This is a genomic window from Microbacterium sp. OR16, assembly GCF_047306725.1.
Classification (GTDB): Bacteria; Actinomycetota; Actinomycetes; order Actinomycetales; family Microbacteriaceae; genus Microbacterium.
The window spans coordinates 561,209-617,782 of record NZ_JAZEXK010000001.1 but is presented as its reverse complement, the minus strand read 5'-3'; the positions used below and the strand labels follow the sequence as shown (position 1 = coordinate 617,782).

At 66.2% G+C, this 56,574-nt stretch carries 55 protein-coding genes (2 of these 55 only partly in view); 19 read left to right on the top strand and 36 right to left on the bottom strand.

From position 1 onward, the window contains the following. Nucleotides 1-923: the 5' portion of a cysteine desulfurase family protein gene (locus V2S05_RS03000; protein WP_413633812.1), read on the bottom strand. 232 nt of this gene lie to the left of the window's left edge; the window shows 923 of its 1,155 coding nt (coding positions 1-923); the start codon lies at nucleotides 921-923; its stop codon lies off the left edge, out of view. A gap of 99 nt (nucleotides 924-1,022) precedes the next feature. Between V2S05_RS03000 and glgX the strand changes: the two genes are divergently transcribed. Genes glgX through glgB form a run of 3 tightly spaced genes read left to right on the top strand, consistent with a single transcriptional unit; the run spans nucleotide 1,023 to nucleotide 7,412 of the window. Beyond that, the gene (gene glgX, locus V2S05_RS02995; RefSeq protein ID WP_413633811.1) at nucleotides 1,023-3,092 is read left to right on the top strand and encodes a glycogen debranching protein GlgX; all 2,070 of its coding nucleotides are present in this window, start codon (nucleotides 1,023-1,025) and stop codon (nucleotides 3,090-3,092) included. Nucleotides 3,093-3,123: 31 nt separating this feature from the next. Further along, nucleotides 3,124-5,208 carry a maltotransferase domain-containing protein gene (locus V2S05_RS02990; RefSeq protein ID WP_413633810.1) on the top strand — a complete coding sequence of 695 codons (2,085 nt, stop codon included), beginning with the start codon at nucleotides 3,124-3,126 and terminating at the stop codon, nucleotides 5,206-5,208. Further along, a complete protein-coding gene (glgB, locus tag V2S05_RS02985) occupies nucleotides 5,205-7,412 on the top strand; it encodes a 1,4-alpha-glucan branching protein GlgB (protein WP_413633808.1) in 2,208 nt (735 codons plus the stop codon). The genes V2S05_RS02990 and glgB overlap by 4 nt, the downstream gene beginning before the upstream one ends. A gap of 57 nt (nucleotides 7,413-7,469) precedes the next feature. Here the strand turns inward: glgB and V2S05_RS02980 are convergent, their stop codons facing one another. After that, nucleotides 7,470-8,417: a tetratricopeptide repeat protein gene (locus V2S05_RS02980; protein ID WP_413633807.1), complete on the bottom strand. Its 948-nt coding sequence runs from the start codon at nucleotides 8,415-8,417 to the stop codon at nucleotides 7,470-7,472. After that, nucleotides 8,414-10,297 carry a glycosyl transferase gene (locus V2S05_RS02975; RefSeq protein ID WP_413633805.1) on the bottom strand — a complete coding sequence of 628 codons (1,884 nt, stop codon included), beginning with the start codon at nucleotides 10,295-10,297 and terminating at the stop codon, nucleotides 8,414-8,416. Before V2S05_RS02975 ends, V2S05_RS02980 begins: the two co-directional genes overlap by 4 nt. 181 nt (nucleotides 10,298-10,478) lie before the next feature. Between V2S05_RS02975 and V2S05_RS02970 the strand changes: the two genes are divergently transcribed. Continuing rightward, nucleotides 10,479-11,558, top strand: a complete 1,080-nt coding sequence (locus V2S05_RS02970) for an AI-2E family transporter (RefSeq protein WP_413633803.1) — start codon at nucleotides 10,479-10,481, stop codon at nucleotides 11,556-11,558. Between the two features lie 15 nt (nucleotides 11,559-11,573). On the opposite strand, the gene V2S05_RS02965 is transcribed toward V2S05_RS02970, so the two are convergent. From V2S05_RS02965 to rpsB, 8 genes are all read right to left on the bottom strand, one after another. Then, nucleotides 11,574-11,861: a hypothetical protein gene (locus V2S05_RS02965; RefSeq protein WP_271637712.1), complete on the bottom strand. Its 288-nt coding sequence runs from the start codon at nucleotides 11,859-11,861 to the stop codon at nucleotides 11,574-11,576. Between the two features lie 9 nt (nucleotides 11,862-11,870). Continuing rightward, nucleotides 11,871-12,539 (bottom strand): transglycosylase SLT domain-containing protein, encoded by a 669-nt coding sequence (locus V2S05_RS02960; RefSeq protein ID WP_413633801.1) that lies wholly within the window; start codon nucleotides 12,537-12,539, stop codon nucleotides 11,871-11,873. A 60-nt stretch (nucleotides 12,540-12,599) separates the two neighbouring features. Beyond that, nucleotides 12,600-13,187 (bottom strand): DivIVA domain-containing protein, encoded by a 588-nt coding sequence (locus tag V2S05_RS02955; RefSeq protein WP_413633799.1) that lies wholly within the window; start codon nucleotides 13,185-13,187, stop codon nucleotides 12,600-12,602. Next, nucleotides 13,187-14,152, bottom strand: coding sequence for a phosphatidate cytidylyltransferase (locus V2S05_RS02950; protein WP_413633798.1), 966 nt, complete (start codon nucleotides 14,150-14,152; stop codon nucleotides 13,187-13,189). Before V2S05_RS02950 ends, V2S05_RS02955 begins: the two co-directional genes overlap by 1 nt. Nucleotides 14,153-14,347: 195 nt before the next feature. After that, nucleotides 14,348-14,902 (bottom strand): ribosome recycling factor, encoded by a 555-nt coding sequence (frr, locus tag V2S05_RS02945; protein ID WP_271637717.1) that lies wholly within the window; start codon nucleotides 14,900-14,902, stop codon nucleotides 14,348-14,350. 74 nt (nucleotides 14,903-14,976) lie between these two features. Further along, complete coding sequence (pyrH, locus tag V2S05_RS02940; protein WP_271637718.1) at nucleotides 14,977-15,693, bottom strand: UMP kinase; 717 nt, start codon at nucleotides 15,691-15,693, stop codon at nucleotides 14,977-14,979. A gap of 90 nt (nucleotides 15,694-15,783) precedes the next feature. Continuing rightward, the gene (tsf, locus tag V2S05_RS02935; RefSeq protein ID WP_271637719.1) at nucleotides 15,784-16,611 is read right to left on the bottom strand and encodes a translation elongation factor Ts; all 828 of its coding nucleotides are present in this window, start codon (nucleotides 16,609-16,611) and stop codon (nucleotides 15,784-15,786) included. 43 nt (nucleotides 16,612-16,654) lie between these two features. After that, a complete protein-coding gene (gene rpsB, locus V2S05_RS02930; RefSeq protein WP_413633797.1) occupies nucleotides 16,655-17,506 on the bottom strand; it encodes a 30S ribosomal protein S2 in 852 nt (283 codons plus the stop codon). Between the two features lie 297 nt (nucleotides 17,507-17,803). Between rpsB and V2S05_RS02925 the strand changes: the two genes are divergently transcribed. Next, nucleotides 17,804-18,295: a murein hydrolase activator EnvC family protein gene (locus V2S05_RS02925; RefSeq protein WP_271637721.1), complete on the top strand. Its 492-nt coding sequence runs from the start codon at nucleotides 17,804-17,806 to the stop codon at nucleotides 18,293-18,295. 23 nt (nucleotides 18,296-18,318) lie between these two features. Here V2S05_RS02925 and V2S05_RS02920 read toward each other — a convergent pair whose 3' ends face one another. The 3 genes from V2S05_RS02920 to V2S05_RS02910 form a co-directional block, all read right to left on the bottom strand. Continuing rightward, nucleotides 18,319-19,221 carry a tyrosine recombinase XerC gene (locus V2S05_RS02920; protein WP_271637722.1) on the bottom strand — a complete coding sequence of 301 codons (903 nt, stop codon included), beginning with the start codon at nucleotides 19,219-19,221 and terminating at the stop codon, nucleotides 18,319-18,321. 189 nt (nucleotides 19,222-19,410) lie between these two features. Next, nucleotides 19,411-20,586, bottom strand: coding sequence for a DNA-processing protein DprA (locus V2S05_RS02915; RefSeq protein WP_413633796.1), 1,176 nt, complete (start codon nucleotides 20,584-20,586; stop codon nucleotides 19,411-19,413). Further along, on the bottom strand, nucleotides 20,583-21,068 hold the full coding sequence (locus V2S05_RS02910; protein WP_413633794.1) for an ATP-binding protein: 486 nt from the start codon (nucleotides 21,066-21,068) through the stop codon (nucleotides 20,583-20,585). Before V2S05_RS02910 ends, V2S05_RS02915 begins: the two co-directional genes overlap by 4 nt. 72 nt (nucleotides 21,069-21,140) lie before the next feature. On the opposite strand from V2S05_RS02910, the gene V2S05_RS02905 reads away from it, so the two are divergent. From V2S05_RS02905 to V2S05_RS02880, 6 genes are all read left to right on the top strand, one after another. Next, complete coding sequence (locus tag V2S05_RS02905; protein ID WP_413633793.1) at nucleotides 21,141-22,571, top strand: tyrosine-type recombinase/integrase; 1,431 nt, start codon at nucleotides 21,141-21,143, stop codon at nucleotides 22,569-22,571. A gap of 713 nt (nucleotides 22,572-23,284) precedes the next feature. Then, complete coding sequence (locus V2S05_RS02900; RefSeq protein WP_413633792.1) at nucleotides 23,285-24,379, top strand: hypothetical protein; 1,095 nt, start codon at nucleotides 23,285-23,287, stop codon at nucleotides 24,377-24,379. Continuing rightward, entirely contained in the window at nucleotides 24,376-26,472 is a 2,097-nt protein-coding gene (locus V2S05_RS02895) for a hypothetical protein (protein ID WP_413633791.1), read from the top strand. The genes V2S05_RS02900 and V2S05_RS02895 overlap by 4 nt, the downstream gene beginning before the upstream one ends. After that, nucleotides 26,469-26,864, top strand: a complete 396-nt coding sequence (locus V2S05_RS02890) for a hypothetical protein (RefSeq protein ID WP_413633789.1) — start codon at nucleotides 26,469-26,471, stop codon at nucleotides 26,862-26,864. Before V2S05_RS02895 ends, V2S05_RS02890 begins: the two co-directional genes overlap by 4 nt. A 408-nt stretch (nucleotides 26,865-27,272) precedes the next feature. Continuing rightward, nucleotides 27,273-28,454, top strand: coding sequence for a Cmx/CmrA family chloramphenicol efflux MFS transporter (locus V2S05_RS02885; protein ID WP_217316632.1), 1,182 nt, complete (start codon nucleotides 27,273-27,275; stop codon nucleotides 28,452-28,454). Continuing rightward, entirely contained in the window at nucleotides 28,451-29,452 is a 1,002-nt protein-coding gene (locus tag V2S05_RS02880; RefSeq protein ID WP_413633788.1) for an IS481 family transposase, read from the top strand. Before V2S05_RS02885 ends, V2S05_RS02880 begins: the two co-directional genes overlap by 4 nt. A gap of 228 nt (nucleotides 29,453-29,680) precedes the next feature. Here V2S05_RS02880 and V2S05_RS02875 read toward each other — a convergent pair whose 3' ends face one another. Next, nucleotides 29,681-30,061, bottom strand: a complete 381-nt coding sequence (locus V2S05_RS02875) for a hypothetical protein (protein WP_413633786.1) — start codon at nucleotides 30,059-30,061, stop codon at nucleotides 29,681-29,683. Between the two features lie 79 nt (nucleotides 30,062-30,140). After that, nucleotides 30,141-30,602: a hypothetical protein gene (locus tag V2S05_RS02870; protein ID WP_413633784.1), complete on the bottom strand. Its 462-nt coding sequence runs from the start codon at nucleotides 30,600-30,602 to the stop codon at nucleotides 30,141-30,143. Nucleotides 30,603-30,793: 191 nt separating this feature from the next. Between V2S05_RS02870 and V2S05_RS02865 the strand changes: the two genes are divergently transcribed. Beyond that, nucleotides 30,794-31,051 carry a helix-turn-helix transcriptional regulator gene (locus tag V2S05_RS02865; protein WP_413635211.1) on the top strand — a complete coding sequence of 86 codons (258 nt, stop codon included), beginning with the start codon at nucleotides 30,794-30,796 and terminating at the stop codon, nucleotides 31,049-31,051. A gap of 401 nt (nucleotides 31,052-31,452) precedes the next feature. Here the strand turns inward: V2S05_RS02865 and V2S05_RS02860 are convergent, their stop codons facing one another. The 5 genes from V2S05_RS02860 to V2S05_RS02840 form a co-directional block, all read right to left on the bottom strand. Beyond that, nucleotides 31,453-31,962 (bottom strand): hypothetical protein, encoded by a 510-nt coding sequence (locus V2S05_RS02860; RefSeq protein ID WP_413633782.1) that lies wholly within the window; start codon nucleotides 31,960-31,962, stop codon nucleotides 31,453-31,455. 11 nt (nucleotides 31,963-31,973) lie between these two features. After that, nucleotides 31,974-32,348: a hypothetical protein gene (locus tag V2S05_RS02855; protein ID WP_413633780.1), complete on the bottom strand. Its 375-nt coding sequence runs from the start codon at nucleotides 32,346-32,348 to the stop codon at nucleotides 31,974-31,976. Between the two features lie 125 nt (nucleotides 32,349-32,473). Continuing rightward, the gene (locus tag V2S05_RS02850) at nucleotides 32,474-33,544 is read right to left on the bottom strand and encodes a nucleotidyltransferase (protein WP_413633778.1); all 1,071 of its coding nucleotides are present in this window, start codon (nucleotides 33,542-33,544) and stop codon (nucleotides 32,474-32,476) included. 476 nt (nucleotides 33,545-34,020) lie between these two features. After that, nucleotides 34,021-36,618, bottom strand: coding sequence for a DEAD/DEAH box helicase (locus tag V2S05_RS02845; RefSeq protein WP_413633776.1), 2,598 nt, complete (start codon nucleotides 36,616-36,618; stop codon nucleotides 34,021-34,023). A gap of 2 nt (nucleotides 36,619-36,620) precedes the next feature. Further along, nucleotides 36,621-38,687 carry a site-specific DNA-methyltransferase gene (locus V2S05_RS02840; protein WP_413633774.1) on the bottom strand — a complete coding sequence of 689 codons (2,067 nt, stop codon included), beginning with the start codon at nucleotides 38,685-38,687 and terminating at the stop codon, nucleotides 36,621-36,623. 247 nt (nucleotides 38,688-38,934) lie between these two features. Between V2S05_RS02840 and V2S05_RS02835 the strand changes: the two genes are divergently transcribed. Beyond that, nucleotides 38,935-39,510, top strand: a complete 576-nt coding sequence (locus V2S05_RS02835; RefSeq protein ID WP_413633772.1) for a GNAT family N-acetyltransferase — start codon at nucleotides 38,935-38,937, stop codon at nucleotides 39,508-39,510. Nucleotides 39,511-39,572: 62 nt separating this feature from the next. Here V2S05_RS02835 and V2S05_RS02830 read toward each other — a convergent pair whose 3' ends face one another. The 9 genes from V2S05_RS02830 to V2S05_RS02790 form a co-directional block, all read right to left on the bottom strand. Beyond that, a complete protein-coding gene (locus V2S05_RS02830) occupies nucleotides 39,573-40,703 on the bottom strand; it encodes a hypothetical protein (protein WP_413633771.1) in 1,131 nt (376 codons plus the stop codon). Next, a complete protein-coding gene (locus tag V2S05_RS02825; protein ID WP_413633770.1) occupies nucleotides 40,703-41,986 on the bottom strand; it encodes a hypothetical protein in 1,284 nt (427 codons plus the stop codon). Before V2S05_RS02825 ends, V2S05_RS02830 begins: the two co-directional genes overlap by 1 nt. Before the next feature lie 166 nt (nucleotides 41,987-42,152). Next, complete coding sequence (locus V2S05_RS02820; RefSeq protein ID WP_413633768.1) at nucleotides 42,153-43,298, bottom strand: YifB family Mg chelatase-like AAA ATPase; 1,146 nt, start codon at nucleotides 43,296-43,298, stop codon at nucleotides 42,153-42,155. Beyond that, nucleotides 43,295-43,657 carry a YraN family protein gene (locus tag V2S05_RS02815; protein WP_413633767.1) on the bottom strand — a complete coding sequence of 121 codons (363 nt, stop codon included), beginning with the start codon at nucleotides 43,655-43,657 and terminating at the stop codon, nucleotides 43,295-43,297. Before V2S05_RS02815 ends, V2S05_RS02820 begins: the two co-directional genes overlap by 4 nt. A gap of 119 nt (nucleotides 43,658-43,776) precedes the next feature. Continuing rightward, the gene (locus tag V2S05_RS02810; protein ID WP_101186491.1) at nucleotides 43,777-44,103 is read right to left on the bottom strand and encodes a DUF2469 family protein; all 327 of its coding nucleotides are present in this window, start codon (nucleotides 44,101-44,103) and stop codon (nucleotides 43,777-43,779) included. Nucleotides 44,104-44,146: 43 nt separating this feature from the next. Next, nucleotides 44,147-44,806, bottom strand: a complete 660-nt coding sequence (locus tag V2S05_RS02805; RefSeq protein WP_413633765.1) for a ribonuclease HII — start codon at nucleotides 44,804-44,806, stop codon at nucleotides 44,147-44,149. Then, entirely contained in the window at nucleotides 44,803-45,534 is a 732-nt protein-coding gene (lepB, locus tag V2S05_RS02800; protein ID WP_413633764.1) for a signal peptidase I, read from the bottom strand. Before lepB ends, V2S05_RS02805 begins: the two co-directional genes overlap by 4 nt. A 117-nt stretch (nucleotides 45,535-45,651) precedes the next feature. Next, complete coding sequence (gene rplS, locus V2S05_RS02795; RefSeq protein ID WP_182253088.1) at nucleotides 45,652-45,999, bottom strand: 50S ribosomal protein L19; 348 nt, start codon at nucleotides 45,997-45,999, stop codon at nucleotides 45,652-45,654. 174 nt (nucleotides 46,000-46,173) lie between these two features. Continuing rightward, nucleotides 46,174-46,668, bottom strand: coding sequence for an MFS transporter permease (locus V2S05_RS02790; protein ID WP_413633762.1), 495 nt, complete (start codon nucleotides 46,666-46,668; stop codon nucleotides 46,174-46,176). A 102-nt stretch (nucleotides 46,669-46,770) separates the two neighbouring features. On the opposite strand from V2S05_RS02790, the gene map reads away from it, so the two are divergent. Next, nucleotides 46,771-47,553, top strand: coding sequence for a type I methionyl aminopeptidase (gene map / locus V2S05_RS02785; protein ID WP_413633761.1), 783 nt, complete (start codon nucleotides 46,771-46,773; stop codon nucleotides 47,551-47,553). A gap of 21 nt (nucleotides 47,554-47,574) precedes the next feature. Here the strand turns inward: map and V2S05_RS02780 are convergent, their stop codons facing one another. Then, a complete protein-coding gene (locus V2S05_RS02780) occupies nucleotides 47,575-47,970 on the bottom strand; it encodes a hypothetical protein (RefSeq protein WP_413633760.1) in 396 nt (131 codons plus the stop codon). 100 nt (nucleotides 47,971-48,070) lie between these two features. On the opposite strand from V2S05_RS02780, the gene V2S05_RS02775 reads away from it, so the two are divergent. Next, on the top strand, nucleotides 48,071-48,778 hold the full coding sequence (locus tag V2S05_RS02775; protein WP_413633759.1) for a DedA family protein: 708 nt from the start codon (nucleotides 48,071-48,073) through the stop codon (nucleotides 48,776-48,778). A 10-nt stretch (nucleotides 48,779-48,788) separates the two neighbouring features. Here V2S05_RS02775 and trmD read toward each other — a convergent pair whose 3' ends face one another. From trmD to rpsP, 4 genes are read right to left on the bottom strand one after another with little or no spacing between them, the layout of a single operon-like run. Continuing rightward, nucleotides 48,789-49,499, bottom strand: coding sequence for a tRNA (guanosine(37)-N1)-methyltransferase TrmD (gene trmD / locus V2S05_RS02770; protein ID WP_413633758.1), 711 nt, complete (start codon nucleotides 49,497-49,499; stop codon nucleotides 48,789-48,791). A 16-nt stretch (nucleotides 49,500-49,515) separates the two neighbouring features. Next, nucleotides 49,516-50,079, bottom strand: coding sequence for a ribosome maturation factor RimM (gene rimM / locus V2S05_RS02765; RefSeq protein WP_271637737.1), 564 nt, complete (start codon nucleotides 50,077-50,079; stop codon nucleotides 49,516-49,518). Between the two features lies 1 nt (nucleotide 50,080). Continuing rightward, the gene (locus tag V2S05_RS02760) at nucleotides 50,081-50,311 is read right to left on the bottom strand and encodes an RNA-binding protein (protein ID WP_071644715.1); all 231 of its coding nucleotides are present in this window, start codon (nucleotides 50,309-50,311) and stop codon (nucleotides 50,081-50,083) included. A 6-nt stretch (nucleotides 50,312-50,317) separates the two neighbouring features. After that, entirely contained in the window at nucleotides 50,318-50,746 is a 429-nt protein-coding gene (rpsP, locus tag V2S05_RS02755) for a 30S ribosomal protein S16 (RefSeq protein WP_413633756.1), read from the bottom strand. A 209-nt stretch (nucleotides 50,747-50,955) separates the two neighbouring features. Between rpsP and V2S05_RS02750 the strand changes: the two genes are divergently transcribed. Further along, on the top strand, nucleotides 50,956-52,104 hold the full coding sequence (locus tag V2S05_RS02750) for a glutamate--cysteine ligase (RefSeq protein WP_413633755.1): 1,149 nt from the start codon (nucleotides 50,956-50,958) through the stop codon (nucleotides 52,102-52,104). A 52-nt stretch (nucleotides 52,105-52,156) separates the two neighbouring features. Here V2S05_RS02750 and V2S05_RS02745 read toward each other — a convergent pair whose 3' ends face one another. Continuing rightward, the gene (locus tag V2S05_RS02745) at nucleotides 52,157-53,125 is read right to left on the bottom strand and encodes a sugar-binding transcriptional regulator (protein WP_271637741.1); all 969 of its coding nucleotides are present in this window, start codon (nucleotides 53,123-53,125) and stop codon (nucleotides 52,157-52,159) included. A gap of 100 nt (nucleotides 53,126-53,225) precedes the next feature. Between V2S05_RS02745 and V2S05_RS02740 the strand changes: the two genes are divergently transcribed. The 3 genes from V2S05_RS02740 to glpK form a co-directional block, all read left to right on the top strand. Next, nucleotides 53,226-54,944 carry an FAD-dependent oxidoreductase gene (locus tag V2S05_RS02740; protein ID WP_413633753.1) on the top strand — a complete coding sequence of 573 codons (1,719 nt, stop codon included), beginning with the start codon at nucleotides 53,226-53,228 and terminating at the stop codon, nucleotides 54,942-54,944. A gap of 87 nt (nucleotides 54,945-55,031) precedes the next feature. Further along, nucleotides 55,032-55,784, top strand: a complete 753-nt coding sequence (locus V2S05_RS02735; protein WP_413633752.1) for an MIP/aquaporin family protein — start codon at nucleotides 55,032-55,034, stop codon at nucleotides 55,782-55,784. Between the two features lie 29 nt (nucleotides 55,785-55,813). Beyond that, nucleotides 55,814-56,574: the 5' portion of a glycerol kinase GlpK gene (glpK, locus tag V2S05_RS02730; RefSeq protein WP_413633751.1), read on the top strand. The gene runs 754 nt beyond the window's last position; 761 of the gene's 1,515 nt are visible here — the first part of the coding sequence; the start codon lies at nucleotides 55,814-55,816; the stop codon falls past the right edge of the window.

Here is a 56,574-nt window from a genome sequence, read left to right as displayed (position 1 = left end):
GTCCCCGGGAACAGCAGATGCGCGTTGCCCGGCAGCCGATTCGCCGGATCGCCCAGCAGCGCCGCCGATGGCACCGCGGCCAGGACGCCCGCGACGAGACGGTCGCGCATAGCCGCGAGCCGGGCGCTCTCGCGCGTCCGCTCGGCTTCGGCCTCCTCCAGCGCGGCGGCGAGGGCTGTCGCCCCCGGGACGTCCTGCGTGCCGGCACGCAGACCGCGCTGCTGCGATCCGCCGTGCAGCAGCGGAGCGATCCGCGCGCCGCGCGAGACGACCAGCAGGCCGGTTCCGACGGGCGCGCCGATCTTGTGCCCGGCGATGCTCATCGCCACCAGACCGGCATCGACCGGGGCGTCGCCCCTCAACCCGCGGAACACGACCGGCAGGTGACCGAAGGCGGAGACGGCATCGAGGTGCAGCGGAACGCCCGCCGTCGCCGCCGACCGGCTCAGTGCGGCCGCGTCGTTGACGGTGCCGACCTCGTTGTTCGCGATGAGAGCGGTTGCAAGGGTCGCGCCGGCCAGGGCAGCGGTGAACGCCGACACGTCGATCCGGCCGAGCGCGTCCACGCGCACCGGGCGGACGTCGGCTCCCTGGCGCTGGAGAGCCGAGACAGTGTCGATGGTGGCGTGGTGCTCTGCGTCGGGCAGCACGATCGCCCCGGCGACCGTGGATCGGGAGACCCACATGCCGTGCACGGCCGTGTTGATCGACTCGGTGCCGCCCGAGGTGAACACGACCTCTATCGGGTCGCAGCCGACGACGGCGGCGGCGCGCTCGCGCGAGTCCTCGAGCAGACGGCGGGCGGCCTGACCCGCGCCGTGCGTAGACGACGCGTTGCCGACGATCTCGGACGCGGCGATCCACGCGTCGCGCGCTGCGGCGCGCAGCGGCGTCGTCGCCGCGTGATCGAGATAGTGCCGCATCCTGCCATTCTCCCACCGCCGCCCTCTGCGGGACTGAGAGTCACTGCGCACGGGACGCAGATTCACCGTCGACGGACCGCCCCGTTTAGGCTGTTGCCCATGCCCGCTCTGCCCGCACTGCCGCTCGGCGGCGACGCTCTCGACCACCTCGGTGTGCGCCTGCACGACGGTGGCGGAACGCTGCGCGTCTGGTCCCGCAACGCGTCGTCCGTCGAGCTCGTCCTCTTCGACGAGCACGACCTCGACTGGGAGACCGCAACTCTGCCACTCGAGCGGCAGACAGCGGGCGTCTGGCAGGTGAGCACCGAGCTGCTGCGACCGGGCGCACGCTACGCCCTGCGCGTGGACGGGCCACTCGGTCCGGGCAACGTCTTCAACTCCGAGACTCTGCTGCTCGACCCGTACGCGCGCGGGCTCGCTCAGGGCGGCGGATACCAGGAGTGGCGATCCGTCGTCATCGCGGACGGCTTCGACTGGGGCGATGTGCGAAAGCCCGCCGTGCCGATGGACGAGACCGTCATCTACGAGGGCCACATCAAGGGCCTCACGAAACGTCACCCCGGCGTGCCCGCAGCGCTGCACGGCACGTACGCCGGTCTCGCGCACCCGGCGATGACGGAGTATCTGACGGGGCTGGGCGTGACGAGCGTGGAGCTGCTGCCGGTGCAGGCGTTCGTACCGGAGCCCCGGCTGCTCGAGCGGGGCCTCACCAACTACTGGGGCTACAACACACTGAACTTCTTCACCCCGCACACCGCGTACGCCACCGAAGCCGCGCGCCGCGCCGGTCCCGAGGCCGTGCTCGACGAGTTCAAGGGCATGGTCAAGCTGCTGCATCAGGCGGGCCTCGAGGTCATCCTCGACGTCGTCTACAACCACACCAGCGAAGAGGGCCTCGGCGGCCCGCGATCCAGCTTCCGCGGCATCGACAACGCGCTCTATTACCGCCAGCTCGAAGACGGCGCCTATGTCGACACCACCGGCTGCGGCAACACGCTCAACACGTCTGCCGACGCGCCCGCGCGTCTCGTGCTCGATTCGCTGCGCTACTGGGCGACCGAGATGCAGATCGACGGATTCCGTTTCGACCTCGCGACCTCGCTGGCCCGTGACAGCGGCCACGAGTACGACCCCGAACACCCGCTGCTGCGTGCCATCGGCGAGGATCCGGCGCTGCAGGATGTGAAGATCATCGCCGAACCATGGGACGTCGGACTCGGCGGCTGGCAGACGGGCAACTTCCCCGCGGGATGGAGCGAATGGAACGACCGTTTCCGCGACCGTGCCCGCAACTTCTGGCTCAGCGACATCGACTATGCCCGACGGGCTTCGGCGCCGGTCGGCGTCGGCGGCTTCGCCAACCGTCTCGCCGGCTCGGCCAACACGTACTCACCCGAGCGTGGCCCGCTGGCGAGCATCAACTTCATCACCGCGCACGACGGCTTCACTCTGCACGACCTGGTCAGCTACGACGTCAAGCACAACGAGGCCAACGGCGAGCAGAATCGCGACGGGGCCGACGTGAACCGGTCGTTCAACCACGGTGTCGAGGGTGAGACCGACAACCCTGCGATCCTGGCGGCGCGTCGAAGGGCCATGCGCAACCTGATGGGAACCCTGCTGCTCTCAGCCGGCATTCCGATGATCACCGCGGGCGATGAGTTCGGACGCACGCAGAAGGGCAACAACAACGCGTACTGCCACGACTCCCCGCTCACGTGGCTGAACTGGAGTCACGAGCCGTGGCAGCAGGATCTGCTGGCGCACATCACGCGGCTCACGCGGCTGCGCGCCGAGAACCGCGCCCTGCGGCCGGCACGCTACGCCGTGCTCGGCGAGCACGTGCCCGAGGCATCGGAGATGGAATGGTTCGACCAGAACGGCGAGACGATGTCGGCCGAGCAGTGGAACGATCCTCGCCATCGCACCCTGCAGTACGTCGCCACGAGCGATCCACGCGACGGTGAGAGCAACCGCATCCTGCTGATCGTGCACGGCACCGAGGCGCCGATCGACGTCCGCCTGCCTGACGGGCTCGAAGACGCAGCCGGCTTCACCGCACTCTGGTCCAGCGCAGACGAGACGCCGCGCAGCGAGCAGCGCCGATACGCGCCTGGTGATGTGCTGCCGATACCCGGCACCTCGATGCTGCTCTTCCGCGTCGAGTGACGCCCACCATCAGGCACGGTACATTCGAGGTGTGGCAGCACCGACAGCACGTGACTCTGCGGGTCTGAGAAGCCCCGCCCAGATCCCTCTGCGCCCTGCCGCTGAGACGACGCATGCCCCCGGCCTCAGGGCCGGGCGGATCCCGCTCTTCTCGCCGACACCGCATGTGCCCCAGGGGTACCCGGCGAAGGCCTTCGTCGGCGAAGCCGTGCCGTTCGGTGTCGTGGCCTTCCGCGAAGGGCACGATCTCATCGGCGTGCATCTGCGCCTCTCCGCTCCGGACGGGCGTGAGACGCTGCACCGCCTCGACGCGCTCGACGACGGCACCGACCGCTGGCGCACGACCGCCGCGCTCGACCTCGCAGGCGACTGGCGCTACCGGTTCGAGGCGTTCTCAGATGACTTCGGCACCTGGGCGCACGCCGCCGACGTCAAGGCGCTCGCCGGCGTCGACGTGCCCGTGATGTGCGCGCTGGGCGTGCAGCTGCTCGCAGCTGCCGCCGCCGAAGGAGACCGGCCCTCCACCGAGGCGCGCATCCTGAAGGCCGCGGCGACGACGCTGCGCAGGGCGCAGAAGACAGCGGATGCCGAGGCGCTGCGCACCGTCGCCGTCGCCGTCACCCTGCACGACGCCTTCGCCGCTCGCCCGCTCGCCTCGCTCGGATCGGTCACCGACTGGCTGCCCCTGCGCGTGGAGCGTCGACGGGCGGGCGTCGGCGCCTGGTACGAGTTCTTCCCCCGCTCGGAGGGTGCTGTGCGCCGCAAGGACGGCACCGTGAAGAGCGGCACCTTCCGTACCGCGGCGCGGCGGCTGCCGGGCGTGGCCGGGATGGGCTTCGACGTGGTGTACCTCGTGCCGATCCACCCGATCGGGGCGACCAACCGCAAGGGTCGCAACAACACGCTCACCACCGAGCCGGGCGATCCGGGATCGCCGTACGCGATCGGCTCCGCGGACGGCGGTCATGACGCCATCCACCCCGAACTCGGCACCGAGAAGGACCTGCGCTCCTTCATCCGCGCCGCGGCGAAGGAGGGCCTCGAGGTCGCCCTCGATCTCGCGCTGCAGGCGTCTCCCGATCACCCCTGGGTGGACGAGCATCCGGAGTGGTTCACGACCCTCCCCGACGGCACGATCGCCTACGCCGAGAACCCGCCGAAGAAGTATCAGGACATCTATCCGATCAACTTCGACAACGATCCGGCCGGCAGCTACGCCGAGATGCTGCGTGTCGTCATGCACTGGGTGTCGCTCGGGGTGAAGATCTTCCGCGTCGACAACCCGCACACCAAGCCGCTGCAGTTCTGGGAGTGGCTGATCGCCGAGGTCAACGCCGCAGACCCCGATGTGATCTTCCTCGCCGAGGCGTTCACCCGTCCCGCCGTGATGCGCGCGCTGGCCGCCGTCGGCTTCCAGCAGAGCTACTCGTACTTCACATGGCGCAACACCAAGGCGGAGCTCGAGGAGTTCCTCACCTCGGTGTCGCAGGAGACGAGCGACTACATGCGCCCGAACCTCTTCGTGAACACGCACGACATCCTCACCGAGTACCTGCAGTACGGCGGACAGGCGGCCTACCGCATCCGGGCGTGCATCGCGGCGACCGCGGCTCCGATCTGGGGCGTGTACGCGGGGTACGAGCTGATCGAGAACGTGGCCAGGCCCGGGTCGGAAGAGAACATCGACAACGAGAAGTACGAGTACAAGTTCCGCGACTGGGAAGGTGCTGAGCAGCGTGGTGAGTCACTCGCGCCGCTGCTGCGGCGTCTGAACGAGATCCGTCGCGAGCATCCGGCTCTGGGGCAGCTGCGCAACTTCTCTGCGCACTGGAGCGACGACGACGCCGTGCTCGTCTACTCCAAGCACCTGGATGCCGCCTTCACCGGCACCGGGCACGCCGACACCATCATCGTCGTGGCGAACGTCGACCCGCACTCCGTGCGCGAGACGACCGTGCACCTCGACACCACGGTCTGGGGCATCGAACCCGGCGACGCGTTCGAGGTCGAGGATCTGCTCACCGGGGCAGTCTGGACCTGGACAGACCACAACTATGTGCGACTCGACGCCTTCGCCGAGCCCGTGCACATCCTGAAGGTGAAGGAGCGATCATGAGCTATCTCGAAGACGTCTCTGCGTCGGCGGAGTGGATCGCGGTGTCGCAATCCACCCATCACGATCCCCACGCCGTGCTCGGAGCGCATCCGCGCACCGATTCCGTGGGACGCACCACCACCGCGATCCGCGCACGCCGGCCGTTCGCCCGCGCTGTGCAGGCGGTCTTCGACGACGGGTCGCGACTCGACCTCGCACACGTCGCCCACGGGATCTGGGAGGGCACCCACAGCGGGCCTCCTGTGGCGTACCGCCTTGCGACGACCTACGAGGACGGCGAGGAGACGATCGCCGGCGACCCCTATCGTCACCTCAGCGCGGTCGGAGAACTCGACATCCACCTCATCGCCGAGGGGCGCCACGAGCGGCTGTGGGAGGTCCTGGGGTCGCACCCGCGGGCCCTGGACCGCGAGCAGGGCGTCGACTTCGCCGTGTGGGCTCCGAACGCCGGGGCGGTGCGTGTGGTGGGCGACTTCAACGGCTGGAACGGCGAAGGTCACGTGATGCGCTCGATGGGCGGCAGCGGCGTCTGGGAGCTCTTCATCCCCGATGTTCCCGTCGGCGCACGCTACAAGTACGAGATCCTCGGTGCCGACGGGCACTGGCGACTCAAGGCCGACCCGATGGCCCAGCAGGCGGAGCTGCCGCCCGCGACCGCGTCCGTCGTCACGTTGAGCGCCTACCGCTGGAACGACGAGTCGTGGCTGCGCCGCCGAGCCTCGGCGCATGCGGTCGCGCAGCCGATGTCGGTGTACGAGGTGCACCTCGGATCCTGGCGCGGCGGCCTCACCTATCGCGATGCGGCGGATCCGCTGATCGAGCACGTCCTCGCGACGGGTTTCACGCACGTGGAGTTCATGCCCCTCGCCGAGCATCCGTTCGGCGGGTCGTGGGGCTATCAGGTGAGCGGCTACTACGCGGCGACGAGCCGGTTCGGCACCCCCGACGATCTGCGGTATCTGATCGACCGCCTGCATCAGGCGGGCATCGGCGTGATCATGGACTGGGTGCCTGGCCACTTCCCCAAGGACGAGTTCGCTCTGGCGCGCTTCGACGGCACCGCGCTGTACGAGCACGCGGACCCGCGGCGCGGCGAGCATCAGGACTGGGGCACCCTGGTCTTCGACTACGGCCGCAGCGAGGTGCGCAACTTCCTCGTGGCCAACGCCCTGTTCTGGCTCAGCGAGTTCCACATCGACGGGCTGCGCGTCGACGCCGTCGCATCGATGCTCTATCTCGATTACTCGCGCAAGGCGGGCGAATGGGAGCCGAACATCCACGGCGGCCGGGAGAACCTCGAGGCCATCCACTTCCTGCAGGAGGTCAACGCCACCGCCTATCGGCTGCACAAGGGCATCGTCATGATCGCCGAGGAGTCGACCGCCTTCCCCGGCGTGACCGCCCCCACCGACCATGCCGGACTGGGCTTCGGTTTCAAGTGGAACATGGGCTGGATGAACGACTCGCTCGAGTACATGAAGCGCGACCCGCTGCATCGCTCGCACCACGAGGGCGAGATGACGTTCTCGTTCGTCTATGCCTTCGGCGAGAACTACATGCTGCCGATCAGCCATGACGAAGTCGTGCACGGCAAGGGAAGCCTGGTATCGCGCATGCCGGGCGACCACGCGCAGAAGCTCGCGAACCTGCGCGCCTACCTGGGTTTCATGTGGGGCCATCCCGGCAAGAAGCTGCTGTTCATGGGTCAGGAATTCGGTCAGATCGGCGAATGGTCGGTAGACCGCGAGCTGGACTGGTGGCTGCTCGACCAGCCGTCGCACGCTCAGCTGCAGCAGCTGGTGGGCTCGCTGAACGCCACGTACCGCGCGCACGCGCCGCTGTGGGAGCGCGACAACGACGGCTCGTCGTTCTCGCGTCTGGGCGCTCCCAGCTGGGACCCCAGCGTGATCGCCTTCGAGCGGCGGGATGCCCATGGCGGCCGCCTCGTCGTCATCTCCAACTTCGCGGGCGTGACGCGCACCGGATATCGCCTCGCGCTGCCGGTCGAGGGATCCTGGCAGGAGGTGCTGAACACGGATGCCGCTGTCTTCGGCGGGCACGACGCCGGCAACCTCGGCATGATCAGCGCGCACAGGGAGAGTGACGACGACCCTGCTGTCGCGACCGTCACGCTTCCCGCGCTGTCGACGCTGTGGTTCCGGTACCAGCCCGACCCGCACCTGCCGACACCCAGCCACTGGTGAACGAACGAGCGCCCGGCCCTGAGGGGCCGGGCGCTGTCGTTCCAGCGCTGCGCTGCATCAGAAGAGCAGCGAGGTGAGCCTTGTGCGCGCGGCGGTCACGCGGGGATCGGTGGCGCCGATGAGCTCGAACAGCTCGACCAGCCGCTCGCGGATGCGGGTGCGGCCGTCGGAGTCGGCCGCGGTGAACAGGTCCAGCAGCCTGCCGAACGCGTCATCGACATGGCCGCCCGCGAGGTCGAGGTCGGCCACCCGGAACTGCGCGTCGACATCCGTGGGCGCGGCGGCCGCCGCAGCGCGAACCTGCTGCAGGTCCAGACCCTGCACCCGGTGCAGCAGCCGCACCTGGCCGAGCCCTGCCTTCGCGTCGTCGTCACGGGGGTTCTCGGCCAGAGCCTTCTCGTACGCGCTGATCGCGCGGGCGTAGTCGCCGGCTTCGATGGCCTCGAAAGCCTCCGCGTGCAGCGGCGGCATGGGCGCCGGCTCATCGGTGTCGGCCACGGGAGCGTCGTCGTCGCCGTACGGCACCGATCCGGTGACGCCGTTCTGCGCGGCGACCTCCAGCAGACGCGCGAAGACCTCACGCACCTGCTCCTCGGGCACCGCACCGGTGAACATCGGCACGGGCTGTCCGCCGATGAGCGCGACGACCATCGGGATCGACTGGGCGCGGAACGCCTGGGCGACCTGCGGGTTGGCGTCGACGTCGACCTTGGCGAGCACGACGCGTCCGCGCTGCTCACGGGTCACCTTCTCGATGATCGGGCTGAGCTGTTTGCACGGCCCGCACCACTCGGCCCAGAGATCGACGACCACCGGAACGGAGCGCGACAGCTCGAGGATCTCGCCGAACGACTGGTCCGTGACGTCGACGACGACATCGGACGCGCCATCGCCGGGGGCGGCCGGGGCTGCCGCACCCGACGGCGCCTGGGCGGCGGCCGGGCGGTTGCGCAGAGAGGAAAGATCGACGGCGCCGCGCAGCGCGGCAGCGGAGATATCGGTCACTGGTTCACCTTCACACTGAGGAGGTCCTGATGGTAGGCGAGCAGACGGATCTGCTCCTTGGAGCCCTGCGCGGGCACGGAGAAGAAGAGCTGGATGCCGTAGGTCGTCGTGAAGCCCTTCGCCGACTCCTTCACACCCGTCAGCACGCTCGCCTCCTGATTCTCCCCGATCCTGATCACCGCGTCAGCCGACGTCGGCGTGATCGTCTCGATGTCGTCGACACGCACGGCGACCACCGCACCGCTGCCCAGCGTGGCGAGGGAGAGAGGAGTCTCTTCAGGCGCCGTCATGTCGAACGCGACCGCCGACGTGGTGTCGGCCTGCTTCTCTTTGAGGCCGGTGAGGATGGCGGTGCGGCTGTCGCGGATGCTCTGCGCGAGTTTCTCGGCAGTCGCGTCGAATCGGCCGGCGAACTCGCTCTTGTCGCCGTTGTCGACGAAGTCGGAGAACGCCTCGGCCAGCTGCTCCGGGGCGAGCGCCAGGAACGGCGAGTCGGCCGGGATGCGGGTGGTGCCGAGCCAAGCCGGAGCGACGTCGGGGAACTCCGACGCGGCGGGCATGTCGGCCATCTCGGAGATGCGGTAGTTCGACCAGGGGTCGTCCTGCGTCATCGTCAGCAGCACTGGCGCCGCAGTGTCGTCCTTCTCCGAGACTGTCAGAGCGAGCACCGAGCGCGGCCAGCTGTCGGTCGCCTCCGGAAGCAGGATCTTGACCTTGTCCCGCGGTGCGGTCAGCGGCTCGGTGCGCTCGGCGATCTTGCCGCGGAGCGCGTACTCCGTGCGCCGGCCCTCCAGCACGGGGCCCGCCAGACGCGTCTCTGCACGGGCGATGTCGAGATCCGTGTCGGCCTGCTGCACGACCTCGGCGATCTCGGAGACGATGCGCTGACCCTGCTTCTTCGTCACGACCGGAAGCTTCTGGTCTTCGGGTGTCACGACCGTCGGCGTGGGGGTCGGCGTCGGGCTCTGAGCGCCGAACTCCGGCCAGGATTCCGCCGTGCAGCCGGTCGCGAGCACGGCGGTCAGGGTCAGCGCGGGCAGGCCCATGGCCAGGCGCCGTCGCAGTGCGTTCCGCTGCGTGCGGCCGGAGGGCCGATCGTCCGCGGCGGACGCGCCTGCGGGCGCATCGGTTCTATCGGTCGCTGCGCCGTCGGGATCGGCTGCCGGCGCGTCACCGGGCTCGATCGCCTCGCGCCGCGGCGCGCCCTGCATCTCGATGGGCTGCGTCTCGGGCAGCGGTCCTGGGCCCTTGCGCAGCGGGCCGCGTCCGCGCCGCTGATGGCGGATCGCCAGGATGTAGAGCACGAGACCTGCGAGCAGCAGGACGCCGCCGGCGGTCATCAGCGGACCAGCCAGCGGTGTGCGGGTGTCGACACCCCAGCTGATGACGACGTCGTCGGGCGCGGGCTCGACGCCGTCGCGGGCGATGAGCACGCTGTGGCCAGGCGTCAGCTGCATCTCGGTGATGAGGTAGTCCTCGTCGACGAACGAGTCCAACCACAGGTCGGATCCTGCCGGGTTGCGCCCCGAGGTCTCGCCGCCTTCGGTCGGTGTCTGCTGCGGCGCCACCGTCTCGCTGACCGGCTCGTCGCCCTTCCCCAGGGTGACGCTGGTGTAGCTCGTGTCGGACAGCCACGCCTCGGCGTCAGCGGTGCGTGCGTACGCGACGAAGATCTCGCCATCGTCGCGCACGAGCAGGGTCTGCAGACCCGGGTGCGCGCTGAGCACCTCGGCATCGACGAGCAGATAGGGCTGCGGCTCGTCGGCCGAGAGTGCCATCGTCTGCTCTGTGGGTCCCATGAAGATGGTGCGCTGGGCGATCCCGGCTCCGATGAGAACCGTGGCCAGCACGAAGGCCACGACGGCCCATACGAAACGCACGAATCAACTCCTTACGTGACCGGGCATTCGCCGCCGGTCCGCTCGACGTTTCAGACTAGCGAAACCACCTGGGCGTTGCCCACGAAGCGCGGGGTGCGACCGGGCCGCGCGAGCTGCGGCCCGTCGCGGGGGCGCCGAACCGAGCAGCAACTAGGATCATCGCAGGTCGATCAGGAGAGCCATGAAGATTCACAGTCCCTTTCGCACCGCGCTGGTGGCGACGCTCGGCGTGGGGCTGGGGCTTCTGCTGCTCACCGGCGTGCAGACCCTGTCGACGGTCATCCTCTACATCGGCACCGCCCTCTTCCTGAGTCTCGGACTCGACCCGCTCGTCACCTTCCTCGAGCGCCGCGGACTGCCCCGCTGGGCCGCCGTGCTGCTCACCATCCTCGCCGTGCTGGGCGTCTTCGCCGCGGTCGTGCTGATCGTGCTGCCGGTCGTGACCGATCAGATCACGCAGCTGGTGACACGCATCACCCCGCTGTTCGTGAACGGCGAGCAGACCGTGAGCGACGTCAAGGCCTGGCTGGCGGACGCGTTCCCCGATCTCGAGGTGAACCTGGTCTTCGACTACATCGACAGCTGGATCACGTCGGAGGAGTGGACCAAGAACGTGACCCAGTGGAGCACCACGATCGGCGAAGGCGTGTGGGTCGTCGGCGGCGCGGTGCTGGCCGGGGCGTTCGGTGCGTTCATCGTGCTGATCCTCACGATCTACATGACCGCCTCGACACCGTCGCTCAAGCGCGCCGTCTATCAGCTCGTGCCGGCTTCCAGGCGCGAGCGCTTCATCGACATCGCCGACCAGATCACCGATTCGGTCGGCCACTACGTCATGGGCCAGGTCACGCTCGGCGTGATCAACGGCATCCTGAGCATGGTCTTCCTGTCGATCATCGACGCGCCGTTCACCGCGGTTCTCGCCGTGGTCGCCTTCTTCTTCTCGCTCATCCCGCTGGTCGGGACGCTGACCGGCTCGACGATCATCGTGCTCGCCTGCCTGCTGCCCGGGGTCGGATCGCCCGGGACGGCTCTGGCCGCCGCGATCTACTACCTGATCTACATGCAGGTCGAGGCCTATTTCATCGCACCCCGCATCATGAGCCGCGCCGTGTCGGTTCCCGGAGCCGTGGTCGTCATCGCGGCGCTGTCCGGCGGCGCGCTGCTCGGGCTCCTCGGTGCGCTGATCGCCATCCCCGTGGCCGCGAGCGTGCTGATCATCTACCGGCAGGTGCTGATCCCCCGCATGAACGAGCGCTGAGCGGGGCCGGCGCATTCAGGCGATGCGCCAGCAGTGCGAATGCCAGTGGCGCCGGGCGGCGAGATCAGCGCTCTCGCCCATCACCCCGTCCGCGCGCCAGACGACGACGTGCGCCGTCCCTGGCGCGACCATACCCGCGCAGCCGGGGCACCGGTACTCCTTGACCGCCTTCACCGCTGAGATCGGCTGGACGACCCAGTCCCGACCCCGTCTGGTCTCGGTGCGCTTCCACCCGGCCAGGAGCCGGTCGAATGACTCATCCGACGCGGAGCGCTCAGGCCTGCGTCGACGGGAGCGTGGCATGCCGCCTGCTCACCACCAGTGGTTGCGGGTCCAGAAGTTGTACGCGCCGGCCCAGCTTCCGTAGCGCCCCACGGCGTAGCCGTTGCCCCAGCGGAGGTTGTCCACCGGGTCGTATCCATTGCCGGGGACCTTGCTGCAGGGAAGCGCCTGGACGAGTCCGCACGCGCCCGACGACTTGTTCGTCGCGTTCGGATTCCAGCCGCTCTCCTTGGAGACGATGTAGTCGACATACGGCCAGTCGCTGCCGGCGATGCCGGCGGCCGCCATCCACTCCTCCTTCGAGCCGCCACCTGTATAGCGCGGCGGCTGGGCAGGTGCGCTGCTCTTCGGAGCGGCTGCCGCCTTCGCGACCGGCGCAGGTGCGGGCGGCGGGGTCGGCTTCGGCTTGACGTAGACCTCGAAGCCGTTGCGGGCCACGGGAGCGATGTCTGCGCCCTCGACCGAGACCGTGATGCTCTGTGTGTCGGCGGCCGCCAGCGAGAACGCCGTCACGGGCGTCTCGGTCGGCTCGGGATCGGCGACGGCGACACCGCTCGGCGCCATCATGGCCGCCGAGATGCCGACGACGGCGAGACCGGCCAGCACAGCGCTGACGCGATGACGCGTCTTGTTCTTCTTCATCGCACGCGATGCGTTCGAGCGCGGCGCGTTCGAGATCAATTCGTTATCGGGAGTCACGATGGCCATCAGTCTACGCACACCTCGGCACTACATCCATGAGAACTCACCGAGAACACCTCATCGCACGGACAGGATGACTTCCACCGTCGCGTCGAGGAGGGCATCCACCTGCTCCTCCCGATAGCCGCCGCGCTGCATTCGGAAGGCGGCGCCGCGGACCTGCTCGACGTCGAGCGGCTCACCGTCGCGCAGGAATGCCGCGATGCGGTCGCCGACGTGGTCCACCTCGTCCACCCGGTAGCCGAAGGTGAGGATGGTCGTGCGCGCGAACCGCTTCCTGCGCGGCCTGCTGAGGTGATCGAGCACCTGCTGGGCGTCCTCGCGAGCCTGGGCGACCCAGGCGTCGACGCCGACGCTGCTGATCGCCCGCTCGCGGGCGCGCTGCGCGAACGCATCCTCCACCCGCGCGAGCGCGGCATCGACATCGGCGATCACATAGCCTCCCCTGACGAGAGGGAAGGATGCGGCCCGCACGTCGTCGGCGCCGAAGTCGGCGCGCGACTCCTCGAACGCCGCGCGGGCGGAGTCGAGGAAGCTGTCGACCGCCGCTCGATGGTATCCGCGATGGCGTCCCGTGGTGAGCGGGAATGCGGGCGGCGTCTCGTCACGCGACGAGACGAGCGTCTCGAGGTCGGAATCAGTCATCAGGATCCGATCAGAGGGGTGAGCAGGTAGTACAGCGCGAGAGCGGGAACGGTCGACGGAAGGATGCTGTCGAGACGGTCGAGCAGACCGCCGTGCCCCGGCAGCCACGAGCTCATGTCCTTGATGCCGAGGTCGCGCTTGAGCATCGATTCGCCCAGGTCCCCGAGCGTGGCGCAGATGAGGATCGCGGCGCCGAAGATCAGACCGCACCACCACGGGAGCTGAAGCAGGAAGATCGCGAGCAGCACGCCCACGGCGAGCGACCCGACGACCGCACCGCCGAAACCCTCCCAGGTCTTCTTCGGACTGATTCGCGGAGCCATGGGGTGCCTGCCGAGCGCGAGACCCGCGGCGTAGGCGCACGTGTCGGCGGCGACCGCGACGGCGATGAAGCCGAGCACCCACCACTCCCCGCTCTCCCGGCTCAGCAGCATGAGGGCCACCGAGGTCAGGAAGGGCACGTAGACCTGCACGAAGGCGCCGACGACGACGTCTGCGAGCACGGCGCCGTACGTTCGGCCGTCTGCCGCGATCATCTGCCCGATCATCCGCCAGACGCTGACGAACGCGACCGCCGCGATGAGCACGACCCAGCTCAGCCACAGCGCGGCGAACGGTCCGGTCAGCAGCACGGCCGCGCCCGCGATGAGCTGCGGGGCGATGTCGACGCGACGGCCTCCTGCTCGAAGCGCACGGGAGAGCTCGTAGGTGCCGAGCAGTCCGGCCGCGATCGCGATCGGCAGGAACAGCCATTTGATGAACAGCAGCGAGGCGATCAGCACGGCGCCGAATGCGACGCCGATCAGGATGGCCACGATCAGATCGCGTCCGGTGCGCTGCTTGATCCGCTCGTTGGCCTGATCGAACTGCTCACGAGCCTGCGTGACGTGCGACTCGAACTCATCGCGTCTGGCACGCCACTGCTCGCGCAGGGCGTGGGACTCCGCGCCCTCCCCGACCGGCATGGGAGGACGAGGAGGGATGCGCCCGGTGTCGAACGCCGGAAACGCCGCATCCGACAGGGGCCGCCCCGGATCGGACGCACCGCCGCTTCGGTCGCCGGAGGCCGGGCGCGGCGAAGCCTCGCCGTCAGAGGGCCCCTGCCGGGCTTCTCGACGGGTCAGCGGCTGTTCGCCGGGATCGCTGTCGCCTGACATGCCTCAGACCTCGAGCAGCTCTGCCTCTTTGCGCTTGAGCGCGTCATCGATGGCGTCGACGTACTGGCGGGTCAGCGCGTCGAGGTCCTTCTCCCCGCGAGCGATCTCATCCTCGCCGACCTCGTTCTTCAGAGCGTCGAGCTGATCCTTGGCCTTGCGACGGATGCCGCGCACCTGCACCTTGGCATCCTCGCCCTTCGAGCGCACGAGCTTGACGTACTCCTTGCGCCGTTCCTCGGTCAGCTCGGGCATCGTCACGCGGACGATGTTGCCGTCGTTCGTAGGGTTGGCGCCGAGGTTGGGCATGTCGCGAATGGCCTGCTCGATCGCCTTCAGCGCGCTCTTGTCGTACGGGGTGACGATCAGAGTGCGCGCCTCCGGATTCGCCATCGACGCCAGCTGCGCGATCGGCGTCGGCGAGCCGTAGTAGTCGACCATCAGCTTCTGGAAGAGCTGGGGGTTCGCGCGCCCGGTGCGGACGGTGGCGAAGTCCTCCTTGGCGGCGTCGACCGCGCGGGTCATGCGTGCGGTGGTATCTGCGAGGACGTCCGCGATCACGGGTGCTCCTTAGGTCGTGGTTTTCGAACGATTCTATCCGGCGATGTGCCGCAGAACCCTGAGCGACGAGGCGTTCAGGGCGTGACGAGCGTGCCGATCGGCTCGCCGAGCAGCGCCTTCGTGACGTTGCCTGCCGGCTCCATCCCGAACACGCGCATGTCCATGTTGTTGTCCATGCAGAGGCTGAACGCGGTCGAGTCGACGACCTTGAGACCGCGCTGCAGAGCATCGCGATAGGTGACTCGCTCGATGCGCTCCGCGCTGGCATCCTTGTTCGGATCGGCAGTGTAGATGGCGTCGACGCCGTTCTTCGCGACCAGCACCTCATCCGCGCCGATCTCGAGGGCGCGCTGGGCGGCGACGGTGTCGGTGGAGAAGTACGGCAGACCCGCGCCGGCGCCGAAGATGATCACACGCCCCTTCTCCATGTGACGCTCTGCACGCAGCGGGATGTAGGGTTCGGCGACCTGCGTCATCGAGATGGCCGACTGCACGCGGGTTGCGGCCCCGGCCTGCTCGAGGAAGTCCTGCAGCGCCAGGGCGTTCATGACGGTGCCGAGCATGCCCATGTAGTCGGCACGGCCGCGGTCCATGCCACGCTGGCTGAGCTCGGCGCCCCGGAAGAAGTTGCCGCCGCCGACGACGATGGCGATCTCGACACGATCCACGGCTGCCGCGATGTCGCGCGCGATCTGACTGACGATGTCGGGGTTGACGCCGAGCTGGCCTCCGCCGAACGCTTCGCCGGAGAGCTTCAGGAGGACGCGCCGGCGTCCGGTGCCTTCGGTCATGGATGGGTTCCTCTCGTCCCGATTCAAGATAGTGCCTTCTGGGCATGAAGAAGGGGGTTCGGATCTCGGATCCGAACCCCCTGGGAACTGTTACGCGCCGACCTTGAAGCGCGCGAAGTCGGTCACGGTGATGCCGGCATCCTTCGCGACCTGGGCCACGGACAGCTTGTTGTCCTTCGCGTAGTCCTGCTCGAGAAGCGCGACCTGCTTGAAGTACGCGGTGACGCGACCCTCGACGATCTTCGGCAGCGCGGCCTCGGGCTTGCCCTCGTTGCGGGAGATCTCGGTGACGATCTCGCGCTCCTTCTCGACCTCGGCGGCCGGGACGTCCTCACGGGAGAGGTACGAGGGGTTCGCGAACGAGATGTGCTGCGCGATGCTGCGAGCGGTCTCGGCGTCGGAGCCGCTGTAGGCGACGACGACACCGATCTGCGGGGGCAGGTCCTTGCTGGTGCGGTGCAGGTAGACCGAGACGGCGTCACCGGTGACGGTGCGCACGCGACGCAGTTCGACCTTCTCGCCGATGATGGCGGCCTCGTCCGAGATCAGCTGCTCGACGGTCTGCTCGCCGGCCGGAGCGGCGAGGGCTGCCTCGACCGAATCGGCGGCGACGGCCGCGACGGCGTCGGCGACCTTCTCGGCGAGCGTGATGAACCGCTCGTTCTTCGCGACGAAGTCGGTCTCGCAGGCGAGCTCGATCAGCGTCACAGCGCCGTCGGCCTCGCGAGCGACGACGAGGCCCTCGCTCGTGGAGCGGTCGGCGCGCTTCGCGTTGCCCTTCGCGCCCTTGAGGCGAAGGATCTCGGTCGCCTTCTCGACGTCTCCGTCAGCCTCCTCGAGCGCCTTCTTGGTGTCGACCATTCCGGTGCCGAGCTGCTCGCGCAGCGCCTTGATGTCGGCGATGGTGAAGTTGGCCATGTGTGGTGGCTCCTTGCTTCGTATCTGAACGTGTGGGGGTGACTTACTTGGCGTCTGCCTCGGCCGGAGCCTCAGCTGCCTCGGCCGGTGCCTCGGTGGCTGCCTCAGCCGGTGCCTCGGTGGCTGCCTCAGCCGGTGCCTCGCCGCCCTCGAGCAGCTCGCGCTCCCACTCGGCGAGCGGCTCAGCGTCGCCGGCGTCGGGGTTGTGCTTCTGCTGCAGGCCCTCGGCGGCGGCGTCGGCGATGATGCGCGTCAGCAGCGAGACCGAGCGGATCGCGTCGTCGTTGCCGGGGATCGGGTACTGGAAGTCGTCGGGGTCGGCGTTGGTGTCGAGGATGCCGATCACCGGGATGCCGAGCTTCTTGGCCTCGTCGATGGCGAGGTGCTCGCGCTTGGCGTCGACGACCCAGAGGGCAGACGGGGTCTTCGACAGGTTCCGGATGCCGCCGAGCGACTTGTGCAGCTTGTCGAGCTCGCGCTTCTTGAGCAGCAGCTCCTTCTTGGTGAAGCCGGAGGCTGCGGGGTTGTCGTAGTCGAGCTCCTCGAGCTCCTTCATGCGGGCGAGACGCTTCGCGATGGTGGAGAAGTTGGTGAGGAGGCCACCCAGCCAGCGCTGGTTGACGTAGGGCTGGCCGACGCGGTCGGCCTGCTCGGCGAGGATCTCCTGCGCCTGCTTCTTGGTGCCGACGAAGAGGATGGTGCCGCCGCGGGCGACGGTCTCCTTGACGAAGTCGTACGCCTGGTCGATGTACGACAGCGACTGCTGCAGGTCGATGATGTGGATGCCCGAGCGCTCGGTCAGGATGAAGCGCTTCACCTTCGGGTTCCACCGGCGGGTCTGGTGTCCGAAGTGCACGCCGCTGTCGAGCAGCTGGCGGATGGTGACCACAGCCATGGTCGTCTCCTTGTTCTGACGCTGTCGCGTCGTTGAGGTTGTTCTCGCCGATCGATCGACCGGCAGTCCTGGTGCCCGGCACACGCCCGCCCGCTCGAAGAGCGGGACCTGTGGGAATGGATGCCACGACCTGAGTCGCTGTGGGCACGCGTAGTCACCTCGATTTCGAGGTGCTCTCCCAGTGTACAGGATCGGGCTCCGCCGAAACGCCCTGCACAGCGGCGCGAGTCGGCCGCTTGTCCCCCGTACGCGGGGTCCCGCCGCGCGCGACGGCGCTCGATGCGCGAGGGTGAGACGATGCGCGCCCGCTTCATCGCCGTCGTCCTCTCGCTCCTCGTGTCCCTCGGCGGCGCGAGTGCTGCCGCCGAGGACGAAGGGACGTGGCGATGGCCCGTCGACGGTGCCCGTGCGGTGGTCGAGCCGTTCCGCGCTCCCGCGCATGATTACGGCCCGGGACACCGTGGGATGGATGTCGCGGCCGGCACCCATGCACTCGTCGTGGCGCCCGCGCCCGGCGTGGTGGCGTTCCGAGGCACTGTCGTCGATCGTCCCCTGATCACGATCGACCACGGTGGCGGTCGCGTGAGCACGTGGGAACCGGTGTCATCGGCGCTGTCGCCCGGCGACGCCATCGGCACCGGGGACCCCCTCGGGACGGTCGCCGAGGGCGGCCACGCGGCGCGCGGCACGCTGCATGTCGGAGTGCGACTCGAGGGGAGCTACATCAACCCCCTGCCCCTGTTCGGGGAGGTTCCGCGGGCGATCCTGCTGCCCTGCTGCGAGGGGTGACGCGCACGCCGGACGCCGGCGGTTCAGGCCCGCGGATGGGCGAGGCGATACCCGGCGAGCAGACGCTCGGCCGAGACGTGCGTGTAGATCTGGGTCGTGCCGAGACTCGCGTGCCCGAGGATCTCCTGCACGGCGCGCAGATCTGCACCGCCGTCGAGCAGGTGCGTAGCGGCTGAGTGCCGGAGAGCGTGCGGACCGACGTGCTCGGCACCGACGATCGGGCTGAGCACGCGGGCGACGAGCGCATAGACGGTCCGGGGGCCGATTCGCGCTCCCCGCGCACCGAGGAGCAGCGCGGGCGTGGTGTGCTCGGCGCGGGCGATCAGCGCCGGGCGCCCTCTGCTCAGATACGCACCGATGGCGTCGGCGGCGGGAGCGCCGAACGGGACCACCCGCTCTTTGGCGCCCTTGCCCAGCACGCGCACCGTGCGACGGTGCAGGTCGACGTCGTCGACGTCGACGCCGCACAGCTCCGAGACGCGCATGCCGCTGCCGTACAGCACCTCCAGGATCGCGTGGTCTCGCATCGCGATCGGATCACCTGATGCCGCGGCGGCGCGATGCTGGTCGAGCAGGTCGCGCATGCCGTCCTGGGAGGCGACGACGGGAAGCGTCTTGCCGCGTTTCGGCGTCAGCAGGCGAAGGCTGGGGTCGGCGGCGATGAGCTCGCTCTCGTGCGCCCAGCCGAAGAACGAACGTGCGGCCGCTGCGCGCCGCGCGAGAGTCGAGCGTGCGTCCCCCCGCTGTGTGGCCCGCCAGAGCCACTCGCGCAGCATCTCGAGGTCGATCTCGCGCACGTCGGCGTCAGCGACGACGGCGCCGAGGTCGGCGAGGTCGGAACGGTAGGCGCGCACGGTCGCGGGCGAGAGCCGGCGCACCCGGTCCAGGTACGACGTGAAGGATGTCACCGCGTCCGCATACCTCACCTCTCCAGGATGCCGCTCCCCCGCTGCTTCCTGCACGGGCGCGCCGGGAGAACGCCCGCCCCGCCGGCACGCGGGCTGCGTCGTGGCGCGGGCTGCGTCCTCATCAGGTGTGCTGCGTCATGGCGGGCGGGCTGCCCCGCCGGCATGCGGGCTGCGTCGTCGGCGCAGTTGTCGCTGATCGGCCCGCGGTCACTCGATGCGCACCCACCCGTCGTCGCGCTGGGCGACCAGGCCGTCGAGTGCCACGAGCCCGAGAAGCGAGCGCACCCGCTCGACCGAGAGGCCGCTTCGGCGCGCGATGTCCGCCGTCTCCCGCGCGCTGCGCGTGCTCATCGCATCGAACAGTCTCGTCCGGTCGTGGTCCGGCGTCGCGGACGGTGCGACCGTGGCATCCGACTCTCCCCACAGCTCCCTGACGTCGCGAGCGCTCGTGATGCACACCGCGTCGTACTCCCGCAGCAGGCGATGGCATCCGGCCGAGGCTGCAGATGTGATCGGCCCCGGCACCGCGCCCAGCGGACGCGCCAGCGAAGACGCGTGTCCCGCGGTGTTCAACGTGCCGCTGCGCCATCCCGCCTCCACGACGACCGTCGCGAGTGTGGCGGCCGCGATGAGCCTGTTGCGAGCGAGGAAGCGCCATTTGGTCGGCGCTGAGCCGCAGGGCACCTCGCTGAGCACCACGCCGGACTGCCTGATCCGGTCGAAGAGCTGCTGGTGCCCGATCGGGTACGCCCGGTCGACCCCACCCGCAAGGAATGCCGCCGTGGCGCCGCCCACCCCCAGCGCGGCCCGATGGGCGGCCCCGTCGATGCCGTACGCGCCTCCCGACACGATCAGGGTGCCGCCGCTCGCGAGGTCGCCCGACAGTTCTGCTGCCACGTTCTCGCCGTATCCGGTGGCCGCCCTCGCGCCGACGATCGCCGCAGCCGTGCCGGCCGCCAGCACGTCCGCGTCGCCTCTGGCCCACAGCAGCACCGGCTGATGCACATCGAGGTCGCCCAGCCCGTCCGGCCAGAGGGCATCGCCGGGCAGCAGCACGCGGGCTCCCACGCTGTGGGCGGAGCGCATGGCATCCCGCACGGCGCGAGTGCTCGCACGAGGGCGCCACCTGTCCAGCGCCTCCGCGAGCGCTCGGGGCGGCGCCACTCCCGGTGGCATCAGGCTCGTATCGCCGAACGCGCAGCGCAGCGCCTCGACCGCCCCCAGGCTCTGCAGCAGTGCACCGGCGACACCATCGCCCGGCTCAACGAGCACCGACCACGCGACCCGCGCGGCGACCTCTGTCGGATCGGCGTCGGTCCGCAGCAGTCGTGCGGTCGAGCGCATCTCCGCGTCATCGATCAGTTCCAGTCCGGTGGCGATCATGCCAGGAGTCCTTTCTTCAGGAACAGCGCGTGCCCGAGCTGGTCGGCACCGGGCGATGTCAGGCCTGCGAGGTCGCTGAGCGTCCATGCGATGCGCAGGACGCGGTCGTACGCGCGCAGCGTCACCGCTCCTCTCTCGAGAGCGCGATCCAGCGGTGCGCGCACCGCGGGAGGCAGGCGCAGCGCGCCCTGTCGGAGTCGCTCCCCCGGCACCGCGCCGTTGATGCGCCACGGACTGGAGCGCCAGCGCTCGGCGGCGGCGGCCCGCGCTCGCGCGACTCGCTCGCGCGCCTCGTCGGTGGTTGTCGTGGACCTTTCGCCTGATGTGGCCAGAGATGCCGCGACGCGCGAGACCCGGAGGTCGATGTCGACGCGATCGCGCAGCGGGCCCGACAGGCGCCCTGCGTAGCGGCGGATGGCCATCGGCGGGCAGGTGCACTCCGCTGCACGCACGCCGTAGTTGCCGCAGGGACACGGGTTCATGGCGAGGTTGTGGCGGGAGTTGGTTACTGTCGACTGTTCATTTCGAAACCATTGTCAGGTAGCGTTCGAAACATGGCGACGGATGCTGCGGTTGAACGCTCAGTCTCGGATGGTTCATGGCATGTCTTCCATCGCGAGGACGGGTTGCCATCGGACTGGGGTATCCCGACGGCCACCCCGTTTCTGCTGAATCCTGATTTCAGGTACGACCGGGAATTGAACGAGTTCTTCTACTCCGCTGACATGTTGTCAGCGCGGGCGGCAACGCGCGATGGATACGCCCGTGATCTGTTGATGTTCTTCAACTTCCTGCACCGGAGTCGGGACGTGGCCGACTGGAGACATGCAACCGAGGAGGATCACCGGGCATATCTGGTGTGGCGCCGCTTCGAGCCTCAAGGGCCCAGGGTGGTGGGGGCGACATGGAATCGGGAAGTTAGCGCACAGGCCAGGTTCTTTCGCTGGCAAGCCGCTCGCGGACGCATCGCCAAGAGTCCGGTGCCTCAGCGTGCTCGTCGACACCGACCCGGGTACTCCGCGCGGGGTCCTGGCGAAACTGCAGCCACGTATGCGCACGACGCAACGCGTGGGAACGTGAAGTGGCTGCCTGCCGCGTCTTATCGGCGCTGGCGCGATGTTGGCCTTCGCGGGTACTTGCCAGACGGGCTACCGGATCCGGCTTTTCGCGGCAGATGGGCGTCGCGCAACTCGACGTTCGCTGATCTGATGGTTCGCACCGGCATGCGTCTGACCGAGCAAGTGTCGTTGCTCACGGGTGAGCTTCCTCTCGCAACTGACCGTGGGTACGAGCGCTTTCGGCTACCTGGAGCGGTCGCGAAGGCAGGCTCAGAGCGTTGGGTCTACGTGCCGACGTCCGTCCTGCGCGAGATCTCCACGTACGTGGCGTTCGACAGAGGCGCGATCGTCGATGCCGCAAGAGAACGTGGCGGATACGCAAAGCTGTCTGGGCCCGTTTTGGACCCGAGAACAGGCAGAGTGACCGTCGCCTGGCCGGACGGTCTTCGTACTCACACACGTGCCGATCTACTCACGCCGGCACAGCGCCAGCACACCGTCATTGAGACCGCGGACGGGCTTGAGCCCGCTGCGCTGTGGCTATCCGAGGCTGGGAGGCCGATGGCCGCGCAAACCTGGAAGGACATTTTCAGGCAGGCGAACGCTCGTTGCGAAGCGCACGATGTCCGCCTGCGCGCGCATCCCCATCTGCTTCGCCATACGTTCGCGGTGCTGACGCTCGAGCAATTGCAGCGCGGGCACATCGACGAGCTTTCAGGCTTGTCGCCTCAGCAGCGCACTCACTACTCGCGTGTGTTCGGCGATCCGTTGGACTGGGTTCGCCGAGCACTCGGGCACAGAAGCGTGACCACAACTCAGGTGTATCTGCATGCCTTGGAGGAGCTGGAGATGGAGACTCGTTTGGCGCTGATTCCGAGCGAATGGGAAGACCCGCGGGCAGCCGATTTCAGCGCTGATCAGACGTGAGCCGAGGCCGAGGATCTACACGCGCAGGCCGGCCCTCGCCCCTTCCTCCGCCCGGATATCACCCGGAGTTCACGGAGGAGTCCCTGAGAACCACGAGTAGCGTTGTTCACTTCCGTGGCGAAGACGCGCGGGAGCGATCGTTCGATGTCGGTGAGTTGCCGTTGCCAGGTTGGCATGCGGCGTTGGCTGCGGCATGGTCCACGCGCATAGGGCCCTCTGGCGAGCTGCGTACACTCGCCTCCGTGCGGGGCGCTTGGGGTACGCTCGCTCGATTCATTCGATTCATCGCGCAGCTCCCTCGACCGCCGAAGACTCCTGCCTCCCTCACCGTCGAGCACGTCAATGTGTTCCGCCGTTTTCGTGCGAGTGCCACTACAGCAACCTCAGCAGCAGTGGAGGTGCGCCAGCTTGGGCTCATCTTTGATCATCCACCATTGCGTCAGTTGATACCGTCAGCAACGCTTGAACGTCTCCATCCTCGAACCCGGAACACAGCCCGACCGGGGATCTCGGGCTACTCCGATGCCGAGCTTGCTCGAATCACCGCTGCAGCTCGCGCGGACGTTCGCAGGCTGAAGGACCGCCTCGAGCAACGCCGCGATGGTCCTGATGCGGTGGTGGACGCAGCTCTCCGCACTGGGCGGGTCACGGTGGATGGGCTTTCCGCTACACATTTGGCGGGACCGCGTAGGTCGATCGCCGAGCAGCTCTTCGTGACTCGCGAGGACCTCTATCCGTTGCTGGCACTTTTCGTTCTGACGACCGGCTGGAACCTTGAGGTGATCAAAGAGCTGCCGGTGACGTATCGTCTCCTCGAAGGTCGTGCTGTCGAGCTCAGTGTCCTGAAACGACGCCGCGGTCCCGGCCGTTGGCACAACACTGTCACCTGGGAAATCGGCGTGCGCGGTCAGGAGCTCCACACTCCGGGCGGCCTCTATCTGCTCCTTCACCGATTGATGGCACCAGCGCGCCGCTTCCTCGACACACCCTCATTCTGGGCTGTGTGGCATCAGTCAGCCGACGAGGACGGCCGTGAATGCCGCAACCCGTTCGCGAAGGATCTAAGCGCCAGTCTGAAGTGGGGCCGGTGGGTCGAACGCCATCAGCTCACCGCTGACTTACCCGAGCATCGTGGCAGGAATCGAGGGCCAGAAGATGCTCGCCAACCACTGCGGCTGACAGGCAATCGACTGAAAACAAGTGTCGACGTGCGTCGCACCCGTCAGCTTGGCGGGCACTTGCCCTCAGCCGCGCGAAGCAACTCCACCCGAGTACTCTTCCGCAACTATCTCGCGGGCGACCAGACGACAGTCGATTGGGCGCGGGAGGTCGTCTCGGACGCGCTTATCGACGTTGAACGAGCAGCCTACGACTCCCATCGACGCGCACTCGCACGTACGGGCAGAACCGAGCTGCAGGTTTCCCCTCAGGTGCGTCGACCAAGGACCAACATAGAGGCCACCCTTGACGACAGCACTCCTACCGCTTGGGCCTCGTGCAGCGATCACGAGCATCACCCACTCACCGGGCGTCGATGCAACGTGTCGTTCATGGATTGCTTCCACTGCGGCAACTCCGTCATCACCTCAGACCATCTACCTCGCCTGATGAGCCTTCTCGACGCACTGGAGGAACGGCGCTCGAAGCTCTCCGACGCTGACTGGTGGCAGCGATATGGCTCGGTGTGGACCGCGATCCGCAACGACGTTCTTCCGAAATTCAGCGCAGCTGAGGTCGCTACTGCACATGCGCAACGCCCAGGCGACAGCTTGCTCGACCTTGTGGAACCCCGATGGGAGCAACCGTGACCCCGGACAGTCTTGAACTCACCGTCCGTTCCGAAGATGACGACATTCGCCAGTTTGTCCTCCACGGCCGCGCTTTGCGCTCCGGGCACGTGCTGGACGAGACCGCGCGATTCGTCGACGATGACTGGCCCCTCGCTCCCGCGTCGCTGCAGTCGCAGGCCCGCGGGCTCACGCTTCGTTTCGCGACCGTGCCACTCACCCATCGGAACGTCCTCAAACGGCTCTGCTACACCATGCTGTCTGGCCCTCTCCCTCCAGACGAAGAGCGACCCCGCGTCAACTCCATTGTGACGACCTTCTACAACCTCCGCCTGTTCCTCGTGTGGTTAGACGTGCACGCTCCGGGTAAGACGACGCGAGAGCTCACCGATGAAGACCTCGAGGCCTATCAGCGCCACCTTCTCCTCAGCCACCCAACAGCGACCCGGCGTTTCGCGCTCCGCTCGTCGGTAAACATGCTCTGGAGGTACCGACCAGACGACGTCGATCGTCATGCGGACCCACGACGAAACGCTTCATGGACAGAACACGCGGTAACACCGGCACACGAGAACAAGACCGACCGTATCCCTGAGGAAGTTCACGGCCGCGTGCTCGTCTGGGCGCTGCGATTCATCGACGACTTCAGCGAAGACATCCTGCAAGCCATACGTGCGTGGAGAGCCCGACGTCGCCCGGCCCCTCAGGGGCCAATGGCCGGCAAACCATACGGATTTCAGCAAGAGCGCATTCAGGCGTACCTCGCGACTGTTCGATCCACAGGCCGCGCCCTCCCGGGCTATCTCGGCAAGCTGCACTTGAACGCAATCGCCCACATCATCGGCTGTGACCGGACGGCGCTGCAACGGCAGCGGGATGTCCTCGATGCCACGGCCGATATCGTCGGAGTCTCCGAGTACGCCGAACTCGACTTGGAGATCCGCGCACGACTCGACGGAGAAGCCTGGATTCCTGGCGTGAGCCTCTCCCCTGGCCTTGAGGACTCCCTCACCACGCTTACTAGGATGCTTCAGATCTCCTGCTACATCGCGATTGCTTTTCTCTCGGGCATGCGCGACAACGAGATCAAACACCTACGCCCCGGATGTTGCAACACGGCATACGACGCCACTGGGTCCCCTTACCGTTGGACGGTGACGAGCCTCGCCTTCAAAGGCGAAAGTGACGAAGGCGGCGTCACCGCCACGTGGGTCGTCGGCGCCGCGGCTGCTCGCGCGATTCACATCCTTGAAGCGGCCCACGCAAACCTCCCTGGCCCGCCGGTGCAGTGGTTGTTCGCACCGATGAAGGTAGGCCCCGGCGCGGGCTCGGCCGGACGTGGAGGCAACCACGCCCTCACTCTCGCCGCGACAAACCAACAACTGTCTCGATTCACCACATGGGTCAACACCTACTGCAACGCACGCGGACGCCAGGACACGATTCCCGACGTTGATGGCCGTGCCTGGCGGCTCTCCACTCGCCAATTCCGACGCACCCTTGCTTGGTACATCGCCCGGCACCCTGGCGGATCAATCGCCGGTGCGATTCAATACCGTCACCACAGCATTCAAATGTTCGAAGGGTACGCAGGCACATCTGATTCCGGGTTCCGCGCAGAAGTTGAAGCCGAGCAGGCTCTTTTGCGTGGCGAGGAACTCCTCGCGATGATCGACGAACACGACCATTCACAACTCCTCGGCCCTGCGGGTCACGACGCCCAGGCCCGTCTCAGTGCACTGGGCGAACACGCACAGTTCCAGGGTGTCGTTGCGACCGATCGTCACAGACTCCTCCGGCTCCTTGCGCGCAATGACCCCGCGGTCTACCCCGACCGATACGTCACCTGCGTATACGACCATCGCAAAGCCCTGTGCCGGACACGAACCGAACCCGCGCCCGCCAAGCCGAACCTCAATAACTGCAAGCCACTCGCGTGCGCCAACGTCGCCCTCACCGCGACCAATCGTGCACAGTGGGAAGCCGAGCTGGCCACCATCGAGGCCGACATCGCTGCCCGCCCCGCCCTACCGCCACTCCTCGTCACGCAGCTCGAGGAACGCCACACGAAGATTGTCAAGCTGCTACAAACCACTGACATTGGAACGGCATGACTCAGCGCGTCACACTGCCCACACCCGCGCAGGTCGAAGCGGCGATCGCTGCGGCAACAGAACACGCCGGCCGTCCACCAGCCGCCCTCGCAGTCGCAACCCGCCTCCAGATGAGCAACGCGACCTTCTGGCGGCACTTTCCCCAGATCGCGCAGCAACTCGCAGACAACCGCCGCAAGGTCGTCCGCCGCCGAGCTCAACAGCAGACAGACAACGCTCCAAGCGACTCTCTCGCGGCCGCCAATGCGCGTCTCCGCACTGAGAACGCCCGCCTTCGGGACGAGATCAAGATCGCGGCTGCTGAAATTCAGCGACTCACCCTGGAGAACCACAACCTGCGGACCGATCACGAGCAGAAGGCCCGCATTACGCCCCTTCAGCGACGCACGTGATCCCCTACTCACCAGCGGCTCGAGGGCAGGTTGCCGCGAACCTGCTCGACTTTCTTTGACGCTCTGCCAGAGCTCTGGCAGCCAGGATGCTCCTGCTTGCAGCGATGGGACGAATCGGGGCGGTCGGCCACAACGTTGCGTCGGAAAGCGGCGTCTAGCTGTTGCTGGCCAGGAGGTTGTTGACACTTCTTGGGGCTGGCGGCGCAGCCAGGTAAGGTGAGCGGTATGTCGAGCCCTGAATCGGACACTCAGGGGCTTTCGGTCACGCCGTCAGCCCCTCACCTCCGCTGAGCCCTTAGCTCTCTGTTGCCCAGTGCTGCGCGCAGCACGGCATCCGGGTGCCCTCTGGGCGCTGACCGTGGTGACGAGACGTTCTCTTGTTCGTACTCTCGCTTCGGAGCTATCTCGATGCCTTTCGCTCTCTATCTTCTTGCCCTGGTGGTCTTCGCCATGGGTACTTCCGAATTCATGCTCGCCGGCCTCGTGCCCGACATCTCCACATACTTCAGCGTTTCCGTGGGGACCGCTGGTCTCCTGACATCGGCGTTCGCCGCAGGGATGGTGATCGGTGCACCGGCGATGGCCGCGCTCACTCGTCACCTCCCCGTGAAGGCGACACTCCTGGGTTGCGCGATCGTATTCGCGCTATCCCACGTCGTCGGGGCACTTACGCCGGATTTCACGGTTCTGTTCATCACGCGCGTGATCGCGGCGATCGTGAATGCAGGCTTCCTGGCGGTCGCTTTGGGTGCGGCGACGAGACTCGTAGCACCCGATGCCAAAGGGCGGGCCGTGGCGGTTCTGCTGGCGGGTACCACCGTCGCCACCGTCGCCGGCGTCCCCGCCGGTGCACTGCTTGGAACGGCACTCGGCTGGCAGTCGACGTTCTGGGCGATCGCTCTTCTCTGCGTCCCCGCTGCGATCGGCATTGCCGCGGGCTTCAACACTCAAGTTCACGACTCGTCAAGGGAGGAGTCGTCCTCGACCTCGCTGCGTGTGGAACTGGCGCAGCTGTCCTCCCCGCGCCTCGTTCTAACGATGCTGCTCGCTGCCCTGGTGAATGCCGGCACCTTCGCCACGCTCACCTATCTCGCGCCGATCGTTACGGACACCGCCGGCCTGAGCCAGTGGTGGGTACCGCTGGCCCTTGTGCTCTTCGGCGTCGGCTCCTTCATCGGCGTCACCGTTGCGGGACGACTCTCGGATGCCCGACCCAGGATCGTCATCGTCGGTGGTGGCAGCGTTCTGGTGCTCGGGTGGGTCGCGCTGGCCCTCTTTGCAACGAACCCCGTTGCCCTGCTCGGGCTCGTATTCACTCAGGGTGTGGTGGGGTTCGCCGTCGGGAGCACGCTGATCACACGAGTGCTCTATGCCGCGGCGAGTGCACCCACCATGGCAGGGTCATACGCGACAGCGGCACTCAACGTTGGCGCGGCCGCCGGTCCCGTGCTCGCCTCCGCCGCACTCAGCGTCATGCCGGGCGCGCTCGGACCCGTTTGGGTAGCCGCGCTCGCGACCACCACGGCACTGCTGCTCGCAGTTCCGCTTATTCGGCTGATTGCACCCGTCGAGAGCGAGGTGGTCAAGTGACGCACGCAAATTCGCCACTGACGGTCGAAGGTCGTCGTCGACTCGTCGCGCGCTGTCGGACTCGACCTATTTCTCATGTTGCCGCAGAGATGGGGATCTCCCGCGCGACCGCCTCGAAATGGGTCAACAGATACAAACGATTCGGGAAGCTCGGTCTACAGGACCGCTCGTCGTCGCCGATCCGTCAACCATCTGCAACGCCTGGCCGCCTCGTGGAGCAGATCGAGTCAATGCGACGAGAACAGAAATGGCCAGCGTCCCGTATCGCATTCGAGCTCGAGCAAGCAGGAACACCGGTCAGTCGTCGCACCATCACCCGGCTCCTCGCGCAGCTGGGCCTGAACCAGCGCAAGTATATTGACCCCAACGGCGAGTTGAATCGGGAACCGCAACGCATCACCACCAAACGTCCCGGCCACATGGTGCACCTGGACGTGAAGAAGGTCGGTCGTATCCCTGATGGCGGCGGGTGGCGTGTGCACGGCAAAGGCAGCGAGAAAGCCAAAGCTGTCGCACGTCAGAAGACCCGGGGTACGAAGACTGGGTACGTCTACCTGCATTCGGCCATCGACGGGCACACCCGACTCGCGTACACCGAAGCGTTGCCGGACGAGAAAGCCGCCACTGCCGTCGCGTTCCTCGGACGTGCAAGAGCTTGGTTCGCCAAGCACGGCATCGCCGGGATCGAGCGGGTCGTGACCGACAACGGTTCCTGCTACCGATCCGCAGCTTTCCACGACGCAGTCGGGAACAGTCGACACCAGCGCATCACGCCATACACGCCTCGACACAACGGCAAAGTCGAGCGCTACAACCGGATCCTCGCCGAAGAGTTTCTTTACGCGCGCATCTGGCGCTCAGAAGCCGAACGCGCTGCCGCGCTCGAAGTGTGGAACCGGCACTACAACTATCACCGTCCCCACGGCGCTCACGACGGGCAACCGCCCGCCTCTGCGACACCGACGCGAGTCAGCAACGTCATGGCCTCATACATCTAGCTGTTACATGAAGAACATCTTGGAGCGACGCCCCCGGGGCCGGCTATGAAGAGCTACGCCTCGCGATAGCGAGCTGAATCGAACGGAACTGCCGTCGCCTTCGCGGGCAGGCACGTCGAGGCGGCTTGATGCCGGTCGGGCTCGGGACCACCATGAACCAGAGCTTCACGGTCCAACCGAAGCTGTCACCTACCCGTGCATCACTCCCAGTCGATTACCCCAGGTCAGTCACGCCGCATCATCTGGCGTCAGCTTTTCGCTGGCGTGCCGCGAGCACAGTGTCCATACCCACATCCCGATCGTGTAGGTTCCAGCAGGTTCGCCGCATTCCTCGCAGGCAGTTGTACTCTCCCACTCTGCAGCTCTGATCGCTTCAACGAGTGCCTCGTTGTAGTCCTGCGGGTCGTCCGAGCACTGCGCGTAGAAGCTCAGCGAGCCAAACTTCGATTTCACTTGGTGGACGACGTAGTGCGGAGACACCTCGGAAAGACGCTCGTCGAGCCGTGCCAGGAGCGGGAACCAGCCGGGTCCGACATCAATCGTCACCGGCCAGTCGCGCGCGAACCTCGCGAGAATCCGATAAATCGCGTCGGGATACGACTCGTTCATCAACTGATCCTCCAGACTGGCGCCGGCCCGAGCAGAACGCACTGAAAGGCGCGACGCCTCGTTTGACTCACGAATACCTCTACAGGTCGCATTGTTTGGTCGCTCCCATACTCCGAACCAGTTGACGATTCCTGGAGAGCTCGCGAAATGCACGCCCCACCCGCAGACTGCGGACAACGTCCTTGTCCCAGTTGATCATGTTGCGGCGACGCCAGTCGATTGCGACGTGGCCGCGGAAACCTGAGATCGCCCGGCGGCGGTCCAGGAAATCCATCCCGTCCGGGAATGGCCCCGGAAGTCCAGACGTGTCGGGAAGCAGAGAGGTAAACAGCTCGGCGAACGTCGGACCGCGACCACTCCGTCGTCGTGTCTGAGCAATGAAGATGCCAGCGGCGATTGCCCATGGCTCTCCGGTGTCATCGCCGGTGAAGTCTTCGAAGACATACACCCATTCGGCGGGCGGCGAGACCGAGAAGCTTCGCCACCAGATCGGCCGTGGATCACGTTGCATGCGGACCATCGCTTTCGCGGTCGCACGCACGAGCCCGTCTCGAGCTGGCGACCGGCTTGCATCGAGGCTGGCAGCACACGTGCAGGTGACAGCGGACGCATCCGCGCGGAGGAGACGATTGTTTCGTATGGCCTCCGAAATTATGCCATACGGATTAGGCCATACGGACTATTCCCCTTGCCCACGCTTGTCGGGTGGCCCTTCGAGACGACGAGACCGAGATGCAGTGGCGAGCGTACTCGCAGCGGCTCGCGACCTCTCTGCGGGCAGCGCGCGAGCGTGCTGGATTGAGTCAAGAGGACGTCGCCTACCGCTCGGGCCTCACGAGGTACACGTACCAAAAGTACGAGAAGGGCGAATCGCGTCCTGGCACTCCCTCTAACCCGACGCTGCGGACAATGCTTGCTATTTCTCAAGTGCTCGGGGCTCCCCTGTCATCGCTCGTCCCTGACGACGCTCCAGACCTGCGCACGCGCTGATGATCCGGGACACCCTGAGCGTAGTCTCGACCACGGGATAACGATGTTGCACTCAGGCGATCGGAGGCGAAGTGTCCGCGGGCGTTGAAGAACTAGGTGCCGACGGTCTGCCGCGTGGCAAGGATTGCCCCGCATGCGGAATACCACTTGAACCTGGGCACACTGACGAGACCCTCTCGCTGACCTGGCTTTGCCCATCGCACGGTCCGGTGGAGTTCACGCAAGATCCGTTTTCGGACCAGAGTTAGCGGCGGCTGACACGGGCAATTGTAGATCCGCGATCAACTGCTCGATGCGGGCACTTTGCGATCAACGGCGGCAGATTCGACGTCCGCGATGGGTGCCTCGAATGTCGAGTCACCCATCACATGGATGATCGCTCGTCGCTCCTCAGCAATGCGTCATCCGTTGATCCGACGCGAGGCGCTGTGGTCGTGCTTGCGAAGCGTGTCCAGGTAAGCGGCCCTGGCGTTGTCGATTGCCGATCGGTCGTATGGCGCGTGCCCTGGCAGGTTAGAGTCGCGACGAATGCGCGGTCCGCGCCATGCAGCGGACATCGCAGCACCAGCCACCCGCCTCGTGGTCACGACCAGGTTCTTGTACGCCTCAGCGATGTGCCGGTTCGCCGAAATCTCCAGCAGGGCACACGACATAGCCAGCCGTGACTGGATCTCACTTATCTGCGCGCTCACGATGGAGCGAGCGTCTTTCCCGCTCCTCCGGCGGACGATGTACGGAGCTTCCGCGTAGTCTTCGACCGCGCGGAGGGCTTCGCTGTACATGATCGCTCGCTTGTCGGCGCGGGACTGCCGTTGTTGCCACGCATAACCGGCTACTGCTACCGCCGCAGCAAGGAGCCCGGCCAGAATCGTCGCTCCGGCTTCACTGGCCCAGAAGCACCACTCGAGCATCCCGCATACCTTCACGAGGCGTCCTCCGGTATGCCGTGTGGGGCTTGCTCGATCGGCCAGACCTGGTCGTTTGAGCGCCAGTACTCTTCCGCGAAGAGATGACGCGCGGTGATGCTTAGGAGCTCGTCGAGGCCGTCGTCTGCAACCCAACGCCGATCACGCGGGTCGCGCGGGTAGTACAGGCACAGGCTGTCATCGGGCATTCGATGTGGCGATGCTGCGCCAGGGTCCGCGAAGACCCGAGGGTAGTCCATTGGGTGCAGTCCATACACCTCGTAGGGCGGGTTACGGTGGAACTCAACTCGAACCCGGACAGGGTCTCGGGCAATCACATCGAGTTCCTCGATCTCGTAGACCAGCCGGTCCCTGCTTTCAGTTCGCGACATCGACTCTCCGTACCGTCGGCGCGCGCGAGACTCAAGCGGAAGAAGCCAAGCAGGAGAGCTCCCCCACCACGGGCTGAGAAAGAAGCGTGGGTCTGCGTGCAGCACCCGATACGTCTCGAGGCAAGTCACCGGTCTCCCCAGGAGCGCACGGGCGTGGCCGCAGCCGTTGTCGCAAGTGTCGCTGCAGCGGAAGCGGTAGCCGCAACAAGCGCAGGTGAACCGAATCTCGAGGACGGCTTGCCGGAAGGATTCGCGTGGAAGCGGGCACCTTCACGAAGCAGCTCGTCGCGGGAGGGAGGCGCGAGCATCTCAGAATCGTTGAACAGGTCAGCCAGCTCCTTCTGGGCAAGGAGAGGATATCCCGCCAGATCGTAGGCGACAGCCTTCTCAAGCTTCTCGGCGGCCTTCTCGAGGCGCTGAACGACCTCGGTTCGCGGCGCGTTGAGCCTGATCGGCTTGTCGCTCACACCAGCCGGGTCCTCGGTCTCCCCAAGCTTGAGCTCGGCGATCGAGTGCTCGAACCAGCTACGCATTGACGAAATCAGCGGCGACTCCGTCCTGACGCAGCCGAGCGCGAGCGCCTTGATATTCCAAGTGCAGAGAGGCGCACCATTCTTCCTGTTCCAGTGCTTAAGCAAGCGAACCGTCCGCGCAAAGGTCGCCTCGGTCTGTTTGTTCGCTTCTGAGATCAGTCGCGTGTGCTCTTCAGGATGCGAGCGATCCCAGGAGCTGTAGTTCGGAATGAACAGACCCGCGTCACGTGGGTTGTCGATAGCTGTGATCACATCCGCGGTGAAGTCCGGAAGGCCCGTACGGATCGGGTCCCGAAACCTCACCAGAATGGATCTTTTTCGATCTCGGAACTCGATCCGGAGTCCCTCGTAACTGTCACTCAGGCGATCACGTATCGCTTCAGCGGCGCGCTCCTGGAGCTCCAGCGGCCCCTTACGTCCCGGGCCGTACCGACCATCGGGGTTCGGAATCACAACTCCAAGATCGACGTCCGTGAGAGGCGTGAGAGCATCTCCATGGGCGATGCTTCCGTTGAAGTACGTCCTGGCTCCCGAGAACTCAGCCAGCAGGGCACCGGCGATCGCAGCGCGCCGCTCCCTGGCCTCATCAAGTTCCTCGTCGGTGACCTGGATCCTCTGGCGAGCGTCCTGGACCACCTTCTCGATCGTCGGATATACGCCCATGCATTACCACCTTCCATCAGCGTTCTCAGGAGCTTCCTGAGAAGGACGGCAGGTGACGATCAGGACCTAGGTTGGCTTGATCGCGCGCGTAGTTGCGCCTAAGGTCGAACTGTCCTACCACAGACATTCGGCCCCGACCTGCTCAAGCCCCGGCTCTGCAAGTCGGGGCTTTCTGTGTGTACTTGTCTCCACTTCGATTCTACGTTTGGGGTCGGACATTGACCGCGGAACGGCAGGTCGCGGTGGCGTGCCATCAGTAAGCGAGCAGGGTTGAGCGTACTCAGATCTGCCAAGAAATGACCCGCGGGAGTGCGAGCGTGGCGCGGTTGCCCGCCTTAGCGACAACCATCGAGCCAGGTAGTTGGGAGCGACCACCGGATCGACTTCGTACCCTTAGCGGTAGACCTTGGACTCACGCCAATGCATCGACGGCTCAAGCTGAAGTCGACGACCGACTCCAGCTTGAGCCTCGCGCTTCAGTAGGCAACGCCGTGAGCGATGAAAATCTCTTCGATGCTGTCGCCGGCCTCGACCGCTGAGCGAATCTTTGCTCGCACGATTGCGTCATGCACAGGCAAGAACATCTCCTTGCCCTGGAGCTTGGTCAGAGGCGCAATCCCTCGGAACTCACTCGCATGCTTGTCGGCGTAGTCGAGGTATCCCGTCAACTTGTCGATCCAATCGGTGAGATGTATCCCGTGGGGATCGAGGATGGACGGCTTAAGACCCGACGGTGTCTCATGAAAGAAGACGAAGTCCGGGAACAAGCGGGCCCACTTCCCCGTGCTCCTCGTTCGGTAAGGGATGCACAAAGCGCGCTCTCCGCCGACGGGGTTTCGATACCAGGCGACTAGCTGGTTACTCGCGAGCTCCGTTTCGAGGACTCGCCGTTCCAGCCCGTCTGAATCCTGTGGCTTCTTCCAGTACCTCCCGTCCGCAGGATCTTGGTAGAGGTGCTTGGCCCAGCGGTTTACGGTATCGGCAGCGATGTCCGCACGCACCTGCTCATCTGTGAGATCGCTGTCAGTGTTCTGCGTGACGGCGTCGACGACCGTACCTCCGACCTCGATCCTTGGTACTAGCTGGGGGTCTCGAGCCTCGGATTGCAGTCTGGAGTATCGCGCTCGGACAGACTCCGGCTGGAAGGAGATCTCCTTGGCGTGGGTTTTGAGCCAGTCGGCGTTCATCGAAGCAGCAGCGGCCTCTACGTTCTCGACGAGTTGCGGCGAAAGGCCGAGAGCTGCAACGGTGATCTTGGCTTCGATTGGATCCTCGTCCGGGTCCTTATTGACCAGGTAGGCCCAGTAGCTCTCGGCCGTGCCGTCCTTAAGGGCGCGGGACGCACGACGGAAGACATCGTCGATGTTCTTGGCGTCCATACGCGTTCCCGCAAGGATGCGCTCACCATCGATCACTGAGCCATCGACGGAGACCTGAAGCTCGAATACCGACGCGTTGGAAACAGCCTCGCGTCGTTTGTCGAGCTCGCCAGTGGCGAAGAGCTTGGCTGCTTCGATATCAAGGATGCCGTTGAGGTAGGCCACTGCTTTCGTAACAGCACCGGGAAGCAGAGCATCGTTCTCGAGATAAGTAGCGAGAGTGTGCAGGCGCTTGGTTTCAGGGGAGGAAATCTGGGAGGGGACCGAGTATGAGGGCAGGCTTGCGAGCACCTGCAGGGCCGGCTGCATATGGCCAGGCGCCCGGTACGGCAACTCCAGGCGAATCACTTCGGCAGACGTTGCGGTGTCGCCAGTCGAGAACTGGCTAACGACCGACATGACAGTCTTGCGGTCGAAGCGAGGCAGATAGGCGTGGACGTTGTTGAGCGTCTCGTCCAGGGCGATTCTTCGCGCCATCGGCTGGCGCACGATGCGCCCTATCAATTGCGCAATCGGCGTGAAATCGGTCGACGCGCGAAGACTCACCAACACCTCCGCGCGCGGGCAGTCCCAGCCGGTAGTAATCGCGTTCTTGGCCAGCACCACACGAACTTCAGTGGCGTCCTGAATGTCTTGTGGTGCCATGTACCTGATAGCGCGGCCACCGCCGAGGTCGATCGGAGTGTGCTCGCCGAAGGTGTGCACAATCTGGAGCGCGATCAGAGCCGGCCATTGCTGTAGGACACTATCGACGACGCTGCGCAGCAGAGTCTTGAAGGAATCGTCCTCAGAACGTTCGTCGGGGAGTTGAATAACCATCGCGGGAATCACCGCAGGCTCATCCTGCGATGCCGCGTACTCCGCCCACCTGCGCTCGTACTCGAGCGTCTTGTCGACGCCGAGACGAATGAACGTCGTGTCGGCAACTACCTCACCTGCCATCGCCGCCGGCGCGAGCGTTATCCGGTCCTTAACTAGGCCCGAGCTGCGGACCTCCTCAATCGGAACAGTGACGTTGTAACGACGCCGGTTCTGTTGTTCCAACGCCTTGTTTAGACGTTCCGCGGTCGCCGAGATCCCTACGAACACTGGCACAGGCTTCCGCACAGAGGACTGGAGGTCGGATCCCGGGTCACCATTGAGGATCCTGTTGATGATCGTCGGCGCGCCGCCAGCTTTGTCTGTGACGCCGTAGTGAGCTTCGTCGACAATGACGAGGAAGCGGGCGCCAAGCTGATCGATCGTGTTCTCGATCGTTTGCCAGATGGTCCAGTCCTGGCCGTCTCCCTTCCTCGCGATACGCGCTGTTGCAGACGCGGCCTGGGTGTTGAGGAAGTAGATGACGCCCGGTTCGAAGATCTCCTGGTTGAACGCGGCGCCCTGCCCCAGCAATCGGATGTCATTGATTCGCTTCGAGGCATCCTGCATTTTCCGTGCCGTCTGCGCGTTCAAGTTGGGATCGTTCGTCACCCACAGGATCGTCGTCCCCGACACTGGCTCGGTGGAGTCGGATCCGAACATCAGCTGCTCAATCACGGAGGTCGCAATCACGGTCTTGCCGGCTCCCGTGGCGGCTTCTAGAACGACGGCGGCGAGCAGGTCCTGTTTGAAGGCGTAGTTTTCTTGGGCGTCCTTGATGTGTGCGACCAGTTGGGCTGCGGCCCTTTGCTGGAAGTCGGTGAGGATGATCGTCACGGTCAGTCCTTGCCGTTGATCTCGAATGAGTGCAGATAGTCGGAATACAGCCGCGTAGTCGAGTAGCGAAGGGTGGCCGGGAGGTACTGAATCGCTGCCTGGAAAGCACTCTCGGCATCCGCGACGACATAGACGTGCCGAACATCGTTCACACGATCGGCGACAGCCCTACCGAAGTCGTGAGCGGCTGCGACGTCGAAGAGCACTCCGTACGTGGCATCATCAGGAAGCGCCCAAGCTGCATCATTGCGATGCACGACTGCCCCGCGTCCTCCAGACTTCATCCACAGCAGCGGCGCAATCGCCTGGTAACGGCGATCCAGGGCGACCTGGTTCTCGTCCTCGTAGGTCAGTTTGTAGAACGATACGTTCTCCGCGAGGCCCTTCGAGTAGTGCTTCCCGTCGGGCCTTTGCCCGGTCACAACGGTCTTGAGACGTGGGCGCGTGACCTTCTCGAAAACCCCCTCGGCTTCCCATTCAGGGTCTCCTGGCAGGTATCCCGCACCTCGCAATGAGTCACTGGTGATGCGTCCCACTTCATTGTTCGTTACGGTGATTGACTGGCGTCGCCCGCCGTCGGCGGCGTTCATCTCCATGACGGCATGCGCGGTGCTTCCCGAACCGCCGAAAAAGTCCAAGATGACGGTGTCAGAAGCGTCGTTGGCCCACTTGATCAACTGGCTCATAAGCCGGATCGGCTTCTTACCGTTCGCGAACGCGACGCCGCCCTCTTTCGAGACATTCCCCATGTCCTGGTAGAACCCTTTCCAGAGGTCGCCTCGGATCACGGTACGCCCGAACCGGGGCCGGTAGTCATCTGACATCCGAAAGTTCCGCCGCAACGAATAGACCTGATTGAGGGTGCCCGTGCGTAGCTTGGTCAATAGGTACGTGCGGTGATCTGCCTGGACTTGCACCCACCCGTTGACCGGTGCTTCCATACCGCGACATGACGCGGGGAGGTTGTCCAGCCGCGCGATCCGATCGAGATTCTCCGAGACGAAGTTGCTCGCTACCTCTGAGACCGCAAGCAACTTGTCCATGCTCGCTGCTACGACGAACTTCCCCTTATTGCGACCGGTGGTCTCGATCAGGCCGAATCGACGGATCTCAGCTCCGACTTCGTCATTCGCTAGCATCACTTCCGCGAGGCTGTGCAGCTCACCGTTGTCGCCGAGCCACTGGACGTAGTGCGTGTCCCACTGCGGAGTGCTGTCAAACAGTGGGGTGTGACGGACAAGGTCGAAGTCAGTTGACTTGCGAAAGATGTGCACGAACTCAACGTTCTTAACGATCGTGCCCTGCTGAGCGTTGGTGACCTTGGGGCCCGAGGTCGTCGACATCTCCACCACGATTGTGTCGACGAAGTTCGTGGCTCCGAATACCTGCTCCATCAGCAGTTTCAGGTGTGCCTGCTCGTGGTCGCTGATCGAAACAAAAATCACGCCCGTCTGCTTCAGCAGCCGGCGTGCATGGTGCAGCCGTCTCTCCATGAACGAGAGCCACTTTGAGTGCGCAAAGTCGTCTCGTCGGTCCACGTAGCGGTCGTTGTACTGCCAGTCGTCGGATCCGGTGTTGTAGGGAGGATCGATGTAGATCACATCGACTTTTCCGGCGTGTGTGTAGAGCAGTGTCTCCAGCGCGTAGTAGTTCTCGCCGTTGATCACGATGTGAGACGGCTTGTCATCCCCGCGGTTGACTTCGTCGACCAGCTCAAGTCCCGGGTAAATCGGATAGTCGAAGTCCTTGACAACAACGACGTCTTCAAAGGTGTGCTCCTCCGGCTCCGCGTCGGCGACTACGTGGCGTGACGCATCCAACGGTAGGAGGGTTGCGACTCCGGAGCGAGCAGCGCGAACGAGGAACTCACGCTTGGTCGTGTCGCCGCGCAGACGGACTCGATCGCCGCGTCGCGGCTTCACCCCCGGGGTCTCGACATCCTCGGGCTTGTGCCGCTGGAAGACAAGTCCAAAGTCCTTGCGGTCGACGAGCTTGGCGATCTCCTCGGCTATCTGGTCGCGGAGCGTCGGATCAGCGATCCGCTCCACCAGGTTGTCAATGTGCGCCACAGATCGAACATACCTGCTGGCGGGATGCGTAATGTACGCCAACCCCGACCGTCCGACCTCGCAAGCCGGCAAGGAAGCTTGTGGTGCGGCACCAGCTGAAGACTGGAGTCCGACAACTCGCCGCTCGCACGCCAACCAGCAGCGACTCCCTGGCCGTTGAAGCATCGCTCAGCCCGGTCCAATCGAAGCGCCACCAGGCGGGAGCGCCAGCTAAGCTCGCCGCCAACGACGCCGCAGAATGGGACGCGTGGACCAGCTTGCGTATGAGGCGTTGGAGCCTGTATTTCCCCTGAGTAGAGATTCGGACTTCGTGGCCTGGGTCACGCAGTTGGCCGAGCTTCCGCCGTTGGAAGTGTCAATACGACGGGGCACAGCGTCGCCTCGGGATGCCCGCCGTCTTACGGATTTGCAGGTTCGTTGTGCACCGATCACGGTGCGCTCCGTGCGAGCGAATGGGGCAACGCTAGCCGAGCACTTTGTGCTTCTGGCGGAGATCGAGGATGTCCACGTCGGCTATTGCTGCTTCGCAGTTGGCGCGCAGCCGTCTACGCCGATCATTATTCAGGTTGTCGCGGTCGCCCCTGAAGCGCAGCGACGAGGCATCGGACTAAAACTACTCACCGCTGCTAGCGAAACAGACTCGCGACGCGACATCGTTCTAGCGACTCAGGACAACAACATCGCGGCGAGGGCCCTGAACGCGCGATTTGCGGCGTCGATCAGCGCCGTTCTTCGCCGCATCCCACTCAGCACTTATCCCGATCACGCACTGGGTATCCAACGCGGACATGGTTACCGTGCTTGGACGATCGAACGGGTCTGAGAGCTCCCGGGCCCAGTGAGGAACCGGCTATGCGCTCTGCAAGTGCAGGGATCACACACCCGCTATTCCGAGGGATTCTCGTCGGTGGTCGTTGCGCTGGCTCCCATAAGCGATGTTCGGGCGCCGTCGATGAAGGCTACGTCCAGTTTGGCGGCTGTGACAATGAAGATCACAACGTCCAGCGCGAGTTTCGCGGCTGTGCGGTCGTACTCGGCGCCGAAGGCTTTGGCCGCTGAGGCATTGACGTTCAACACCGATGCCGCCGTCTGGTACTCGAGAACTCGCAGCGCTTCGTTGAGCAGTCGACCGCGTCGCAGAAGGCGCACCACGAGCTCCAACAGACCGTCGAAGAACGGCGGGTTGACTGAAGCTTTGGGACCGGTGGGGATCTCACCTGACTTTTGGAGAGAACTGAGCAGGTCGGCAAGTTCCCGTTTCTGACTCAGTTGGACAGCTCCTCCGGCGATGTACTGGCTCAGGCCGTGGTCCAGATGCGCTACGTGCGATGTCCGGATCGCTCCGATGGCGCGCGCGATCGACAGCAAGTACAACCAAGCGGAATCCAGAACGAGCCCCACGTGGACTGGGTTCTTGGGGTCGAGGACTTCTTGGACCCCCTTCAGCGTGTCTGGGATCCCAACGAGGTTCCGATGATCCTCATGGACCCAGTAGGCGAATTGCCTGTAGTCCTGCAGCGGCTTTAGGCGTCGATCCATACCGGTGAATCGAGACATGGTTGCCTTTACCTTCTCCACGTCGAACAGGATGCTGAGCGGAGTAGTAGTGAGCGGCACAGGCGTTTGGAGCATGCCATCTAGCTTCGATAGGTCGCCTTGCGTCAGCGCACTGATCCCCAGGCGATCGGCCAATTGCTGTGCGTCACCGCTAATGGCTTGATCGCGCACCATGAAGGCCGTATCTGCGCCGAAAAGCTCGACGAGACCTCGTACCCAGAACATACGCCCGATGACGCTGCTGTTTCCGGTCTTGCAGTCGACTATGCAGGACTGCACGTCTCCAGAAGCCGTGACCTCCACGCCCAACACGTCCAGATCGGTATACGCCTCCGGGGCGCCCCGACCGTGCCCGGCGAGTTCTACAGCCCGGAGCACAACGTCAATGCGCGTGGAGTAGCCCATGCGCCAAAGCAGTCTCCGGGCGCCAACCTTCTGATCAAGGTCCAGTTCACTCATCAGTGCTTGTGTCCCATCAACTTATCGAACGCGGCCTGCCAGTGCTTATCCTTCATCCGACTCTTGTCTCGAAGAAGATGGACCGTGCGGAGGGGTGCAGAGTATGGATCGTTGCTGTCGAGCAACTTGGCGGCCTCGGGATGGTTCGTCCCACGATCCGACATGCTCTCCCCGTGGGTTATGAGGTCGCGCGCGAGCCGGAGCGCCTCTCTGTTGTCGTCGGTGTCGATCAGGGTCGGCACGACCCACTTCCCCCGCCCGTTTCCCCAGGGCACACGGTCCTCACCGAACTTGATGACTCCGGCACGATTAAGCGTCCGGTACTGGCGCTCTGAAGAGGAATGCGCACCGATCTGCCCCTCTCGCAGGAGCTTGTCGATGGCATAGACCAACTGGCCTGGACTCATGTTCGAATAGCCTCCGAAGTGCTGGCCCGCGCGAAGGCACGCAACCACTGCGAGAGCCTTGTCGAGCACCGGCTTACGCCCCTGGAGCAGTTGGGTGTCCAAGGTGTAAGGCAATGTCGCGAAGGCTTCAGAATGACCGCCCTCGAGTTTCACCGATGGCGCCAGAAGGAGACCGCGGGAGACCGCATCCGATACGACTTTGCCCGCACGAGAAATCGGCATCCCTTGCTCACCACGGATTGTTTCGAAGGCGTCTGCGAGCTCAGCCGAGCCGTGGTCGCGCACCAAATCGGCGATAAGTCCAGGCTGTTCGAAACCCAAGAAGGGCGAGTAGAGGACATCGTCGACTCCGACGGATACCAACTGGACGAGCTGCGACTGTGTCGTGAGCTCCAACACCGTGTCAAACTCTGCGCTGTCAAGGCCGAGACGGTCCACTACCTCGTCCCGAGCGATTGGGGCTTTGGCCAGCTCATCAACGAGGAGCACCGTCTGTTGCTCTAGCTCGGTCGGCGCCGCGTTCTGCCAAACTTCCCCGAGCCGTGGGTAAAGATCGGAATAGAACGGGACACTCTCGTTGAATGACGTGATCCTGCGACCATTCCGGACTACGTCGCTCACCATCCCCGCCTCTTCGAGCGTCTCGACGACCGCGTCGAAGTAGACGTTGGGAATGTCAAGCTGGTCCGCGACGATCGCGCGAAGGTTGGCCGCATCATCGATCACGTCACGGCCGCGAATAAGAGCCGCAACGCCTGATGCCATTCCCACACGCTGAGTCTCCTCAAGATGGGCGAGGACTGCATCACTCGGGTGGAGGTTGCGCAATCCCGCACTGACGTCCTGACAGCGCAGCCCTTGCGTGAACTTGTGCATCGTCCTCCCCCAAATCGTCGGGTCCAAGAGGACCGGCCTACCCAGTTGACTCTACTTTGATCGTTGACACACCCGAATTGCCGCCGGTGCTCTGGGAGCGCAAACCGAGACTCTTGAACTCCGTCAGAACCGATCTCGGTGTCGCCTGCCTGCTTTCCGGTTAGTGCTAGCGACGGCGGCATCTGCGATGCGTCTCCGACCGAGTTCTTGTCGCGGTTGGCCACTCCACCAGGGACTCGAACGACCGGACAATGTTTGGACGTACACAAAGGACGACGAGCTGGAACTGCGCGGGGAAGCTCGCGGCGAAGCCGGCTCGGACGATCTCGATGCGCCCTGACTCGAGCGGCTGCCGCAGCGCGTCGAGCGCGCTCCTCTGGAACTCCGGCGTCTCGTCGAGGAAGAGCACCCCGCGATGCGCCCGCACGATCGCGCCCGGTCGCGGTACGCGGGAGCCGCCACCCACCAGCGCGGCAGCCGACGCCGTGTGGTGCGGCGCCTCGAACGGCGGCAGGGCGTCGAGACGCGTGACAGCCTCGCCCGTCAGTGAGCGGATGGCGGCCACTTCGAGGGCTTCGCTCTCGGTCAGCTGCGGCAGGATGCCCGGCAGCCGCCGGGCCAGCATGGTCTTGCCCGCACCGGGAGGTCCGCTCAGCATCATGTGGTGCCCCCCGGCCGCCGCAGTGATCAGCGCGTCGACCGCTTCGTCCTGCCCGACCACGTCAGCGAGATCCAGGCTCTCGTCCGCGAGGTCGGCATGAGCGGGGAGTGCGACGGGATCAGCGTCGTCGATCTCGACATCGGCGCCGTGCGCGACCGCGACCTCCGCGAGGGAGACCGCCGCGCGCACCTCCACACCGGGGACGAGCCGGGCCTCGGCCGCATTGGCGTGGGGCACGATCACACGTGTGAAACCCGCCCGCGCGGCCGCGTACACGGCCGGCAGCACGCCGGGCACGGGCCGCAGTCGGCCGTCGAGGCCCAGCTCGCCGATGTGCACGGTGGAGCGCACCGATTCGCGCCGCAGCGCTCCCCCGGTCGCGAGGGTCGCGACCGCGACGCTCAGATCGAAGCCGCTCCCCGCTTTCGGGAGATTGGCGGGACTCAGGTTCACGGTGAGGCGCCGGCGGGGGAAGTCGAGTCCCGCATTCACGCATGCGTTGCGAACGCGCTGTGCGGCCTCACCCAGCGCTTTGTCGGGCAGACCGATGATCTGGAAACCGGGGGTCTGATTGCTGAGGTCCGCTTCGACCTCGACCATGTGGCCGTCAACACCGGTCAGCGCGACCGCCCACGTGCGCGCCGTGCTCATCGCAGATCCTGAAGGTGCTCGAGTCGTGCGTCAGAGGCATCCGCCCCGGTGAGGCCGATGACCTCGAGTCTCAGGCGCCGCCCCCGTGACTCCTCAGGGTGTGATTCGGCCCACGCGAACGCCAGGCGCCACAGACGCAGCCGCTTGCGTTCGTCGACCGCTTCGAACGGATGCCCGAAGCGCTCTGAGCGCCGCGTCTTCACCTCGATCACGCAGAGCAGATCACCGCGCACCGCGACGATGTCGATCTCGCCCTGCGCACAGCGCCAGTTGCGGTCCACGACCTCGTAGCCGCACGAGCTCAGATGCCGCGCCGCCCGCTCTTCGCCCGCTCGCCCGAAGTCGTCTTTCGCTGCCATGACGACAGCCTGCGGCGCGGCGCCGACGTCGACGGGCGGCTTTCACAGTGATTGGGGAGAACCCGCTGCCGTCCCCGATTGTGGAGAACCTGCTGCCAACCCCGGTGCGGAGAGAACGCTCACTTGCCGTCGAGCGACAGCTCCTCCGGCAGCTCGAACTCCCGGCGCTGCAGCTCTTCGACGTTGACGTCCTTGAACGTGAGCACCCGGACCGCCTTGACGAAGCGATCGGCGCGGTAGATGTCCCACACCCACACGTCGCTCATCGAGATCTCGAAGTAGAAGTCGTGCTCGGTGTCGCGGCGGACGACGTTCACCTCGTTGGCGAGATAGAACCGGCGCTCGGTCTCGACGACGTACTGGAACTGGCCGACGACGTCGCGGTACTCGCGGAACAGCGCGAGCTCGAGCTCGCGATCGTAGTCGTCGAAGGCATCCTCATCCATGATGTCTCCATCCTATGAGCACGGAGGCCGTGATGCGGATTCCTCAGAACAGCGTCGGCGCGTCTGCGATCGCCCACGACGAGCGGTGCAGCGGAGACAGACCCCGCTCGCGGATCGCCCGCCGGTGCTCGGGGCTCGCGTAGCCCTTGTTGCGCTCCCACTGATAGTCCGGATGCTCGGGGTGCAGCGCCGCCATGTGCGCATCACGCGCGACCTTCGCGATGACCGACGCCGCCGAGACGGAGGCGCAGTCACGGTCTCCCTTGATGACGGTGCGCACGGTCAGCGAAGCGGGGTGCACGCGGGAGACGTAGTCGTGGTTGCCATCGAGGATCACGAGTGTGCGCTCGAGAGTCGCTCCCCCGTCGACGACCGCCTGCACGGCCCGTGAGGCGGCGAGGCCGAGCGCGCGCATGATGCCGACCTCGTCGATCTCTGCGGCGCTCGACCAGCCGACGGCCGACAGCGGCACCCATCTGCTGGCGCGCTCGGCCATCTCGGGTCGGCGACTCTCGGTGATCAGCTTCGAATCGCGCAGCCCGTCGAGCACACGGCGGCGCGAGCCCGCGGCATCCATCACTGCGGCGCCGACGGCGACGGGACCGGCGAGAGCACCCCTGCCGACCTCGTCGAGCGCGATGACGAGATCGAACTCCTTGAGCAGCCGACGCTCGAGGGTGAGTGTCGGCGCGACCGCGCTCATTCGGGTGCAGGCACGGCTCGGAAGACCTCGTCGTGCGTGTCGATGAGGCCGAACCGGTCGAGCGGCCACGTGGTCAGGAAGGCGCGGCCCACGACGTTCTCGAGCGGCACGAAGCCGCCGCCGGGAAGCTCCTGATGTGCGCGGGAGTCCTGCGAACGGTCCCGGTTGTCGCCCATCACCCAGATGCGGTCGTCTGGCACCGTGACGTCGAACTCGGAGTTCGATGCGGCGGTGTCGCCCTCAGGGAGATTGAGGTAGTCGAGCTCGTTGATCGGCGAGCCGTTCACGGTGATCTGTCCGAGCGCATTGCAGCAGACGACGTGGTCGCCCGGCATGCCGATCACGCGCTTCACCAGGTGATCCTGTGCGTCGGTGGTCGAGATGCCGACGAAGGTGAGCGCCCAGTCCGCAGCTTCGACCAGCGGCGGTCGTGCGGGTCTCTGCGGCGCGGCCGGAAGCCAGCCGCCTGGATCCTTGAAGACGACGACATCACCGCGGTCGTATCCGCTCCAGCGTGGAGTGAGCTCGTCGACGAGAATGCGGTCGTTCACCAGCAGCGTCCGCTCCATCGACCCTGACGGGATGTAGAACGAGCGCACGACGAAGGTCTTGACCACGAACGACACGAGCGCCGCGATGAGGATGATGACCAGCACATCGCGCAGGAAGACCAGTGCGCCCCGACGCCGCTGCGGTGGCTGGACTGCCGCGGGGGCATCGGATGTCATGTGGTTCCTCTTCATCGACTCACCGCGCACGCGGCAGTACAAGCGTCGCACACCCGCGACGCAACGACAGAACCCCGGGACGAGTGTCCCGGGGTTCTGGTGCAAGGATGCGGCGAGTCAGTTCTCGCGCTTCTCCTTGATCTTGGCCTTCTTGCCGCGGAGGTTGCGCAGGTAGTACAGCTTCGCGCGACGGACGTCACCGCGGGTGACGACCTCGATGTGGTCGATCACCGGCGAGTGCACCGGGAAGGTGCGCTCGACGCCCACCTGGAAGCTGATCTTGCGGACCGTGAAGGTCTCGCGCACACCATCGCCCTGACGGCCGATGACGACGCCCTGGAACACCTGGATACGCGAACGCGTGCCCTCGGTGATGTTCACGTGCACCTTGACGGTGTCACCGGGGTTGAAGACAGGAATGTCGGAACGGAGCGAAGCCGCGTCGACGGCGTCGAGGATCTGCATGATCGTCTCTCTCTGCACTCGCCACAGGTCGGATGCATGAATCAAAGGGATGAGAACGGGTGTGTGCCGAGCGGCGCGCGAGGCGTCCGCGGGTTCCCCTGAGGCAGAACCGGGTCACGGCACAAACAGCTATTCTGCCATGAACGCGGGCCACGCGCCACTCGGACGCGGGTGTCAGAACTCCCGCCGGCGGGACTCCTCGATGATGACGACATCCGGCTCGTTCCGGGCACGACCGGTGCGCTGCTGCGGGGCGATCGTCGACCACGTGAGCGTCTCGCGCAGCCTCGCCCCGGCGTCGCGCGCCTCTTTCCAGAGCTGCCAGATCTGCATCCAGAAGAGGGCCACGGCTGCGACGATGGCACCCGTGAGCAGCCACGGGAACGCTCCGTCGATGAAGAATCCGACCAGGACGGTCAGGACGTGCCAGACGGTGAAGCCCGCGACGTCGAGCCACGACACGGCGCGTTCAGCTCGCACCGACGGACGCGAGCGCGTCAGCAGGGTCAGCACGAGCTGAGTGACGAGCACACCGGGGATCGCCATCAGCAGCACCCAGAGCAGCCCCCAGCCGCTCTGCCCGAAGATCGCCCAGCCGATCAGCATCCACGCCGGAAGGGCGAGCGATGCCGGCAGCAGCCAGCGGAAGAACAGCCGTCGCAGGTCCATGATCCGATGGTACGTCCCTGTCCATGCGAGCGGCGGGGTGTTCGCTGTGGGCATCGATGGTGTGCGCATCGGGGAGAATGGATGCTGACGAGAGGAACCCCCATGATCGAACTGCGCACCCCCGCCGAGATCGACGAGATGCGCGCCGCCGGCCGCTTCGTCGCCGAGACCCTGGCGACCCTGCGCGACGAGACGAAGGTGGGGACGAACCTGCTCGCCATCGACGCCAGAGCGCACGATCTGATCCGCCGAGCCGGCGCGGAGTCCTGCTACATCGACTATGCGCCCTCCTTCGGTCGCGGCCCGTTCGGCAAGGTCATCTGCACCTCTGTGAACGACGCCGTGCTGCACGGCCTCCCGCATGACTACGCGCTGCGCGACGGCGACCTGGTCTCACTCGACTTCGCGGTGTCGCTGAATGGCTGGGTGGCGGACTCGGCGGTGTCGTTCGTCGTCGGCACGCCCCGCGACGAGGATCTGCGCCTCATAGACACCTCGGAGCGCGCTCTCGACGCCGCGATCGCCGCCGCCGTCGTGGGCAACCGGATCGGCGACATCTCGGCATCCATCGCCGCGGTCGCACATGGCGAGGGCTACTCGATCAACACCGACTTCGGCGGCCACGGCGTCGGTCGCATCATGCACGGTGACCCGCATGTGCCGAACGACGGCCGCGCGGGGCGCGGCTTCCCGCTGCGCGAGGGACTCGTCTTCGCGCTCGAGCCGTGGTTCCTCGCCACGACCGACGAGCTCATCACAGACGACGACGGGTGGACTCTGCGCAGCGCCGACGGATCACGCGGATCGCACTCGGAGCACACCGTCGCCGTCACGAAGGACGGCCCGATCGTGTTGACCGACCGCAGCTTCCTCGGCGTCGACTGATCCGGCTGGCCCTTCCCCCGGTCAGGCTGCGGGCGGGAGCGAACCCGCGCCGAGCGCGATGAGCAGGCTAAGCACCGCCAGTACGACCGTCGTCGGGACCATGGCCAGCCGTTCGGGCCTGGACCGCGAAGCGGCGTTCATCAGGATGCCGAGTGTGAAGTAGCCGACGACCACCCACATGGCCACGACCGCGAGGTCTTTCGGGAGCAGCTGCACCGCGCCGACGCGCGTGAAGGCCGTCGCTGCGATGACGGCGTAGATCAGCACCGACACAGCACTGCCGACCCGCAGCCTCGTCGGCAGCACCTGATGCGACCCGCCCCACGCGAATCTGCCCCAGGGAGCACCCGCGGCGAGAGCGATCTGGAAGACGGCCACCAGAGCGAGGATCACGGCCAGGGCGACGGCGAACGGCATGACGTCAGTATGCCAGCGCGGATGCATGCAGAACTCTCGCATACGCCGTGCCTAGACTCGCATGCGACACCGCCCGACGACCTGAAGGATACGCCGCACGATGACGAGCTCCACGACCGACACCTCCTGGCTGGGCTGGCTCATCGACGCGGTGATCAGCCTCATGGACATCATCGGTCCGATCGGGGCGGGCATCGCGATCGCACTCGAGAACCTGTTCCCGCCGCTGCCGAGCGAGGCGATCCTGCCGATGGCCGGCATCGCCGCCCACGATGGCGCCTTCGGCCTGTGGGAAGCGGTCGCATGGACGACCCTGGGGTCGCTCGTGGGGGCGCTCGCGCTGTACGGGCTGGGGGCCTGGCTGGGGCTCGATCGCCTGCGCCGCATCGCCCATCGTCTCCCGCTCGTGGACGTCTCCGACGTCGACCGCACCGTGGCCTGGTTCCGCCGCCATGGCGGCAAGGCCGTGTTCTTCGGCAGGTTCGTCCCGATCTTCCGCAGCCTCATCTCGATTCCGGCCGGTGTCGCGCGCATGCCGCTGTGGCGCTTCGCGGCGCTGACGACGGCGGGCAGCCTGATCTGGAACACCGCGTTCATCCTGTGCGGCTGGTTCCTCGGCTCCGGATGGCACATCGTCGAGCAGTACGTCGATGTGGTTCAGAACGTCGTCATCGTGGTCGTCGCGGTGACGGTCGTCGTGCTGGTGACCATCCGCATCCGCTCGCTGCGTGCGAAGCGCGGGCGCGACACGGCCTCGGAGACCAGCGACACGCCGACGGACGAGCTGCCGGTGTCGTCCGGTCGCTGACCGCTCGCGCTCAGTCGGAGAGCAGATCCGGACGGCGCGTGCGGGTGCGCTCGAGCTGCTGCTCGCGACGCCAGGCGGCGATCGCGCCGTGGTTGCCGCTGAGCAGGATCGGCGGCACCTCTCTGTCGCGCCACACAGCGGGCTTCGTGTACGAGGGGTACTCGAGCAGACCGTCCTCGTGCGACTCCTCGACCAGGCTCTCGGGGTTGCCGATGACGCCGGGGATGAGTCGGCCGATCGCCTCCACCATCGCCATCACGGCGACCTCTCCCCCGTTCAGCACGTAATCACCGAGGCTGATGAGACGCACCTCGCCGAGGGCGGCGGCGTACTCGAAGACCCGCTCGTCGATGCCCTCGTAGCGGCCGCAGCCGAAGATCAGGTGCTCGCGCGTGGCGAGATCGCGTGCGGTGGCCTGGGTGAAGACCTCGCCCGCGGGCGAGGGGAAGATGATGGTGGGCCGGCTCTTCGACGGACTCAGGGTCCCGCTTTCCGAACCGGCGAGCTGATCGAGCGCGAGCCCCCAGGGCTCGGGCTTCATCACCATGCCGGCGCCGCCCCCACACGGGGTGTCATCGACCGTGCGATGCCGGTCGGAGGTCCAGTCGCGCAGGTCGTGGACCTGGAGGTCGAGGATGCCCGAGTCGCGCGCCCTGCCGAGCAGGGAGAGCGCGAGCCCGTCGAAGTACGACGGGAAGATCGAGACGACGTCGACCCTCATCGCGGGATGCCGCCGCTCATTCCGATAGCGTGTCGTCACCGGCATCCGCCGCCGGGAGCTCTTCGAAGAGCCCAGCGGGCGGAGTGACGACGACACGGCCGGCGGCGACGTCGACGGTCGGCACGATCGCCTCGACGAACGGGACCATCACCTCGGCCGACTCGGTCTTCACGATCAGGAGGTCCTGCGCAGGGAGGTGCTCTACCCGCGCGACGCGACCGACGACGACATCGTCGCGCACCACGTCGAGACCTACGAGCTGGTGCGAGTACCAGGCGTCGTCCTCGACCTCGTCGTCCTCGTCCATCCAGAGGATGGCGCGCACGAGCGACTCGGCAGCGGTGCGGTCGTCGACGCCGTCGAGGAAGACGACGGAGTTCCCGTTCATCACGCGGTACTCGCGGATGGTGACGGTCTTGCCGTGCCAGCTGGATGCCTCCGGCACCTGCAGGGTGAACTCGGCCCCTGGCACGAAACGCCGTTCGGGGTTGTCGGTGTACAGCTCGAGCTTCAACGCGCCTTTGAGTCCGTGCGCCTTGAGCAGGCGACCGACGCGGAGCTGGTTCTTCTCGGCGGCCACGTCAGTCGTCCGCGACGTCGACGCGGACGCGACGTCCGTCGGCGAGAGCGGAGATGAGAGTGCGCAGCGCCTTGGCGGTGCGGCCGCCGCGCCCGATCACGCGACCACGGTCATCCGGGTGCACGTGCACCTCGAGGAGGTCGCCACGGGGCGACGCGGATGCGGTGATGCGGACATCGTCCGGGTGATCGACGATCCCCTTGACGACGTGTTCGAGCGCGGCGGCGAGCACAGCGGATTACTCTGCGTCGGCGGCGGGAGCCTCAGCGGCCTCCGCGTCGGCGGGAGCGTCGGCCGGGGCCTCCTCGGCCTTCTTCTCGGCCTTGGGCTTGATGACCGACTTCTTGGCGGAGTCGACCTCGAAAGCGGCCTTGGGCTCTGCGACCTGGACGGTGGACTTCGCGTCCTTGTCGCCCTTGTACTTGCCCCAGTCGCCGGTGAGCTTCAGCAGCGCGGTGACCTGCTCGGTCGGCTGCGCACCGACCGACAGCCAGTACTGGGCGCGGTCGGAGTCGACCTCGATGAACGAGGGATTCTCGGTGGGGTGGTACTTGCCGATCTCCTCGATCACACGACCGTCGCGCTTGGTGCGCGAGTCGGCCACGACGATGCGGTAGTGCGGAGCACGGATCTTGCCCATGCGCTTGAGACGGATCTTGACAGCCACGATTCTCCTGAATGGTGTGGAAAGAAAGATGAACCGGTCGCCTGGAGAGTGGGGTGCACATCCGGCGGAAGCTCTGAAAGGGGTGACGGATGCTGGATAGAGGGTCGAGCAGCCGTCCGACCCTCTATTCTGCCAGATTCGCCCGCCGTCCGCGAAACGACACCACACGATGCGCCCAGCGTGTCATCCCCGCGTGTCAGACTGTGCGCGTGCCGATCGAATTCGCCCCCTCCGCTCGTTCGACAGTGGGGCTGGAGTGGGAGGTCATGCTGGCCGACCCGGCCACGGGAGATCTCGTCGGCCGCGCGCCCGAGCTGCTGACTCGCCTCGAGCAGCAGAGCGCCCCCGAGCGCCACACCGTCACCGGCGAGCTGCTCACGAACACCATCGAGGTGACCAGTGGAGTGGGCAGCACGGTCGCCGATGCGGTCGACGATGTCGCCGCCGCGATCGCCGCGGTGCGCCGCTCGACCGACCCCGCTGGCATCGAGCTGCTGTCCGCCGGCAGCCATCCGTTCGCCCAGTGGTTCGATCAGCGGGTGACCGACAAGAACCGCTACCACAAGCTCATCGAGCGCACCCAGTGGTGGGGCCGCAACATGATGATCTGGGGCATCCACGTGCACGTCGGCGTCGACGACAGGGCGAAGGTCGTGCCGATCATGGGAGCGCTGGCCGGCTTCCTCCCTCACCTCCAGGCGCTGTCGGCCTCGAGCCCCTACTGGGCCGGCGAGCGGACGGGGTATGCCTCGAACCGGGCGCTGGTCTTCCAGCAGCTGCCGACCGCTGGTCTGCCCTGGTCGATATCGAACTGGCTGGAGTTCGAGACCTTCGTCGACGACATGACCCGCACCGGGGTGATGGCCGACCCGTCCGAGATCCGGTGGGACATCCGCCCGGCGCCGAAGTGGGGCACCATCGAGGTGCGCGCATGCGACGGCATGTCGACGCTGAGCGAAATGGCATCCGTCGCCGCACTGACACAGTCACTCGTGGAGTTCTTCTCGCGTGAGCTGGACGAGGGCAGGGAGCTTCCGACGCTGCAGCCCTGGTTCCATCGTGAGAACAAGTGGCGGGCCGCTCGATACGGCCTCGACGCGAGGGTCATCGTCGACCGTGCGGGCTCGCAGGTGCCGGTGCGCGAGCACATCACGGCTGTCGTCGAGGATCTCATGCCGATCGCCGCCGATCTGCGATGCACCCACGAGCTGCAGGGAGTGCACACGATCGTCGAGCAGGGGGCGAGCTATTCCCGCCAGCTCGCGGCCGCCGACGCGGCGAACGGCGACCTCCGTCAGGTGGTCCAGCATCTGATCCGTGAGTTCCGCGCCGGTCCCGAGCGCTTGGTCGGCAGCTGAGCCGCGACTCGGCTCGTCCGGCCGCAACCGTCCGCCCCGCCGCGAGTCCGGCTCAGTCGCTGTCGAGCAGACGGCGAGCCAGCGCGTCGTCGAGCACGACGTCGGTGATGAGCCCTGCGCCGATGGCCGCTCTCAGCGAGCCGAGCTTCGCCGCGCCCGATACGACGCACACCCTGCGCGGCACCCGCCGGAGCCGGTCGAGGCCAGGACCGGTCGAACGTGCGTTCAACCGCACGTCACGCCAGCTGCCATCGGCCCGGAAGAACACCGTCGCGACATCGCCGATGACCGCGTCCTCCTTCAGGCTGCCGTAGTCGTCGCGGCCGAGATAGCCGCCGACGTAGACCCGACTGGGCACATCGGCCTCGGGCGAGCCCAGACCGAACACGGCGATGTCCATCTTCGCCTGGAAGGCCAGCACCCGCCGCGTGCTGCGTTCGCGCCACATAGCCTCTCGCGTGGCGGGGCTGTCGAAGAAGGCGGGGACCGGGAACTGCTCGACCTGGGCGCCGAAGGCGTATCCGAAGCGCTGCAGGATGTCGCTGGAGTACTCCAGTCCGCTCGTCTGCGTGTTGCCCGCGCCGTTGAGCTGCACGAAGGTCGTGCCGTGGGTCTCCTTCGGCAGCAGCGAGCGGCTGACCGCGCTGATGGTCGAGCCCCAGGCGACGCCGACGACCATGTTCGACTCGACGAACTGCGTCAGCAGGCGGCCAGCCGTCAGCGCGACGCGTTCGAGTCGCTCCACCTCGCTGACGCGCTCCGGGATCGGAGCGATGTGCGCGGTGATCCCGTGCCGCTCGTTGAGTCGCTGCTCGAGCATCCCCAGTCGCTCCAGCGGCGAATGGATCCGGATGTCGACCAGGCCCACCTCCCGGGCGAAGCTGAGCAGACGCGACACCGATGATCGGGAGGTGCCGAGCTCGCGAGCGATTACCTCCATCGTCTGGTCCTGCATGTAATACAGCTGAGCCGCGGTCAGCGCCGCGATCAGCTTCCGGTCGCGTGCGGCGTCCGTCGTCATGTCGTCCTCCGCGCCGATTCTTGCACATATGTGCATCCGGGTTGCACGTGGCGCTCTTCGGGTCGATGCTGAGAACATCCAGAGAAGAGGGAGGTCGAAGATGATCGAGTCGACGCACTCATCACGTGAACGCCAGCAGGTCGAAGCAGTCCGCGAGTCGGGACGCACCACGGTTCTCATCATCGGTGCGGGGATCAACGGCATCTCCACGTTCCGCGATCTCGCCCTCCAGGGCGTCGACGTGCTTCTCGTCGAACGCGGCGACTTCGCGTCCGGGGCCTCGGCAGCTTCGAGCCACATGATCCACGGCGGCATCCGCTATCTGGAGAACGGCGAGTTCCGCCTCGTGCGGGAATCCGTCCAGGAGCGCAACGGCCTGCTCAAGATCGCGCCGCACTACGTCAAGCCCCTGCAGACGACCATCCCGATCTACTCGACATTCTCTGGCATCCTTTCCGCACCGCTGCGCTTCCTCACGCACCGCAGCGGAAAGCCGCAGGAGCGCGGCGCCTTCCTGATCAAGGTCGGGCTCACCATCTACGACACGTTCTCTCGCGATGGCGGGGTCGTCCCCCGCCACCGTTTCCTCGGACGCAAGCGCTCGCTGTCGGAGCTGCCCGCGCTCGACCCGAAGATCAAGTACACCGCCACTTACTACGACGCTTCGATGCACGACCCGGAGCGTCTCGCGCTGGATGTGCTGCAGGACGGACGGGCCGCTCACCAGGGCGCCGTGGCGCTCAACTACGTCGAGGCCGTCGGCCGCACCGCAGAGGGCGTGCTGCTGCGCGACCTCGAGACCGGCACCGAGTTCACGGTGTCGGCCGACGTGGTCGTCAACGCCTCGGGTCCGTGGACCGACCTCACCAACGACGCCCTCGGCGAGGAGACCCGCTTCATGGGCGGCACCAAGGGGTCGCACATCGTGCTGGATCACCCGGAGCTGCTCGACGCGACCGGCGGGCGGGAGATCTTCTTCGAGCACTCCGACGGACGCATCGTGCTCATCTACCCGCTCAAGGGCCGCGTGCTCGTCGGCACGACCGACATCGACGCCGACCCTCGGGAGGTGCCGGTGTGCACGGAGGAGGAGATCGACTACTTCTTCGACCTCATCCATCACGTGTTCCCGTCCATCCCGGTATCGCGCGATCAGATCGTCTTCACGTTCTCGGGCATCCGTCCGCTCCCCCGCCACGAGGACACTGCGCCCGGCTTCGTCTCGCGTGACTACCGGGTCGAGGTCGACCGCGACGGAGACGTCCCCCTGGTCAGCCTCGTCGGCGGCAAGTGGACCACGTTCCGCGCCCTCGGCGAGTCGCTCTCCGACGTCGTGCTCGGACTGATCGGTCGCGGCCGCCGAGTGTCGACCGTCGGCCGCGCGATCGGCGGCGGACAGGGCTTCCCGCGCACCGCGCGCGCCCGGCACAGCTGGATCGAGCAGAACCTCCCCGGCGCAGGCGACCGCGCCGAGCGCCTGCTCACCCGATACGGCACCCACGCGGCTGACGTCTGGCAGTTCGTCCGCGGAGGCGACGACGCGCCGCTCGCCGACGGTGATCTGTCGACGCGAGAGCTGATGTGGATGGTCGAGCGCGAACACGCCGTCCGCCTTCAGGATGTCATCCTGCGTCGCACCAGTCTGGCGTTCACCGGCGATGTCACCGACGAGGTGCTCGTCGAGCTCGCCGATGCGATGGCTCCTCTCCTCGACTGGGACGCCGAGCGACGCGTGGCCGAACTCGAGGAGACGCGCTCTCTGCTCAACGACCGACACGGCCTCGACCTTCCCGCACTTCCGTCGCATCAGAACGGCTGAAGCACCGACCGTCGCCTCCCCGCGACATGATCTCACCCATTGCCCGCGCCGGGGAGAGCGCGGGCAGCACGAAAGGTCAATGAAGACATGACTGATGTCAATCTCGGGTTGTACTTCCTCTCCGAGTTCGTCGGAACAGCGATGCTGATCCTTCTCGGCTGCGGAGTCGTCGCCAACGTGGCTCTTGCCAAGAACAAGGGCTTCGCCGGTGGATTCCTCATGGTCAACTGGGGCTGGGGTCTCGCCGTGTTCGCGGGTGTACTCGTGTCGGCGTACTCCGGCGCGATCATCAACCCCGCCGTCGGGCTCGGTCTGCTGATCGCCGGCAAGATCACTTTCGTCGCCTTCCTGATCGCGACCGCTGCAGAGCTGCTCGGCGCCATCGTCGGCGCGGTGCTCGCATGGCTGGCGTACAAGCAGCACTTCGACGAGGAGCCGGACGCGGCGAACAAGCTCGGTGTGTTCTCTACCGGTCCCGCGATCCGCTCCTACGGCTGGAACCTCGTCACCGAGATCATCGGCACCTTCGTGCTGATGTTCGTCATCTTCGCGTTCGCGGACTACGGCGACATCCAGATCGGCACCCCCGGCGGCCTCGGCCCGCTCACCGCGCTGCCCGTCGCGCTGCTCGTGGTCGGCATCGGCGCCTCGCTCGGTGGTCCCACCGGTTACGCCATCAACCCGGCCCGTGACCTCGGACCCCGCATCGCCCACGCGATCCTGCCCATCAAGGGCAAGGGCTCGAGCGACTGGTCGTACTCGTGGGTGCCCGTCGTCGGCCCGTTCATCGGCGCCGCGATCGCTGCGCTCGCCGCACCGGCTCTGCTGAGCCTGGCCTGACCCGCTTAGATCTTCAAAGGAGAAACAACATGGCTGAATACATCATCGCGATCGATCAGGGCACCACGTCGAGCCGTGCCATCATCTTCGACCGGAAGGGCAGCATCGTCGCCACCGGCCAGAAGGAGCACGAGCAGATCCTCCCGAAGGCGGGCTGGGTCGAGCACGACGCACTGGAGATCTGGCGCAACGTGCAGGAGGTGATCGGCCTGGCGCTGAGCCGCGCCGACCTCACCCGCCACGACATCGCCGCGGTCGGCATCACCAATCAGCGCGAGACCGCCGTCGTGTGGGACCGCAACACCGGCAAGCCGGTCTACAACGCGATCGTCTGGCAGGACACCCGCACGCAGGAGATCGTCGACCGTCTCGCCGCTGACGGAGGGGTCGAGCGGTTCAAGCCGGTCGTCGGTCTGCCGTTGGCGACCTACTTCTCCGGCACCAAGATCACCTGGATCCTGGAGAACGTCGAGGGCGCGCGCGAGAAGGCCGAGGCGGGCGATCTGATGTTCGGCACCACCGACTGCTGGGTTCTCTGGAACCTCACCGGCGGCGTCGACGGCGGCGTGCACGCGACGGATGTGACCAACGCGTCGCGCACGATGTTCATGGACCTCGAGACGCTCGAGTGGCGCGACGACATCCTCGAGGCGTTCGGCGTGCCGCGCTCGATGATGCCGGAGATCCGCTCTTCGTCGGAGGTGTACGGCGCGGCGGAGAGCTCGTCGCTGCTGCGCGAGACGCCGATCGCGGGCATCCTCGGCGACCAGCAGGCCGCGACGTTCGGTCA

What these genes read in the sequence shown, in the direction of transcription:
- V2S05_RS02745 (WP_271637741.1), bottom strand. Translation starts at nt 53,125, where the DNA reads ATGACGACGGACGCCGCACGCGACCGGAAGCTGATCGCGGCGCTGACC.
- lepB (WP_413633764.1), bottom strand. Translation starts at nt 45,534, where the DNA reads ATGACATCCGATGCCCCCGCGGCAGTCCAGCCACCGCAGCGGCGTCGG.
- V2S05_RS02740 (WP_413633753.1), top strand. Translation starts at nt 53,226, where the DNA reads ATGATCGAGTCGACGCACTCATCACGTGAACGCCAGCAGGTCGAAGCA.
- V2S05_RS02820 (WP_413633768.1), bottom strand. Translation starts at nt 43,298, where the DNA reads ATGAGCACGGCGCGCACGTGGGCGGTCGCGCTGACCGGTGTTGACGGC.
- tsf (WP_271637719.1), bottom strand. Translation starts at nt 16,611, where the DNA reads ATGGCCAACTTCACCATCGCCGACATCAAGGCGCTGCGCGAGCAGCTC.
- pyrH (WP_271637718.1), bottom strand. Translation starts at nt 15,693, where the DNA reads ATGACCGAAGGCACCGGACGCCGGCGCGTCCTCCTGAAGCTCTCCGGC.
- V2S05_RS02925 (WP_271637721.1), top strand. Translation starts at nt 17,804, where the DNA reads ATGCGCGCCCGCTTCATCGCCGTCGTCCTCTCGCTCCTCGTGTCCCTC.
- V2S05_RS02830 (WP_413633771.1), bottom strand. Translation starts at nt 40,703, where the DNA reads ATGAGTGAACTGGACCTTGATCAGAAGGTTGGCGCCCGGAGACTGCTT.
- trmD (WP_413633758.1), bottom strand. Translation starts at nt 49,499, where the DNA reads ATGAGGGTCGACGTCGTCTCGATCTTCCCGTCGTACTTCGACGGGCTC.
- V2S05_RS02910 (WP_413633794.1), bottom strand. Translation starts at nt 21,068, where the DNA reads ATGAACCCGTGTCCCTGCGGCAACTACGGCGTGCGTGCAGCGGAGTGC.
- rplS (WP_182253088.1), bottom strand. Translation starts at nt 45,999, where the DNA reads ATGCAGATCCTCGACGCCGTCGACGCGGCTTCGCTCCGTTCCGACATT.
- V2S05_RS02905 (WP_413633793.1), top strand. Translation starts at nt 21,141, where the DNA reads ATGGCGACGGATGCTGCGGTTGAACGCTCAGTCTCGGATGGTTCATGG.
- V2S05_RS02865 (WP_413635211.1), top strand. Translation starts at nt 30,794, where the DNA reads ATGCAGTGGCGAGCGTACTCGCAGCGGCTCGCGACCTCTCTGCGGGCA.
- V2S05_RS02855 (WP_413633780.1), bottom strand. Translation starts at nt 32,348, where the DNA reads ATGTCGCGAACTGAAAGCAGGGACCGGCTGGTCTACGAGATCGAGGAA.
- V2S05_RS02955 (WP_413633799.1), bottom strand. Translation starts at nt 13,187, where the DNA reads ATGACTGATTCCGACCTCGAGACGCTCGTCTCGTCGCGTGACGAGACG.
- V2S05_RS02890 (WP_413633789.1), top strand. Translation starts at nt 26,469, where the DNA reads ATGACTCAGCGCGTCACACTGCCCACACCCGCGCAGGTCGAAGCGGCG.
- map (WP_413633761.1), top strand. Translation starts at nt 46,771, where the DNA reads ATGATCGAACTGCGCACCCCCGCCGAGATCGACGAGATGCGCGCCGCC.
- V2S05_RS02780 (WP_413633760.1), bottom strand. Translation starts at nt 47,970, where the DNA reads ATGCCGTTCGCCGTCGCCCTGGCCGTGATCCTCGCTCTGGTGGCCGTC.
- V2S05_RS02965 (WP_271637712.1), bottom strand. Translation starts at nt 11,861, where the DNA reads ATGCCACGCTCCCGTCGACGCAGGCCTGAGCGCTCCGCGTCGGATGAG.
- V2S05_RS02775 (WP_413633759.1), top strand. Translation starts at nt 48,071, where the DNA reads ATGACGAGCTCCACGACCGACACCTCCTGGCTGGGCTGGCTCATCGAC.
- V2S05_RS02915 (WP_413633796.1), bottom strand. Translation starts at nt 20,586, where the DNA reads ATGATCGCCACCGGACTGGAACTGATCGATGACGCGGAGATGCGCTCG.
- V2S05_RS02860 (WP_413633782.1), bottom strand. Translation starts at nt 31,962, where the DNA reads ATGCTCGAGTGGTGCTTCTGGGCCAGTGAAGCCGGAGCGACGATTCTG.
- V2S05_RS02735 (WP_413633752.1), top strand. Translation starts at nt 55,032, where the DNA reads ATGACTGATGTCAATCTCGGGTTGTACTTCCTCTCCGAGTTCGTCGGA.
- V2S05_RS02850 (WP_413633778.1), bottom strand. Translation starts at nt 33,544, where the DNA reads ATGGGCGTATATCCGACGATCGAGAAGGTGGTCCAGGACGCTCGCCAG.
- V2S05_RS02970 (WP_413633803.1), top strand. Translation starts at nt 10,479, where the DNA reads ATGAAGATTCACAGTCCCTTTCGCACCGCGCTGGTGGCGACGCTCGGC.
- V2S05_RS02825 (WP_413633770.1), bottom strand. Translation starts at nt 41,986, where the DNA reads ATGCACAAGTTCACGCAAGGGCTGCGCTGTCAGGACGTCAGTGCGGGA.
- glgB (WP_413633808.1), top strand. Translation starts at nt 5,205, where the DNA reads ATGAGCTATCTCGAAGACGTCTCTGCGTCGGCGGAGTGGATCGCGGTG.
- V2S05_RS02790 (WP_413633762.1), bottom strand. Translation starts at nt 46,668, where the DNA reads ATGGACCTGCGACGGCTGTTCTTCCGCTGGCTGCTGCCGGCATCGCTC.
- glgX (WP_413633811.1), top strand. Translation starts at nt 1,023, where the DNA reads ATGCCCGCTCTGCCCGCACTGCCGCTCGGCGGCGACGCTCTCGACCAC.
- V2S05_RS02950 (WP_413633798.1), bottom strand. Translation starts at nt 14,152, where the DNA reads ATGCCGGTCGGGGAGGGCGCGGAGTCCCACGCCCTGCGCGAGCAGTGG.
- V2S05_RS02875 (WP_413633786.1), bottom strand. Translation starts at nt 30,061, where the DNA reads ATGAACGAGTCGTATCCCGACGCGATTTATCGGATTCTCGCGAGGTTC.
- V2S05_RS02810 (WP_101186491.1), bottom strand. Translation starts at nt 44,103, where the DNA reads ATGGATGAGGATGCCTTCGACGACTACGATCGCGAGCTCGAGCTCGCG.
- V2S05_RS02815 (WP_413633767.1), bottom strand. Translation starts at nt 43,657, where the DNA reads ATGGCAGCGAAAGACGACTTCGGGCGAGCGGGCGAAGAGCGGGCGGCG.
- V2S05_RS02885 (WP_217316632.1), top strand. Translation starts at nt 27,273, where the DNA reads ATGCCTTTCGCTCTCTATCTTCTTGCCCTGGTGGTCTTCGCCATGGGT.
- V2S05_RS02805 (WP_413633765.1), bottom strand. Translation starts at nt 44,806, where the DNA reads ATGAGCGCGGTCGCGCCGACACTCACCCTCGAGCGTCGGCTGCTCAAG.
- rpsB (WP_413633797.1), bottom strand. Translation starts at nt 17,506, where the DNA reads ATGGCTGTGGTCACCATCCGCCAGCTGCTCGACAGCGGCGTGCACTTC.